We start from the raw sequence: 57138 nt of genomic DNA, 5'->3' as shown, positions 1-57138 counted from the left end.
ATACATTGATTAAAAAGGAGCCGAAAATGACGATTATGACCAGCCGAGAGTTTAATCAAAACACAGGTTTAGCCCAAAAACACGCCCAAAATGCGCCTGTGATTATTACCAATCGTGGCAAGCCAGCGTTTGTGTTGATGAAGTTTGAAGAATATCTGCAGCGAAAACCTGCACAAAGTACATTGGAAGCCTTGATGTCGCTTGAACACCCCGATGTTGCCGATATTGATTTGCCGTTGCAGCCAAGAAGCAAAGCACAACGCCCAGAGATTGATTGGGGAGAAATCTGATGTTTTTGTTGGATACCAATGTGGTTAGCGAGCTACGAAAAGTAAAAAGCGGCAAGGCAAATCAAAATGTGGTGCGTTGGTTTGCCCAGCAAAACACGGAACAAATTTTTATTAATGCCACCGTTGCAATGGAAATTGAACGTGGCGTGTTGGCAATGGAACGCAAAGACCCTGTGCAAGGCAAAAATTTACGCCTTTGGAAAACAACATTTTTCAACCAATTTTTGCAAAATCGCATTCTCCCCATCACCGCTCGCACCGCTGAAATCTGTGCCAAGCTGCATATTCCCGACTACGCCCCTGAAAATGACGCTTGGATCGCCAGCTCCGCCTTAGAACACCGCTTGATTTTAGTCACCCGCAACACCACTGATTTTGAACGAACAGGCGTGCCGCTGCTCAATCCGTTTGAGTTTGAGGGCGAATAAAAAGCTACCCGAAATCAATTCTGGTAGCTTTTTGTTTTAAACGGTCAAATTTTCGGCAAATTTGCAAATCACCCCAAAATCCGACCGCACTTTTTTATTGCAATTTCGCTTTGAAGAATTGTTCAAATTTATCAAACGGAATTTTGCCTGCTACGTTGTCGTATAAATCCGTGTGGGTTGCGTTTGGCACGATATACAACTCTTTATCTTGGCTGCCCAACGCTTTAAATGCGTCTTCGCCGAAGTAGCGGCTGTGGGCGATTTCGCCGTGTACCACCAACGCTGGGGCTTTCAGCTCGGCGGCGTATTTCAAAATTGGCATATTGATCAGCGGCAACATACTGGTGGTTGTCCACGAGCCTTCTGGGTTTGAGTTTACGCTGCGTGGGTGGTAGCCACGTTCGGTGCGGTAGAAATTCGCATATTCCTTGATAAATTTTGGCGTTTCGGCGGTGAAATCTTTTTTCGGATCAAGGTTGTTGGCTGGCAGCAAGTCCGCATAGCCGTTTTGCGAGGCTTCCCAACGAGCATTGCTCATCGCCAATTTCATATTGTAGCGAGCCTCCGCACTTTGGGCGTTCGCACGGTCGTAAGAGCCGTCTGCGTTCGCTTGCATTTTGATTTCGTAGCCGTTCGCTGCCACACGGGTCATATCGTACATTGTACTGACAGCTACCGCTTTAATTCGTGGGTCGGACACTGCCGCATTTAAAGCAAAACCGCCCCAACCACAGATACCTAAAACACCAATTTCATCACGATTGACATTGTCTAATGAACCTAAATAATCCACCGCCGCCGAGAAATCTTCGGTGTTGATTTCAGGCGATGGCACATTGCGTGGCAAGCCTGAACTTTCGCCTGTGAACGAGCCGTCAAAGGCGATAGTGACAAAGCCACGTTCTGCCAAAGTTTGGGCATACAAACCCGAAGTTTGTTCTTTCACCGCCCCGAAAGGCCCTGATACCGCAATCGCTGGCACTTTTTCGCCTGCTTTCAAGTTTTTCGGCACATATAAATCGCCCACCAACGTAATGCCATAGCGGTTTTTAAAGGTGACTTTGTGATGATCGACTTTGTCTGATTTCGGGAAAATTTTGTCCCATTCTTGTGTTAATTGAATATGTTGTGCAGGCACGTCAATTTGTGTTGCTGGGATAATTGGGTTTGCCATTGCGGTTGCTCCGATAAAAGTTGAAGTTAAAAGTAATGTTTGGGTAAGTTTTTTAAGTTTCATAAAGTTTCCTTATGCTGATGAATGTTTGCAAAATGTCTCAAAAATTTGACCGCTTGCGGTTGATATGGTGCATTATACGGGTTAAAAATAAAATGATAATACGCAAAAAAGTTGACACAATATGAACAAAGGGTTAATAATTTGTAGGGACAGGGTTTATCCCTGTTCGTTGCGATATTGAACATATTTAGGACTGGCATAAAGCCTGTCCCTACGAGAAATTAATAAAACTCCTATGACCAAAGAAAACTACAACGACTTGCACACCTTTCTTATCGCTGCACAAGAACGCAATTTCACCCGTGCGGCGGCGAAATTGGGTGTGTCGCCGCCTGCATTGTCCAAAACCATTCGCCTGTTGGAAGAACGGCTGGGCGTGCAGCTTTTTCAACGTACGACACGCACCGTCTCGCTCACCCAAGCAGGCGAGCAGCTTTTTCGTACCGCAGAACAGAGTTTTTCCAAGCTCAACAACGAATTAGCCTTGCTGGAACACTATCGCAGCACGCCCAGCGGACTGGTGAAAATCACCGCTGGGTTGCCTGTGGTGCAAACTTTGCTCATTCCAAAATTGGCACATTTTCAGCAAAAATATCCGCAAATTCGGCTGGAAATCATCAGCGAAAACCGCTTTGTGGACATTGTGGCAGAAGGTTTTGACGCAGGCGTACGGCTGGGGTCGGACGTGGGCGAAAATATGATTGCCGTGAAAATTTCTGATGAAATGAAGATGGCAGCGGTGGCAAACCCAGCCTATTTGGAAAAATACGGCATACCGCAAAAGCTACCCGATTTAGCCGCGCACAACTGCATTGGCTATCGGCTTGGTTCGGGCGGTGAATATCAGTGGGAATTTGAACTCGGCGGCGAAATCGTCAAAATTCAACCGCAAGGACAATGGATTTTCAACGACGATTACCCCGCCAAAACCGCCGCTCTGCACGGTTTAGGCATTGCCTATTTGCCCGAAGATTTGGTGCAAGATGAACTTGCAGGTGGCACGCTGATTAAACCTTTCGGCGAACTTGGGCAAAAGCTCCCCGCACTTTATTTGTACTACCCCCACCGCAATGTCTCGCCTGCGTTACGAGCAGTGATAGACGCGTTGAAGTGGCGTTAACGGTTGAGTAGGTGTAAAAATTGACAAAAATTCTTAAGTTTGTTCTACTTAGCTTTTATTATCCAAAATCCCTTTAAAAAACGCTCTCAAACTCAAACACTGTACCCCTTCAAACGTATTCTCCTCAAATTCATCCATCGTCACCACATATTTCGGGTAATTGTCTTGAATTTTGAGCAAATTGCCAAATTCACGTTCGAGCGTTTTTCTTCGTTGATGGTAAGTGTGGCTTGCACATAAATGCGTTCGCCATTTTTCTCGGCTACAAAATCAATTTCTTGGCTGTTTAAACCGCCAATTTTGACCTCGTAACCTGCGATTTGAAGATGATTGAAAATGCAGTTTTCAAGCAGTTTGCCACGATCTTGCACACGATAGCCGATCAAGGCATTTCGTACACCTAAATCCTCAAAGTAGTATTTTTCGCCAATCTCAAAAATGCGTTTTCCTTCAATATCATAACGTGGCACTTTGTGAATTAGAAAGGCATTGGCAAGGTATTCGGTATAATTTTGCACCTGCGTGCTTGACGTGGTAATTTTCTGCGATTTCAAAAAATCGGAGATTTTTTTGGCGGAAAAGAGATTGCCGATATTACTTGCCAAAATTGCGTAAGTTGTTCTAAAAACTGTACATTTCGCAATGAATAACGGTTCACAATATCCCGAATGGCAATAGTGGAATAGATATTTCGTAGATATTCAAACACGATGTTGTCTTGTTGCGGCAGGTCTTTCAAGTAAGGCAAACCGCCATATTTTAAAAATAACGACATCGCTTTATCGCCTTCTTCCAACTGCATAAATTCCAGAAATTTAAAATAGGAAAGGGAATGGACATTGATTTCAATCGCTCGTCCACTCAACGCCCCTGCAATATCCCGAGAAAGCAAATGGGCATTGCTGCCTGTGCAATACAAATCCGATTCGTCATCTAATAAAAGCGAACGTAACGTCTGCTCAAAGCCTGTGATTTCTTGAATTTCATCAATAAAAATGTAATTTTTTTTTGACCGCTCTTTTTCTGTTCTTGTATAAAATTATTCAGATTTTCCGCGGTTACAATGTGACTAAATGCCAAATCTCTTTGTTGATATAAATAATATGAGCATTTTCATCTGCGGCTTGAATTTCTTGCATAATCTGAAACAGCAGATAACTTTTCCCCACACGGCGTTGCCCTGTGAACACTTTAATCAAACGCTTATTAATAAATGGACGTACCGTTTCAAGATATTTCTGGCGGTAAATTAAATCTTTCTTCATCTTGGAATCCGTTATTTATGGTTGGCATTTTGTCATTAAACCAAAAAGTTTCAATCGTACTTGAAACATTGGCGTGATTTAATAAAGATTTCAATTATGAAATAACTTAATAGACAAGGGTAAATTAAATGGAATGATTGAAAAAGTATCAGCGAGATGAGTGAAGTTGTGGACGTTATGCTCAACGTCCTTTTGGTGCGATAACTATGGGAAACAATGTGATGAAAAATGCCGCCTGTGTTTCAAACATAGCAGGCAATATTGCTATTTCTCTCTTAACTATAGCAAGCAATTAATGCAGAGATTGCAATGAGTAATATTATCAACCTTTTCATCTTGGCTTTCCTAGATAAAGCTCTTCACAAATTAATTTTATTTGATCACTTTCTATTTTTCTAAGACTTTTAGCGAATGGAAATTTTTACAAAAGCAAAGTTTTCATTGGTACCATTCCCAAACGTTCACAAAAACGTTACACACCTTGCTTATCATTCCAAACATACAACGTTAAGCCGTCAAAACCGTTTGTTTTGATAAAATCTCAATGCCTTTAGGCTATACACTCGCCAACAAAAATCGCTCATCTGCTACCAAGCCTTTGCGGAAATGTTTACCGTGGACATCAATGCAAGCGTGCCATTCTTTGCATTGTTGCAGCGTGGTATGGGCGGTGATCGGTTGGAGAAAACAGTTATCCGCGAAACAAATCGCTGTTTAAAAGCATGCGCCAGCAACGCTTATCTTTCGTACCTGGCGTCAATCAGTCTCTGGAGAAATAACAAAACTATATACCAACGCTTTACAAAATAAAGGCATCTTAATGTTAACCGAAGAAACGCTACAAAAATAAAAAATATCACCAAATTAACGTCGTCAAAACCAGAAGTTACCGAATTTGAAAAAGAATGTAATTTTGCAGCAATGAAAAAATTGAAGTTAGGGCATTTAACACTTACAGCTACGCTTATTTCAAAAATGACGATTTATTTCTAAACAGCTAAATTTTTTACAAAATATGACCGCTTATAAACAAAAAGTGCGGTCGTTTTTTTCGCTATTTTGAAAATAAACACTCAAAATTTTACATATCTAAAAAAATAGATATAATGTCTAGCATGAAAACCTTAATTGAAACTTTTAAAGCGCTCGGTAACGAGCATCGATTACAAATTTTGCTGTGGCTGAATAATCCGTCGGCGCATTTTTCCGTGCCGACCGCTTGTGATCCACAAATGCGAGATGAACATTGGGTTTGCGTTGGGCTTATCGCACAGAAATCGGGGCTGGCGCAATCAGTGATTTCAAGTTATTTAAATACGCTTAAAACGGCGAATTTAGTGGAAAGTCAGCGTGCGGGAAAATGGACTTATTACCGTATTACGCCAAATTGGCAGCAAAATTTACAACATAAACTTAATGAGTTATTTCAATAAGTTATACCAATGTAAATTGCGCTTGATGCAATAATCAAGACTTCTCGGAGAAACAATCTTATGAATGAAAAATTTTCCCCTTTATTTCAACCCTTTACCCTAAACAACGGGGTAGAAATCAAAAACCGTTTAGCCGTGGCACCGATGACTCACTTTGCTTCCGATGAAAAAGGCAATTTGAGTGAGCAAGAACGCCATTTTTTAAGCCATCGCGCAACGGACATCGGCTTATTTATTACGGCGGCCACCCTTGTGGCAGACGGCGGGAAAGCCTTTCATGGTCAACCGGCAGCGATTGATGAAACAAATCTAGCGAGCTTAACAGAAACAGCACAACTTTTGAAAACACAAAGGGCGAAAGCGATTTTGCAACTTCATCACGGCGGCAAGCAAGCTATTGCGGAAATCAATCAGGCGGATAAAGTGGCGCCGTCAGCGGATCAAGACACTGGCAGCCGTGCCTTAACCGAGCAGGAAATTTTAGCGTTGATTCAAGCCTTTGCCCATGCGGCGGATTTAGCGCTGCGTGCGGGCTTTGATGGCGTGGAAATTCACGGCGCAAACGGCTATTTGATTCAGCAATTTGTCTCCGCCCAAAGCAATCGACGCAATGATCAATGGGGTGGTCCGATTGAACATCGCTTACGTTTTCCGTTGGCGATTATCGACGAAATACAAAAAGTGCGCACGCGCCACAACCGCCCTGATTTTATCCTAGGCTACCGTTTCTCGCCGGAAGAACCGGGCGAAAACGGATTGACCATGACGGAAACCTTTGCGCTCATTGATGCCTTAGTGACAAAACCTTTGCAATATGTACACGTTTCCTTGTGGGATTTCTACAAACAAGTGCGCCGAGGCGCTGACAGTAGCAAAACTCGCATCGAACTGTTGCACCAACGCATTAACGGCAAATTACCGCTTATCGGTGTAGGCAATTTGCTCACCGCTGAAAAAGCCCTAGACGCATTCAACACCGGCTGGGCGGAATTTATCGCACTCGGCAAAGCGGTAATGGTCAACCCGAATTTCGCCAGCCTAATTCTTGCAGGACGTGAAGCCGACATCGTCCCCGAACTTGACCCGAATAAAGCGGACCACTACGACATCCCGGACTTACTCTGGAGTCGTTGTATCCAAGGCAGCGCTTGGCTTCCTCCGGTAAAAGGCAAAGAATCAGCGCCGATGGATATTTTTTAATTTATTTAAAAAGCATTCACCTTACCTGCACTTCGTATCATTGCCGAAAGCAATATTCAAACGCAAGTGTTCGGGGTTGCTTAATAAATCAGAGGCATGATAGGCAAAATTATCAACTATTTCGTCTACTATGCCTTACTAAGCACTGAAAGCTACTAAGCCGGAACAGAATAGTATACATAAAATGTATTTTAGATTAGAATAAATCACTGCAACGTATCTACGACAAAAAAGCGAGATAAATTGATCTGCATCCCAAAAAGTTAGACTCATTAATTCAAGTTCAAGGACTGAGTTCTGTATTGCACAGGGCTTAGTCCTTTTAATTTCACCTGAATACGCTCATGATTGTAGTAACGAATATACTCGTGAATTCTGTCTTCAAGCTGCTCAAAAGTCTCAAACTTTTCGCCAAAATAGCACTCCGTTTTAAGCCGCCCGAAAAAGCTTTCCATCGCACTGTTATCGAGGCAATTTCCTTTTCTCGACATACTTTGGCGAATGCCATGCGTGCTAAGTAGGCTTTGATACGCGGTCATTTGATACTGCCAGCCTTGGTCAGAATGCAGTATCGGCGTTGCACCATCAAGCCTTGCAATCGCTTGTCCCATCATCCGTTGAATCTGCTCAAAGTTCGGGGATCTCGCCACATCATAGGCGATGATTTCGCTGTTAAATAAATCCTTAATTGGCGATAAATAGAGCTTCCCTTGCCCGCATTTCAGCTCCGTAACATCCGTGACCCACTTTTCATTTGGCGCGTTGGCAACAAAATCACGTTGTAAAAGATTTTGGGCAATTTTACCCACTTCGCCTTGGTAAGAACGGTATTTTCTTCGTTTGCATTTGCCTTTTAGCCCCAGTTTTTGCATTATCGCTTGCACTTTTTTATGGTTGATAACAAGCCATTTTCGCAATTCAACGCAGATACGACGATAGCCGTAATTTCCCTTATTTTCATGATAAATATCGATAATTTGTTGTTCAATTGCGGCATCTTTATCAACTTTTTCAGACAAATGATAAAAGAATGTACTGCGTTTTAACCCGACTAACGGCAACAAAATGTCCAACGGAAATGCCAGCCGTAATGCCTTTACGAGTCTTGCTTTTTCTGCATTTTTTGTTGGTTGAACTCCTGCAACTTTTTTAGATAAGCATTCTCCGCTTCAAGCTCTAAAATTCGAAAGCGTAAACGTTCTTCTTCGGTTTTGGGCGGCGGTGGCATTTTAGGATATTTGGGTTTCATACCCGGACGACCTTTTGGCTTCGGTAAAAGCCCGTTTATACCTTGTTTTTCAACTGCTTTCAACCATTGGCTGATAACCCCAGCGTTCGCAATACCAAAATGAAGCGCGGCATTTTCCGCAGAGAATTGTCCATTTTTGACCGCTTGCACAACAGAGAATTTAAACTCAGGCGAATAAGTTTGTTTTCTGCTCAAAACGGTTAATCCATTGATTCCATTATGATTATATTGTGCAATCCACCGCCGAAGCGTTTGTCTTGTCAGTTGAAAATGCTGACGTGTGAGAGATTGGTTTTTGTCATTTTGAAGATAAAACTCAATCACTTGTTGTTTGAAGTGTTGGTTATATTTTGTCATAAAAAATCTGCACCTTAATGAGTTAGATGTTTAGTCCAACTTTTGGGGTGTAGATCATTTTTAAAGGCACCCAGAATTTAACGATAGCAAAACAATTTATTGATTTTCTCCTTTCTGAAGATGCACAAAAAATCATCGCAAAAGAAGGTACTTTACCAGTAAGAAAAGATGTTGAGCCATTGGAAATGTATGCCATCGGTCGAGGATGCAATTAATCGTGCAATTCCTATCGATTACCAATCAATCTTATCCGATAAAGAAAAAAACAGTTAAAAAATTTACCCAGATACTTCAGGGTCGCAACTAGCCTTATAATGGACGTGCACTATGGCAACAATTACATTTGAAAATATCAACAAAGCCTTCGGTTCACACGAAGTGCTAAAAGATTTATCGTTAATAGTAAAAGACGGCGAATGTTTCACACTATTAGGTCCGTCTGGTTGTGGAAAAACGGTATTACTCCGTTTATTAGCTGGTTTCGAGGTGCCTGATTCAAGGCGTATTCTCATTGATCAACATGTAGTGGCGGATCCTGCTATCGGTATAGACGCACAACCTGATTTGTGCGGTCTCGGCGTTGTCTTTCAAGATTATGCCGTTTGACCACATATGAGTGTATTCGACAATATCGCCTATCCATTAAAATTAAAAGAGCTGGATAAAAATATTATTCATCAGCAAGTTATGGCGGTTGTTGAACTCGTCAATCTGAGCGGTCTGGAGAACCGTTTACCATCTCAGTTATCTGGTGGACAACAACGGGTCGCACTGGCCCCAGCACTAGTAGCTAAACTATCGTTAATGCTGTCGGATGAACCGTTAAATAATCTGGATGCAAATCTTAGAGAAGAAATGCGATTTAAAATCAAATGGTTACAAAAAATTAGGTATTACGATTTTATATGTGACACATGATCAGGAAATCGCCTTAGCCATTTCCGATCGGCTGGCAATCATGGATAAAAATGGTGTGATTCAGAAAATTGGCACACCTTGGGAAATTTATGAGAAATCAGAAAATGAAATGGTATTTAAATTCATGGGACTGGCAAATTTTCTATCATTACGTTATGAAAACAAACAACATTTTGTCGGGCAAGGCTCGCAGGCATTGCAATGGCAAAAATTTCCCACTGAAAACGGTAAAGTTGGTTGCCGTCCATCCGATATTATTCTAACCAAATCAGGAAACGGTTTACGTGGAAAAATCGTACGAGCAAACTTTCTAGGGGCTGTCATGGATTATATGATTGATATCGACGGTGTAACGCTGCGTACAGAAGTACCGACCGATACCGCATTACAAAACGATCTGATGTTTAAAGAAGGCGAAGATTGTTGTATTAATTTCCATGAATTATTGTGGTTTCCTGAAATCTAACAAACAAGGGGGTAACCATGCTAGCTGCTATTAATAAAAAAAGCCCGTTTAATGTAGCAAACAGTATTCTAGCCTTATCTATCGGCATTTTAGTTATTGTTGTCGCTGTACCTGTATTGTTAATTTTTATTAACTCATTTTGGGTTGACGGTCAGTTTAATATCACCGATGTCGTAAAAATCCTCAAACAACAGGAAACTTACGAAGCTTTACTTAACTCATTATTTATTGCCAGTGGCGTAACCGTAATGAGCACCATTGTAGGAACCTTCTTTGCCTGGCTAGTCACTCGTACGGATTTACCTTACAAGGGGTTTATGAAAGTCATGTTCCTGGTACCTTTTATGCTATCATCTTTTATCGGCGCATTAATCTGGAAAATGTTGCTTTCACCCCGGGCTGGTTATATTAACCGTTTCTTTATGGATACCTTTGGTCTGGAAGAACCCATATTCAATATTTATAGTTATGCTGGCATTATGGCGGTGGAAACTATGTATCTCTTTCCGTTCGTATTTATTCAGGTTTGTGGTGCCTTAGAGTGAATGGATCCGACTTTAGAAGAATCAGCGCGTATTTCCGGTGCTAACTTGTTTACGATCACACGCAAAATCACTATTCCCCAGGTCATGCCGAGTATTGTATCTAGTGCATTGTTAATTATGCTTTATTCAATGGCGCATTTCGGAACAGTCGCAGTATTAGGTGTCGAGAACGGTATTTTTAATATTCCTACCTTAATTTACGAACGTATTCACCAAAGTGCGGGAAGTTTCGAGGCGATTCGAACCGGAACAGTGCTGGCTACCGTATTAGTAGCCACCGCCGCTGTAATTATCTGGCTACAAAACCGCGTTTTAAATAAAGGTCGTTTTCAGATTATTGCTGGCAAAAGCTTCCGTCCGGTAAAAGTCAAATTACGCGGATTACGTATGCCTTTATTAGTACTCTGTTTATGCTACATCGCATTTACGATTGTGTTGCCTACGGCAACAATTTTTATCGTCGGAGGATTAAAAACCTACGGATTGCCAATTGCTTGGGAAAATCTGACAATCGAAAATTACAAATTTATTCTGTTTAATTGGCAGCTCACTAAAGACGCCATTCGCAATAGCGTACTTTTAGGTTTAGCGGCTGCAGTAATTACCATGTTTGCTGGAGTAATGATTTCATACGTTATTGTGAAAATGCGCGTAAAAGGCAAAGGTATTTTGGAATTCCTGGGTATGCTTCCATTCTCCGTACCGAGTTCAGTTATCGCTTTAGGAGTAATTCTCGCCTGGAGCGGAAAATTCGGCATCAACCTTTACAATACAGTGTGGATTATCCTCATTGCTTATATTGCACGTTATATGGTTTTCTCACTTAAAGCTAACTCAGCGGTCTTGGAGCAAGTACACGATTCATTAGTTGAAGCTTCCCGCGCTTGCGGTGCAAGTATGTGGCAATCACTAAAAGATATCGTTATTCCATTGGTAAGACCAGGAATGATTGCTGCGTTTTTTCTTATTTTTCTACCTGCATTACGAGAATTAACTGTATCCGTTATGCTCTACGGCCCGTCAACACGTGCTATTGGGGTCGCAATTTATACTCTCAACGAAGACGGCGAGACCGTATATTCCGCAGCACTGGCAGGTATCGCATTAATTATTATCGTTTTTGGTCAAACTATCATTAAACGCTACGCCGAAAAGAAAACACAAAAATAGTCGGGTTTTAAGGAGAAAATATTATGAGTTACATTCAATTTCATCATGTAATGAAAAAATTCGGTGAGGAGATCGCAATTTCCGATTTAAACCTTTTCATAGAAAAAGGTGAATGTTTTTCTATGCTTGGACCATCAGGTTGCGGTAAAACAACAATTCTACGTATGCTCGCCAGTTTTGAAGATTTAGATTCAGGCGAAATTAGTGTCGGCAATAAATTATTATCTTCCAAAGCATCAAATTTCTACCTGCCTCCGGAAAAACGTAATTTTGGCATGGTTTTTCAGGCTTTTGCAGTTTGGCCACGCATGACAGTCTATGATAACGTCGTGTTTCCTTTAGCGTTAAAAAAACTGTCTAAAAGCGAAATTGAAAAACGAACTAATGATGCGTTAAAACACACTAACCTACACAATGTTGCGCAAAAAAGTCCTGATGATCTGTCTGGCGGAGGAAAGCAACGCGTAGCTCTTGCTCGTGCATTGGCACTAAATCCAGATGTAATGTTGCTAGATGAGCCCTTATCCAGTTTGGCTCCTCATTTACGTGAAGAAATGCGATTTGAGATCTAGGCGCTACAACAAAAATTCAGTTTTTCCATTATTTACGTTACCCACGATCAATTTGAAGCAATGGCTTTATCTGATAGGATAATGGTCATGAAAAAAGGTATGATTGAACAAATAGACTGCCCGCTAAACGTATATAATAATCCAACCAATAAATTCGTTTTCAATTTTATTGGATTATCAAATCAGCTCAATGCTATTTTAGGTTCACAGGGAGTTGCATTTGAAGGTCTTACGGAAGTATTCAACATTCAACCGATGCCACCTGTAAACTTAATTCAACAAGGTAAAGCTATTTTGGCAACTCGTCCGTCAGAAATAAATTTCGTCCATTCGGGCGGTATACCCGGTGTGGTAAAGCAACGTTCCTATCTGGGCGAGGTTATTGATTACAATATTTTAATCGGTAAACAAGAATTGCGCATACAGAAAGGACGGCGAGGAGCCTGGTCCACAGGAAGGTGAAAATTGCCGAATATCATTTAGCAAGTTACATTGGTATCCAGCATAAAACTTAGAATGTAAAAACAGTTATCATTCATGCGATACCTAAAAGTCGGTTCCTCCCCAACTTCTTAAGGCGCCGACTCTGTTTGTCGCATATTTAAGCGGTTAACATCCTTTCAAGCGCCGATATAACTCAGTGAATGCCGTGCGTTTTTGCCGGTAGAACTCATGGCGTTGCGAATTGGGTTGGTAAACGGCTTCCTGCGGCAAGGGCTGACAAAATGTAGCAATATCCTGTTGCGGGTGCAATGCAATTTGTGCCAGTTTTGCCGCGCCCAATGCCGGTCCCACATCACCGCCGGTGCGGTATTCCAACGTGCGTCCACTAATATCCGCCAATAACTGACGCCAATAAGCGCTTTTTGCCCCGCCGCCGATTAAGGCGATATTCTCAGCCTGTACGCCGGTTTCATGCAAGACATCAATACCTTCGGCTAAAGCGAAACTAACGCCCTCAACAACGGCTTTTGCCAGCGTCGCCGAGTTATCGTTATGGGTTAAGCCCCAAAATACGCCTTTGGCATAGGGATCATTGTGCGGTGTTCGTTCACCGGATAAATACGGCAAAAAAATCGCTTCAGATTTAACCGCACTTTTTTCCACTTGCGCAAAAAGCGTTGCAATATCCACAAAGCCCAAAGATTGCTGCGCCCAATCTACAGCGGAAGCCGCGCTTAATATCACCGACATTAAATGCCAGCGCTTAGGCAAGGCGTGGCAAAAACTGTGCACCGCTTTTTGCGGATTGGCGAGAAACTTATCGGTTACCACAAAATATACGCCTGAAGTGCCGAGAGAGAGCATCGCTTGCCCGGCTTGATACAACCCAATCCCAATTGCGCCCGCGGCATTATCGCCACCGCCAGCCACAACGGGCACTTCGCCTACCCCCCATTTCTGCGCCAAGGATTTGCGCAAAAAGCCTGTAATCTGATTGCCCTCAAAAAGCTTAGGCAGATGAGATTGCGCCAATCCGCACGCGTTCAGCAAGGCATCGTTCCAAGCTCGAGCCCCCACATCTAGCCACATGGTACCCGACGCATCCGACATATCCGAGGCATATTCGCCGGTCATGTGCAAACGCAAATAATCCTTTGGTAACAATACTTTGGCGATTTTTGCAAAAATTTCAGGCGCGTTTTTTTGCACCCATTTTAATTTTGGCGCGGTAAACCCGGGCATCATCAAATTGCCGGTGATTGCACGCGAATTTGGTACAAGATTTTCCAGCTCCGCACATTCCTGTGCGCTGCGCCCGTCATTCCATAAAATTGCTGGAGAAAGCACTTGATCTTGCTTATCCAACAAGGTGGCGCCGTGCATTTGCCCTGTCAGCCCAATAGCTTTGACCGCGGATAACTCTTGTTGCTCAGAAAGTTGTAACATGGCGCAATCTACCGCCTGCCACCAATCTAACGGATGTTGCTCCGACCAAAGGGGTTTAGGGCGAGAAATTGAAAGAGGCTGCTGCGTGGTGGCAACAATTTTTTGCTCCTCGTTTAATAAAACCACTTTGACACCTGAAGTGCCGAGATCGATACCAATATACATATTTCCTCCTTTTTATGGATTTCGCTGTGCTAACATCTCTCCGTAGAGACAGGGTTTATCCCTGTCCGTTCATCGATGAATATTTTTCGGACAGGCATAAAGCCTGTCCCTACAGCAAATATTGCGTAATATTGTGACCGCACTTTAACCGTACATATACCGATTCACCAAATTTTCCAAATATTCTTGCTGCCCTGAAACTAATGTCGGAGATAAGTTTTGAGCTTGCACGATTTGCGCCAGTTTTTCAAGAGAAGACTCGCCGTTTAAAATTTGTTTGCCAAGTTCGGTTTCCCAGCCTGCGTAGCGTTTTTCTACGATGTCTTGCAACACCTTGTCTTGTAGCATTTTCGCTGCCCGCTTTAAGGACAACGCCAGCACATCAATCGCGCCGATATGGGCGTGGAATAAATCGTAAGGATCAGTGCTTTGACGGCGGATTTTGGCATCGAAATTAAAGCCGCCGGTGGTAAAACCGCCGTGTTTTAAAATTTCATACAGAATTAAGGTATTTTCTTCCACGCTATTTGGGAATTGATCCGTATCCCAGCCGAGTTGTGCATCGCCACGGTTGGCATCAATGGAGCCGAAAATATCCAAGGCGCAGGCGGTGGCGATTTCATGCTGGAAGGTATGCCCTGCAAGGGTGGCGTGATTGGCTTCAATATTGACTTTAATGTCTTTTTCCAAGCCAAATTGTTTTAAGAAGCCGTACACCGTCGCCACATCATAATCATATTGATGTTTGGTTGGCTCTTGCGGTTTCGGTTCAATAAGAAGCGTACCTTGAAAGCCGATTTTATGCTTATGTTCCACCACCATTTGCATAAATCGCCCGATTTGATTGCGTTCACGTTTTAAATCCGTATTCAAAAGCGTTTCATAGCCCTCACGCCCGCCCCACAGCACATAGTTTTCGCCGCCGAGCCGTTTGGTAGCATTCATGGCGCTAAACACTTGCGCCGCCGCCCACGCAAACACTTCAGGATTAGGATTCGTCGCCGCCCCCGACATATAACGCGGATGGGTAAAACAATTCGCCGTTCCCCACAACAATTTTACGCCGGTTTCTGCTTGTTTTTGCGCCAAAATATCCACGATAGTTTGCAAATTATATTGATATTCTTGAAAAGAATTGCCCTCAGGCGCCACATCCACATCATGAAAACAATAATAAGGCACACCTAATTTGCTGAGAAATTCAAAAGCGATATCGGCTTTTTGCTTTGCCGCCTCCAACGGATTTGTGCTTTTCTGCCAGCTTCTGTCCAGTGAACCTGTACCAAACATATCATTGCCGCTCCAGCAAAAAGTATGCCAATAACACACCGCCAAGCGCAAATGCTCCGCCATGGTTTTGCCGAAAACCACCTCTTCCGCGTCGTAATGTTTAAACGCAAAAGGATTGGTGGATTGCACGCCCTCAAAAGCCACTTTTTCAATTTTGTCAAAATAAGCCATGATAATTTCTCCTTAATTCCAACCGTTTCGAGAGCATAATCGATGAAATTATTAATGCAATCAATTACGTTATTTGATTTACCGATTAAGATTATTGTTTATTGTGGGCTGGGTCACAAAAGTTAAAAAACGTAATAGAAATACCAGATTTAACAATTTTAATAATTTTTCTCACGATTTAAAGTTTGTATAAACCTAATCCCGGAGGCTATTATGACAGAAAATCAATTTGATATTTTTATCGACAGATCAAAAAGTAGCAGTGCCAAATGGGAAATGACCCATAAATACGGTGAGGATATAATTCCAATGTCTGTAGCTGATATGGATCTTTCTGCCCCCCGAAAGATGATCGAATATTTATCCAGACAAAACAATGTAGGTATCTATGGTTACACCATATTACCGGATAATTACTATGATATTGTCAGAAAATATATATTCCGCCATTATAATTATAAAACCACTAATGATAGTATTCTTTTCTGCCCCAGAATAATCCAAGCCATATCTATTTATATTAAAGAATTCACATCAAAAAATGACAGAATATGTATCCTTACACCTTCATATAGTCCTATCATAGATGCAATTACATTAAATGAAAGATATGCTGAGAAATGTGAATTAGTTTATCATAAGGGAAATTATTCTATTGATTTTCATAAACTAGAAAAATGTTTTAAGATATCGAAAGCCTTTATTTTAATTTCCCCCCACAATCCTACAGGAATAGTCTGGTCATATAACGAATTACAAAAAATATCCCAGTTAGCTGAAAAATATCGCGTATTTATTCTATCAGATGATGTTCATGCTGATTTTGATTTTTCAGATAATAAACATATTATTATTTCCACTTTAAGTAAATATATTGAAAACAATTCAATTATTTGTACGTCTCCAGCAAAAACATTTAACATTCCAGGTCTAGAAATATCTAATCTAATTATTTATAACAATAATGTTAGAACAAAATTTCAGAAATGCATGCAAGCATTAGGCATGCATAATCCAAATTTCTTTTCTATCCCGGCGATTAATATTGCCTATCAATATTGTGATGAATGGCTAGAATCGTTAAAACATTATATTTATCAAAATAAAATACTTGTACGAGAATTTTTTAATCAGAATATTCCCCAATTAGAAATAGCAAATAGTGAAGGTACTTATCTCGTTTGGATTAATTACAGTAAGTTACATATTAATGAAGAAAAATTGAAACATTGGTTTATTGATCTATCTCATATAGAGGTATCGTGGGGGAGCAATTTTGGTGTAAAAGATTTGCCGTTTTTCAGAATGAACATTGCAATGCCAAGATCCTTATTAGAAGAATGTCTAGATAAAATCAAAAATGGACTAACTTTATTAATACAAGAGGAAATTAATTATGAATATGCGCAATAAAATAAAAGTTCCAACATTACTACAAGCACTATCTCCTATATTAGTTATGTTGTTCTTATTAGGTTTAGGCTATGCATTCTTTAATTTACCGCCAGAACCATTAATGGTAATTTCTTGTATATTTGCCGGATTTTTAGTCAAATATTTAGGATACAACTATAACGATATGTTAAATGCAATTGCTGATAAAATTGCAAAAACAATGCCGGCATTATTAATATTGATTACAGTAGGGTTACTAATCGGCACTTGGATTGCAGGGGGAACGATCCCTATGATGATTTATTATGGTTTAAAGATCATCGATCCCCAGTTTTTATATATTACCGCGCTTATTTTAACATCTATTGTATCTGTTTGTACCGGGACATCTTGGGGTTCAGCCGGAACCGTTGGTGTTGCTTTTATGGGGGTTGCTATCGGATTGAATGCCAATTTAGCTGCCACTGCAGGTGCGGTTGTTGCTGGAGCTTATTTTGGTGATAAATTATCTCCTTTATCAGATACAACTAACATAGCTTCAGCTGCAACTGGAGTAGATCTCTACGAGCATATTACCCACTTACTTTACACAACACTACCATCTTTTATTTTAGCTGCCATAGTCTATGTTATTTATGGAATGAATGGAAATTTACATGATGCCACAATACCAGAAAAAGTGTCGACCATGATTTCAGATCTGGAACAAATCTATCATTTCAATATAATTTTACTACTTATTCCTGTTATCATTATTTTATGGGGCTCAATTACCAAAAAACCAACTATTCCGGTTATGCTACTCTCAGCTTTTATTGGGGTATTAAATGCATTATTCATCCAAGGATTCACATTACATGATGTTATTAATAGCGCTGTCAATGGATTTAATGTATCAATGATCCCAAATAATATTCCTGTCAGTGCTGATCTAGCTCGCCTTTTAAATCGAGGAGGGATGAATTCAATGATGGGAACATTACTCATTTGCTTCTGCGCTCTCTCCTTTGCTGGTATTTTATCACTCAGCGGAGCCTTGGACGTTATCATCAATCATTTATTAAAACTAGTAAAATCGACAGTATCATTAATCTTTACAACAATAATTTGCGGACTAACTATGATTGGTGTTACTTGTAATGGTCAAATTTCTATTCTAATCCCGGGAGAAATGTTAAAAAATGCTTATATCGAACGCGGGTTACACCCTAAAAACTTAAGCCGAACCGTTGAAGACTCTGCAACAATTATTGAACCAATTCTTCCTTGGACGGCTGCCGGTGCTTATATGGCGGGTACGCTTGGCGTAGCAACTATATCTTACTTACCTTGGGCAATATTATGCTGGAGTGGTATTGTATTTGCTATGATATGGGGAATCACTGGATTTGGTATTGCAAAATTAAAATAAATTTTACCGTTCTAAAAAAGCAAATTCACCGTCCAATCTTGATTGAACGGTGATTTTTCATCTTAAAAAAATCATATTAGTTAATTTAACTACTAGCTTGTATCATAAAAAGTAAAAATATTCTAAGATTAGAAAACCCATCCAAAGTGTGTAAATAATTTTATTCGAATCAAATAGCTAATACAAAACCATACTCTTTCTCAATAAATTAGGTATGCTATATATACTTGTGTCATCGTAGGAACAAGCCATTATGATAACCAATCTGAAATACTACCGCATCGCCCTGCTATTTAACGCTAACAAAGTTTATGATCGTCAGATTGTTGCCGGTGTCGGGCAATATTTACAAGCATCGCAATGCACATGGGATATTTTTGTCGAAGATGACTTCGTTTATCACAAAGACAGCATTGAAAGTTTATCGATTGACGGCATTATCGCAGATTTTGATGACCCGGAAACAGCCGAGCGCTTACAATCCGTGGCGATTCCAACCGTCGCGGTCGGCGGTTCGTATCGCAATCCGGCATTTTACCCGCCGCGGCCCTATGTCGCCACCGATAACGATGCACTGGTGGAAATGGCTTTTTTACACTTGAAACAAAAAGGCATTTCCAGTTTTGCATTCTACGGGCAGCCGTCGCCCTGTGAGCGGCATTGGTCAATTGAACGACAAAACGCATTTTCCGCATTAATGGATAAATATGCCTATGCTAAAAATATTTATCTGGGCGAACACATCAATTCGCAAAACTGGCTACAGGCGCAGGCATGTTTGGGGGAATGGATTGCCTCTCTGCCCGAGCATACCGGCATTATTGCCGTTACCGATGCACGGGCGCGCCACTTATTGCAAGTTTGCGAATATCTGAAAATCGCGGTGCCGGAACAACGCTGCGTCATAGGTATTGATAACGAAGAATTGATTCGTTATTTATCCCGCGTTTCGCTGTCTTCCGTGTCACAAGGTACCAGACAAATCGGCTATCAGGCGGCGAAACTCTTGCATTATATACTAAACGGACAGCCGGTCGGCCACAAACCAATTCTGATCCCACCGCTGAAAGTTGAACAGCGCAGTTCGACAGATTACCGTTCACTGCGCGATCCATTGGTAATACAAGCCATGCACTATATTCGCCACCGCGCCTGTCAGGGCATTAAAGTAGAGCAAGTGCTTGATCATCTGCGCACCTCCCGTTCTAATCTGGAATTACGCTTTAAAACGGAAATGAATAAAACCGTGCATCAGGTCATTCATGAAGAAAAAATGCAGCGTGCGATAAATTTATTACGTCAATCGGACATTTCTATTCAAGAAATTTCAGAAGTCTGCGGCTATCCGTCATTACAGTATTTCTACTCAGTATTTAAAAAAGACTATCACCAGACACCAAAAGCATTTCGTGAACGAAATCAGACATAAAGCAAAAGTGCGGTCGGTTTTAAATGCGTTTTAAACCGACCGCACTTTTTAACCTTTTCGATGGCGTTTAAAACTGATTACGCCCGTTTATGATAATAGCAATCCACCCCCAGATATTTAGTGAACGCTTCATACAATATTTGTGCCGAAGAAGAATGGTTCATCGCCACATGATGTTCAAAACCGTTGTTGCATATATAGGCTAGCAACTGTTCCAATTCCGCCACTTGGATCACTGCACGACACCCAACGGTATCTAATTCATCATCAACAAATTTACCTTCGCCCACATAAGCCTTTACCCGACCATCAAGATCATCAGTCGACAGCCTGAAATAAGTCAACGACCCAGCTTTCATCCGTCCGTTAATCGCACCGCAAGTATTTTCACAACCCACAGTTGTGCCGATAATATCCGCCGTACTCATAAACGGATTATGTAATTCTTCCGTTGCATAATTGCCGCAGTGGAACATGACACATTTATCCCGTTCGTCGCCAAAATTATTATTCCAGTCGGCAATGGAGGCCGGTTTCATTGATGCGATCGACAGCGCGTACATAGATAATGCTCCCATTACATCCACTTCACAGGCGCTCGGCATTAACTGACCGGACATTATGCTCATAATGGAACAAACATTGATACCCAAAGTATTTTGCAAAGATGTCCAGCATTGAATAGCTGTCGTATCAATATCATTTTCTACAATCCAATTACTGATCACCACAAACAGTTTCGCCATCATAGATAATTTATCCTGCGGAATTGCCGATGTGTCGGCATTATTTTTTAGCAGCTGTAATTTTTCCACAATGCGCAGATCATCATCGTGCAAAGCGTTCACTCCGGCAAAAATTTCCGATAAATCGATGGTTTCCACTGAAATACTTAGACGCTCCAATAATTTTTCACTGTAGCGAACCGTGTTAAATCCGCCCGGGCGCGCACCGATTGCGCCGATGCGACAACCTTTCAAAGCGTAAACTACGCGGCAAACGGAAATAAATGAAAGCAAATCTCGTTTAAACGCTTCTCCGGTTAAAGCACAAGTATGCTGAGTAGTCAAGCTAAACGGGATACCATATTGACGTAAATTATTACAAAGTGAGATTTTACCGCAGAAACTGTCACGACGGGTTGCCAGCCCCATTTTGTGCAATTCGTCGTCTTCAGCCTGTATCAAAACCGGTACGTTTAACCCCGACAGGCGAATACTCTCGGAGATCGCTTTCTCATCACCGAAATTCGGTAGCAATATCACGATACCTTGAATCTCATCACAGTGCTTTTTAAGTAGTTGCGCAGCAATCTTAGCATCCTGATGAGTCTCGATACCGCCATAATTAGTATCCTGTTCGCCCAACATCACTGTTTTAATATCCAATTCCTTAAAAAGGCGTTCTGCATCGCGTCGCGCATCACCGACCAAATAGCTTGGAAAAAATCCGCGGTTACCTATTAATACTGCAACCGTCATTTGTTTCAATGCTTTTCTCATAATCCATCACTCCAATTAATATGCCTGAAATCTTGCTCTCTGCACCGCAACTTTCCAGTCTTGATAATTTTTGTCCATCACATCCGACATCACATTCGGTGTAATAACATTTATCTTTCTCGGTAAAGCGGATAATTGTTTACAGTCGCCCCACCAACCCAAAGCTTTACCTGCTAAATATGCTGCACCTAAAGCGGAGACTTCGGGCACCTCGCTACAAATAATGGTACGCTGTAGTAAATCCGACTGAAATTGCATCAACCACCGATTTTTAGTCGGTCCACCGTCCACAGACAATGTTTCCAATTTACGTCCGAGTGTTTGTTCCATCGCCAAAAACAAATCCGCTACCTGATACGCTACCGATTCCATTGCCGCACGGGCAATCACGGCCGGCGTTGCCGCATCGGTTAAGCCGCAAATTATACCGCGAGCGGCGGAATCCCAATAGGGAGCCCCCAAGCCAGCCAGTGCAGGAACAAAATATACACCACCGTTACCATCAACCGATTGAGCCATTTCGCTTAATACACTGACATTTTTCAATCCCAATGATCTGGAAGCAAATCCCAACGCCGAGCCAGCATGAGTGATATTACCTTCCAAAGCCAAGCTAAGCTCACCGTCATGCCAAGCGACAGTAGTACTTACACCAAAATTTCGGTGCGGAATCGAACCGCACTTTGTCATCAATGAACTGCCGGTGCCATAAGTCGCTTTTACTACGCCTTCATTAAAACCTCCCTGTCCGTACAGAGCGGCATGGGAATCACCCACCTGTGCCATAATCGGAATACCATCGGGCAGACTGCCACAGCCTTGGGTCTCACCACGATAACCGCTGGAAGGAAGAATTTCTGGTAGACAAGCCAAAGGGATACCGAATAAATCCAGTAGCTGAGGTTCCCATTGTGCCGTATGCAGATTAAATAACTGATAGCGCGAAGCATTGGAATAATCTGTGACAAATACCTGGCCACCAGTTAACTGCCAGACCAACCACACATCCACGGTACCGACACAAATTTCTCCACGCGCTGCACGCTCAACACCGTTTTCGATAGTGTTAAGTAACCATTTGATTTTTGCGGCGGGAAACAGCGGATCCAATACCGAACCAGTCAGATCTCGAATCATTGAAGATTGGGGCGACTCTGCTATAGTACGGCACAATGCTTCCGAACGACGACATTGCCAACTAATCAAAGGGGACAACGGTTCGCCTGAACTACGGCACCAAGCTAATGCGGACTCACGCTGATTGCTGATAGCAATACCTTTCAAATCCGCCGGATTCAACAAATTCAGGCAAAAATTGACCGCATCTCGAGTCGCTTCCCAAATAGCCATTGGATCCTGCTCCGCCCACCCTGGCTGCGGATGGGTTAATCTTACAGGAACACTGCCTTTAGCCAGAATATTTCCGTCAATCCCTACCGCAACCGCTTTTGCATTGGTAGTACCTTCATCAATCGCAATAACAAAAGGTCGTATCATAGTTGGTCCTTTTTTCACTAAAAATAGGAATAGAAAAGTTATATGGTCCTTTTGGGAGTCATGACAAAACGCACAAGATTTCGACCGCACTTTAACTCATTTAACTCAATGCCAATGCAACTTTCGCCACGCTTTGCGCATCAATACCATGATATTTGCGCATGGATTTGCGATCCGCCGCCAATGCATATTGTCCATCGGCTATACCTAACCGTTTCAACTTAATTGGTGCACCATGTTCCGCCAAAACTTCCGCTACCAGACTGCCCAAACCACCGTTAATGTTATGTTCTTCCACAGTTAGCACAGTTTGACAGTCTTTCAGTGCATCAAACAGTTCTTCAGTGTTGCAAGGTCGGATAGATGGAATGTTGATTACTGTCACTTTCTCACCTTTTTCTGCCAATAATTTGGCGGCGGTAACAATTTCATATACAGTAGAACCCATTGCAACCAGTGCAATTCGTTTACCTTTTTGCAATAGGTCTATTTTACCCGGTTCAAAACGATAATCTTCATTATGAATTTCCGGCAGTTCCTTGCCGTCCAGACGGATATACACCGGACCGACATAATTAATGGCATAATCAATAATCTGGCGACATTCCAATGGACTGGACGGAGCAAAAATCTGAATATTGCCGAAACCGCGCATAACACTTATATCATCAATACTGTGATGAGTGCTGGCTAACGGTCCGTAACTCGCTCCAGCATTCAGACCGAATAATTTCACATTGGTATTGTTGTAACAAACATCGACTTTTACCTGCTCGTTAGCGCGCGATACCAGAAACGGCGCCGCGTTACAAGTCGCCGCAACTTTACCGCCCAAAGCAAGCCCTGCAGCGCATCCGACCAAGGTTTGTTCCGCAATCCCCACATTCACCAAACGATCGGGAAAAGTGTTGATGAAAGGTCCGATTTTGGCCGTGGAAGTGGAGTCTGCCACTACCGGCACCAAATCTACGCCGTTTTCGACCGCACTTATAAATCGCTCAACCATAATATTGGTTAAATGTTCTGCCTTATTCATCTTTAAGCTCCTCTAACGCTAATTCAACCTCTTCGCCTTCAGGTACTTTGTGGTGCCATTCCGGTCTGCCTTGAATAAAGGAAATGCCCGCCCCTTTTATGGTATGAGCAATAACGACTATCGGCTTGCCTTGCGGTTTCAACCCTTCCAACGTATTAACAACGGAACGGACATCATTGCCCCGACATTCATGTACCTCCATACCGAAAGCCTTCCATTTTTGGTCAAGGGGATCGGTATTCATAATGTCTTTGGTAAACCCGGCCAGCTGTAATGTATTTTTATCATTAATAATGATCAGATTGTCCAACTTGTAATGTGCAGCCACCAAAGCCGCTTCCCAGTTGCTGCCCTCGTCCAGTTCACCATCGCCGGTCAATACATAAATTTTGCGCTGACTACCATTTTTCTTGGCTGCAAGCGCTAGTCCGACCGCTATAGGTAAGCCGTGTCCCAGCGCACCGGTATTCAACTCGACTCCCGGAGTTTTGTGCTTTACAGGGTGACCGGGGAGTTTAGAATCCGCGTGCTGATAGGTCGACAACCATTCATGCGGGATATAACCTGCTTCCGCTAAACAGCTATAATAACCGCCGGCACCGTGACCTTTAGACTGAATATAAATATCTCGTTTAGGATCGTTGAGTCTGTCCGGTGCACAATTCAGTACTCTAAAATACAGCGATGCTAAAATATCCACCTGAGATAGATCTGCCCCAGTATGCCCGCCTGCAGGACTATTGGCATTCATTACTACGATATTGCGGCGAATCGCTTTGGCTTTCTTTTCAATGTCCGCATAAGAAAGTTTATATGGATTCATATTCAACACTCCTTATATATTCCTTGGTGAATATATATTCACAATGATAAAAAAATATTACCGATAGTTATGCTTTCTGTGAAGCAACGGCAACTTTGTACTGAAGCCGGTTTTGCATTTGGTCGATAATCACTGCGGCAATAATCACAATCCCCTTAATCACCATTTGCCAGAATTCACTAACGCCCATCATCACCAGTCCGTCAGCTAAAATTCCGATAACGAAAGCGCCGATCAACGTTCCACCGATGGTTCCCCGTCCGCCTGCCAATGAAGTTCCTCCCAATACTACCGCTGCAATAGCGTTCATTTCAAAGGCATTACCTGTCGCTGGGTGACTAGCAACTAATTGTGAAGTAACCACAATACCCGCAAGCGCCGCACATAAACCGGAAATAGTATATACCCAGACTTTGACACTATTAACCTTGATGCCTGATAGTTCCGCCGCTCGTTCGTTATCACCAATAGCATACACGTGACGACCGAAAGGCAGTTTTTTAGCCACATAAGCGATAATTCCGGCAACGATAAACATCAACCAGATAGCATAAGGTACACCGAACAAACTGCCGACACCTATTACTTCAAACCCAGTATTGCTTAACTGCGAATTACCCGATAATCCAGGAAAAGTTTCACCGTTAGACGTCAACATCGCCGCACCGCGAAAGATATACATCGTACCTAAGGTACAAATAAAAGGCGCAACGTTATAACGTGTGATAATAAATCCGTTCAACGCCCCCATTAATCCTCCGAGTAACAATACAAAAGGTATAATGACCCAAACACTCGGGAAGATAGCAATACCGAACATAGGTAATACAATCCCTTTGGAAATAAGATAGCCAGCAACCATTCCGCACAAACCCAAAATGGCTCCGATAGATAAATCAATGCCAGATGTGATAATAACAAAGGTAATTCCCAATGCCAGTAACGCATTAATTGAAATATGCTTGACCATAATAATTAGGCTCGACGGATTGAGAAAGCCGTCAACGGTAAACGTAAAAAACGCTGCAATAATAATTAACGCGATAAACGTTCTTAATTTTAAAAGCAGCAATGTGAAATTGCCTGATGAAGCCGAATTCGACATAACACCTCCGTTAATATTTGCTACTGAAATCCTTTAGCACTGGCTAACACAAGATTTGCTTCGTTTGTTTCATTTCTCTTCACGTCAGCAGTTAATTTACCGTTGGACATCACTAAAATTCGATCGGGTACAGCCATGATTTCTTTTAAATCCGACGTAGAAAATAAAATACCTATTCCTTGTTGAGACAATTTGACCATCATTTCAAATACGTCCGCTTTGGCACCGATATCGATCCCTCTCGTCGGCTCATCCAGTAATAACACTTTAGGTTCGGTTAACAACGAACGACCAATGACGATTTTTTGCTGATTACCGCCACTAAGCGCCTGAATTTCTACTTGAGGTGAAGATACTTTGATCGAAAGTTCTTTAATCGCTAAATCAATTGCATGTTTTTCATCTTCGTCGGAAATCACCATATTACCTTTCAACCGTTTCCATAAACTGGATACAGTCAGATTATTTCCTACGGAACTAACCGGAAAGATACCGGAACGTTTACGATCTTCCGGCACCAAACCCAAACCCATTTTGATCCGGTTGATTGTTGAGGTGTTTTCATTAATGATAATTCCGTTGAGCGAAAAGAGCCCCGAATATTCTACTTTTCCAAGCAAACATTCGAATAATTCCGTTCTACCAGCCCCCATCAAACCGTAAATACCGACAATTTCCCCCGATCTTAAAGAGAAAGAAACGTCATCCACCACTTTATTTTCTGACTCGTTAATACAGGTGATATGCTCAGCTTCCAGAATTTTAGGGCCGAATTCACGATTTTCCGGCAGAAAATCGGTTACCGGATCACTACCTAGCATTTCTCTGACGATCCAAGGAACATCAATATCTTTTACTGCCGCTTCCGATTGGAATTTACCGTCACGCAAAATGGTGATATAGGTACCGATTTCCATCAATTCCTCCAGACGGTGAGAAATATAGATAATGGAAACCCCTTGGGAAGTCAGTTCTTGAATCACATCGAATAAAATCTGTACTTCGGTTTTGCTCAGGGCCGAGGTAGGTTCATCTAAAATAAGAATATCAATTTTCCCCGCTAAAGCTTTGGCAATTTCAACCAACTGTTTCTGTCCTACTTTTAAGTTAGAAACTATTTCATTTGGATCAATATTCTGTTTCAGACGTTTAAGTAATTCCCTACTAGCTTCATATTGAGTCTTGGTATCTATCGGAGCTATACCGAATTGAATTTCTCGCCCAAGGAAAATATTTTCCATAACGCTGAGATTTTCGGATAAGTTTAGTTCCTGATGTACTATGCCGATACCGTGTTCCGCCGCATTACGGGGACTGACAATTTCCACTTTTTGTCCGTTAATAAACAACTCGCCCAGGGTCGGCTGCTGTACGCCGGCCAAAATTTTCATCAATGTCGACTTGCCAGCACCATTTTCGCCGATGATCACGTTCACCGCACCGCGATAAACGTTATAGCTGACATCATCCAACGCTTTGGTACCCGGAAAAATCATGGAAATATGTTCCGCCCGCATTATTACATCTTTATTTTCAATACTCATAATGCCTACCTTCCATCCTATTCCGATTTAATGATTTCGAGCGGAACCACATCTTGGATCTGATTATTTTTAATAGTAAGTGCGGTCAAAATTTCGATAGTTTTCCCGACTTCGAAAGTACCGGATGACGTTGTATTAGCTATGGCTTTTTTATTCAGTTCTTTCGACAATCTTGCAAATTGAATCTGGTTTTTAAACTGATCAAAACTAATTACTGTAGAAGCATCACGAATCGCGTTTCCACGCATAATAGAACCGGCTTGTACTATCAAGATCTGATTAGCAATTTTGAGTATGACATTTTGTTTGTTGTCAATACTGTCCACCACGCCGCTTAATGTAACAAAATAACTTTTATCATTTTGTGCGCTGATCGTTAATGCCTCCAGCGTAATAGCGGAAGATTTTGCGCCTTGCAGTAAATTTGGCCATATCTTATCTGCAACTGCATTAGGTTCCATATTTTTAAATGAAGCCGCTTCATCGGCAGACATTGGAATAATCGGGTTACCTGTGCTATCTAACGAAACCACTTCACAGGCAGTAATGAAAAAACAACTAAGTAGTGCTACAAAAAAACACTTAAATTTGTTATTGATTGCCATAATTTCTCCCGTTTCCGTTTATTTCGAGGCATTCCGTTAGAACGCCTCGAATAAATACGACCGACCGATTATTTGCTTAAGGCAAATTTATTCAGCTTTTTCGCATTGCTTTCGTCAATTAAAATACAATCCATTAATTGCTTCTCGTCTTTACCAGTTGTCCCCGTTTTCAAATAGTTATCTGCCTGAACAATAGCCTCTTGAGCTTGCTCCCAAGCCGGTTGCAATACAGTGGCTTTAATATTGCCATTAGCCAAAATCGAGTCTCGAACGTAATCACTACCGTCAAAACCCACTACAATAATATCTTTTCTACCAGCTGCTTTTAATGCGGCTTCAGCCCCTAGTGCCATCGTATCGTTACCGGAAATTACACCTTTGATATTGGGATGAGCCTGCAAAATAGACTCCATGCGATTAAACCCTTCGGTCTGGCTCCAGTTTGCCGTTTGCTGTGCAACCATTTTCATGTTCGGATAATCATCAATAACATCGTGGAAACCTTGAGAACGGACGGAGGCATTGGTATCGGATTCACGTCCCAACAATTCCACATAAAGCCCTTCTTCTCCCATTAACTCAACGAATTTTTGTGCTCCGAGCTGAGCCCCTTGATAGTTATTGGAGACAATTTGCGCAATGGCGACACCAGTTTTATTGATTTCACGGTCAATCAAAAACGCCGGTATGCCAGCAGCTTTCGCTTTTTCCAATGCGCCGACCGTTACGTCAGAACCAGCATTATCCAAAATAATCGCTTTAGCTTTGCGCGCCACGGCTGTTGCGATTAACTGATCCTGTTTATTGCCATCATCATCATGAGAAGCGATCAAGGTTGTATAGCCTAATTCCTCGGCTTTTTGCTTGGCACCATCAGCTTCTGCTTTAAAGAACGGGTTGTCATGAGACGGGGTAATGATTGCGATTAACCCGTTATTAGCAAAAGAAAACGTGGATATTGCTAATGATAATGCAACGATACTGCTTTTAAATAACTTAGTCGCCATTGTAGTTCTCCTCTGTTCAAAGTAGCCTTGAATATTTATTCATATAAGCTTATATATTCAATAATAATATAAACCCTCTATCCGAAGATGAGCAAACAGGGAATAACAAAAATGTGATCTCCATCACGAGATTTATTTTACTGTTAACGGAATGTTCAAAAAGAATTGAGGAATTGAATAGATAGCAATAACAGCACAAACATTGCCTATAGTCGAACTGATAAAAGATTAATCTGATAATAACTGCTGAGCGGCAATTTTATCAATGACCAGTATATCAATATAACCGCCGTTTAATGCACCTTTAATCGCATTGACTTTTTCCTTTCCGCCAGCTAGAGCCATGACTCGCGGACAAGCCTTAATTAACGATAATTCCATTCCCAAGATAGGATCTTCCTCCGGCAATAACACCGGAATACCGTTCTGATCGAAATAATGCAGACAAATATCTCCTACAGCGCCCTTTTCCGCAAGCAATGCCAGCATTTCCGTATCATAGAACAGCCCAGAATTCTTCAGTAACTGAGACGGTTCCAGCATACCGATACCGACGATAGCCAAATCAATTTGATTAAATAATGTCAATACTTTAGCTACTTCAGGTTCACTTATTAGCTGTTCCTTATAGGCAACATTGCCGTCACGGGTAAAACTTTGGGCGGGTAGAAGATAAGCGGCACAATTAAATTTATTCGCTAGTTCATAAGTCAAAAAGTTAGCCTGAACATTGCCGTTAATACCAACGCCGCCCAATAATTGCACTACGCCCTTGGCCTTAACGTTTAATGGTGGCATAGTATCTAACATCGCTTTAATTGTACCACTCCAAGCAGAAACCCCCACCAGCATATTAGCCTGTAAAGTGACCTGTAAATAATAAGCCGCTGCGGAACCAATAGCAGATTTAATTTTATCATCACTGTCCCCAGGATTAACATCAACGATGATCGATTGGGAAATGTTATATTTCTTCTGAATTTGTTGTTCTAACTGAAGGAATGTATTCGGAGGAGGAACAATATTAATTTTGACGATTCCCTCTGCAACACATTTCGTCAAAGAACGGGAAACAAAGGATTGTGAAAGATTTAATTTTTTAGCGATATCTGTTTGCTTTAAGTTTTCCGTATAGTACAGAGTCGCTATTTTAGTCAGCAGTCGTTTTTCATCAAGTATTGACATGATACATTTTCGTTTTTCAGCTTATGCATTAAATTTAGGGTAAAAAATAGCAGTATACTATTAACTATACTGCTATCAACTATAATAACGACGAATAAAAAAATTTAACAATGATATTTTTTACGATAACTGATTAAATCTTCAATAGTCACCAACGCATAGCCATGCTGCTTAACAAATTCTACCAGCTGCGGTGCTCTTGCCATGCTGCCATCATCATTGGTAATTTCACAAATTACGCCGGCTGGTTTATAGCCGGCCAAACGTGCTAAATCTACAGCAGCTTCGGTATGACCATTTCGAGTCAATACGCCGTTTTCCGCCGCTCTCAACGGGAAAACATGCCCCGGTCGATGTAAATCCTGCGCTTTGGCGCCTGCGGCAATGGCGGCTTTGATTGTTGTTACGCGATCGGCGGCAGATACGCCGGTAGTGACGCCTTCGGCGGCTTCAATGGTTACAGTGAATGCGGTTTTATTCACGCTGGTATTGTGTTGCACCATCGGCGGCAAATCAAGCTGCCGACACAGTTCATCCGTGATACACAAACAAACGATGCCGCTGCCGTAGCGGATAAGCGCCGCCATTTGCGCGGTGGTGATAGTTTCGGCGGGAAAAATCAGATCACCTTCATTTTCACGATTTTCATCGTCCAGAACTAATACGCCGTTTCCTTGTTTGAAGGCGGCAATCGCGTTTTCAACACGTTGTTCGGCATTACCGAAAGGGGATAAAATTGACTGATTCATAGTAAAATCCTTAATAAATTAACAGTTACCAGAATCAGGGCTGATGAGGAAAGATTATTTCTCTCGTTAAGGGTTAGCAAAACAATAACAAATAAAAAGGCAGGTTTTGCACACAAAACCTGTTTATTCTCTTCCATCCAGACTGTGACTGTCGGCTTTGGATTCACACCAAATCTGCTGACTTTGACGACACGCTATCGCGGCAATCAAACGCTCGTGGGCTTGTAAGATACTTACCACCGGTAGGGAATTCCACCCTGCCCTGAGAATGCGCGCTTAGTATAACGCAAACCGGATAGAGAAAAAATATTTTTATTTGTAGCGACCGGCGGCAAAGTTGCATACAATAGACAAAATTCGCAAAAATGTGAGGTCATCATGCTTAATCCCCAAAAAATAGAGCAAATCATACAACAAATTCAAGACGCCCTACCGCAAGGCATTAAAGACCTCGGTCAAGACGCCGAAGCAAAGCTAAAACAGACATTACAAGCCCGGCTAGCAAAGCTGGATCTGGTTACGCGGGAGGAATTTGATTTGCAGACTCAAGTACTTATGCGCACGCGCGAAAAGTTAAGTGAATTGGAAAAACGTCTCGATCAACTGCAATCCCAGCAAGAAACCGAATAAATTCCGACCGCACTTTTATTTCAAATCTGCGCTATAACGCCCTTTAATGCCGTGCAACAGAAAGGAATTCATCATGTCAGCTTTCGCCTATTTGCAACAAAAACGCAAACAACTGAATCTTAAAGTCAATGATATTTGCGAGCAAGCCAATATTACCCGCGCCTACTTTAACCAGCTGGTTAGCGGAAAAATTAAAAATCCGAGCGCAACAAAGCTCAGTGCACTACATAGAGTCTTGCAGATCACCGAACGAAACGATAAGAAAGTGGGGGTGATTTTCGGCAAGTTTTATCCGGTGCATACCGGTCATATTAATATGATTTATGAAGCGTTCAGTAAAGTGGATGAGGTGCATGTTATCGTATGCAGCGATACGGAGCGTGATTTAAAGCTGTTTTATGACAGCAAAATGAAGCGAATGCCGACCGTACAAGATCGCCTACGCTGGATGCAACAGATTTTTAAATACCAGAAAAATCAGATTTTTATTCATCATTTGGTTGAGGACGGTCTGCCCAGCTATCCGAATGGCTGGGAAGCTTGGGCACAGGAAGTAAAAAAATTGTTTCAGGAAAAACACGTCAATCCGAGTGTCGTATTCAGCAGCGAAGTGCAGGATAAAGCGCCTTATGAGAAATATCTCGATCTACAGGTGGAATTGGTGGATCCACAGCGGCGCTTTTTCAATGTATCGGCCACCAAGATTCGCAATAATCCGTTCCATTACTGGAAATTTATTCCAAAAGAAGTGCGTCCGTTTTTTGCGAAAACCATTGCGATTTTAGGCGGGGAAAGCAGCGGCAAAACCGTGTTGGTGAGCAAACTTGCCACGGTATTTAACACCACTTCCGCGTGGGAATACGGACGGGAATTCGTGTTTGAGAAGCTGGGTGGCGATGAGCAGGCAATGCAGTACTCCGATTACCCGCAAATGGCGCTGGGTCATCAGCGTTATATCGATTATGCGGTACGACATGCGCATAAAGTGGCGATCGTGGACACCGACTTCATCACAACACAGGCTTTTTGCATTCAGTATGAAGGCAAAGCCCATCCGTTTTTAGATTCGATGATCAAAGAATATCCGTTTGACGTCACTATTCTGTTGAATAATAACACCAAATGGGTGGACGACGGTCTGCGCAGTTTGGGCAATCATAAACAGCGTCAGCGATTCCAGCAATTACTGAAAAAATTGCTGGATAAATATAATGTGCCTTACATTGAAATCGAGTCGCCAAGTTATTTGGAGCGCTATAATCAGGTGAAATCCATTGTGGAGAAAATTCTCAATGAAGAGGAATTGCCGGGATTACGCTCAGAACCTCATTCCGATACGATTTTTGCGGAGTAAAAACCTTATGATTTTATTTGCAGGCGATCCGCACGGCAGTTTTAATCATCTTTATCCTTTTATTCAGCAAAGAGAAGATATCGCGCTTGTAATACTCGGCGACTTGCAATTAACCTCAACCGATGAACTGGATAAACTCGCCCAATATTGCGACTTGTGGTTTATTCACGGTAATCATGACAGCAAAACCGTGGCGGCATTTGAGGCCTTATGGGGGAGCGCATGGAAACAGCGCAATCTGCATGGTCGGGTGGTGACAATTCAAAATCGGCGTATTGCTGGTTTAGGCGGCGTATTTCGCGGACAAATCTGGATGCCGCCGAATAAGGCATTGTTTTTTGATCCGATTCACTATTGCCAATATTGTCCGCAGGAAAAAATCTGGCGCGGCGGCATTCCACTGCGTCACCGCACATCCATTTTCCCTTCCGATATTGAGATACTGGAAACTCAACAAGCGGATATTCTAATTTGCCATGAGGCGCCGAAACCTCATCCCGGTGGATTTCGAGTCATCAATCAATTAGCGGAAAGCATGCAAGTCAAACATATTTTTCATGGTCATCATCATGAAAATTTCGACTACCGTAATATGTCCGCCAATATAGCCTACCGTATTACAAATGTTGGTTTCCGTAGCCTATGCGATGAAGAAGGGCATTATTTGCTGCGCGGTGTTGACGACCGATAAATCCGCCGGCAGACGAAAGTGCGGTCAGATAAGAGATTTTTCCGATATACAACAATAGCAGTGCGCCTCATATTTGTCTGTAGCGATGAAATTTATCTGCATCCGAAGCACAATTGATATGATTAAACAGAGATAACCGCCGCGATAAATTTTTGTATTTACTGCAAAATCTTGAATTTTTCGACCGCACTTTTATTTCGTGAGAAATCAAATATCGCGCACGTATCTGCGTTATTGGCGGCGCATTCCGTTGCTAATATCCAATTCAGCGTTGTAATGATCTTGGGCTACAGAAAAGCGGTATAATAATGGCAATAAAAAAGCCCACATTACTGTGAGCTTCTCAATTAATTCATTAATAAATTATTCCGCTGCTGCGACTTCTTCGGTAGCAACTTCAGGACGATCAACCAACTCAATGTATGCCATTGGTGCGTTGTCGCCTGCACGGAAACCACATTTTAAGATACGGGTGTAACCGCCTGCACGCTGTGCAAAACGTGGACCTAATTCATTGAATAATTTTGCAACGGTTTCGATGTTGCGAGTACGAGCAAAAGCTAAACGACGATTTGCAACGCTGTCTTCTTTTGCTAATGTAATTAACGGCTCAACTACACGACGTAATTCTTTTGCTTTAGGCAATGTAGTCTTGATGATTTCATGACTAACCAATGCACTTGCCATATTACGGAACATCGCTTGGCGATGACTGCTATTACGGTTTAGTTGACGACCACTCTTACGATGGCGCATGACCTTATCCTTCTCAGAAAAATCTTTAACCTATGACCAAACTAGTCTTCAGCAATACTTGCTGGTGGCCAATTCTCAAGGCGCATACCCAGTGACAAGCCGCGCGAAGCCAAAACATCCTTAATTTCAGTAAGTGATTTTTTACCAAGATTAGGCGTTTTTAATAACTCGACTTCAGTACGCTGTACTAAATCACCGATATAATGAATTGTTTCTGCTTTCAAACAGTTAGCAGAACGAACTGTCAACTCTAAGTCATCAACAGGACGTAACAAAATCGGATCAAATTCCGGTTTTTCTTCCTTGACTTCCGGTTGACGAACATCTCGCAAATCAACGAATGCATCTAGTTGCTCTGCTAAAATCGTTGCCGCACGGCGAATCGCCTCTTCCGGATCAATAGTGCCGTTTGTTTCCAGTTCAATCACCAACTTATCCAAGTCAGTACGTTGTTCAACACGTGCCGCTTCAACATTGTAAGCAATACGGTCAACTGGACTATAACAAGCATCTACTAATAAACGACCGATAGGACGTTCTTCATCCTGAGCGTGAACTCGAGCTGATGCCGGAACATATCCTCTGCCACGCTGAACACGAATACGCATATTGATTGATGCGTTTTCGTCAGTCAAGTGACAAATGACATGATCAGGATTCACAATCTCAACATCGCCATCATGAACGATGTCTGCTGCAACAACAGGGCCAATTCCAGACTTGCTTAGTGTCAGAAAAACATTATCTTTGTTCTGTACTTTAACCGCTAGGCCTTTTAAGTTTAGAAGAACCTCAATAATATCTTCTTGAACACCTTCTTTACTACTATATTCATGCAATACGCCATCAATTTCGACTTCAGTAACGGCACAACCCGGCATTGAAGACAGAAGAATACGACGCAATGCATTACCTAGAGTATGACCGAAGCCACGCTCTAACGGTTCTAAGATCACCTTAGCATGAGTTGAGCTGATTTGCTCAATATCAACTAAACGTGGTTTTAAAAATTCTGTAACAGAACCCTGCATTTTATCCTCTCTTTGCTACGAAGCTTTAACTATTATTTAGAATAAAGCTCAACGATCAGATGTTCGTTAATGTCTGCTGATAAATCAGAACGTTCAGGAACACGTTTGAACACACCTTCCATTTTAGCAGCATCAACTTCTAACCAAGTCGGTTTTTCTCTCTGTTCTGCTAACTCCAATGATGCTTTAATACGTGCTTGTTTTTTCGATTTTTCACGAACAGCAACGACATCATCAACTGAAACTTGGAAAGATGGGATATTAACTACACGACCATTTACAACAATCGCTTTGTGACTCACCAACTGACGAGCCTCAGCACGAGTTGCAGCAAAGCCCATGCGATAAACAACGTTATCCAATCGACCTTCCAATAATACTAGTAAATTTTCACCGGTATTACCTTTTAAGCGGTTTGCTTCTTTATAGTAGTTACGGAATTGACGTTCTAAAATACCATAGATACGACGAACTTTTTGTTTTTCACGTAATTGACTACCATAGTCTGACAAACGCGGTTTACGAGCACCGTGTTGACCGGGTGCTGTATCAATTTTACATTTTGAATCAATCGCGCGCACACCTGACTTAAGGAATAAGTCAGTGCCTTCACGACGGCTTAGCTTGAGCTTAGGACCCAAATATCTTGCCATTTTCTTTCTCCAACTATCCTATGACGCCATTAAACACGACGTTTTTTCGGTGGACGACAACCGTTATGAGGAATCGGAGTCACATCTGTAATGTTCGTGATACGGAAACCCGCAGCATTTAATGCTCGGATTGTAGATTCACGACCCGGACCCGGACCTTTAACCATAACTTCCAAGTTCTTTAAGCCGAATTCTTTTACGATTTCAGCACAACGTTCAGCCGCAACCTGTGCAGCAAACGGAGTAGATTTACGAGAACCGCGGAAACCGGAACCACCTGCAGTTGCCCATGCCAGGGCATTACCTTGACGGTCGGTAATGGTAACGATTGTATTATTGAAAGATGCGTGAATGTGAGCTACGCCATCTACAACTTGTTTTTTTACACGTTTACGTGCACGAACTGGTGTTTTTGCCATTTAAATTTACCCCGACTATTTCTTGATCGGCTTACGAGGACCCTTACGGGTACGCGCATTAGTTTTAGTACGTTGACCACGTACCGGTAAACTACGACGATGACGTAAACCACGATAACAGCCTAAATCAAGTAGGCGTTTAATGTTAAGTGTTACTTCACGGCGTAAGTCACCTTCAACGGTAAATTTACCAACTTCGTCACGCAGTTTATCAATCTGCTCTTCAGACAATTCGCTGATCTTAACATCTTCGGCAACTCCCGCCGCAGCACAAATGGCTTTTGAACGGGTCTTACCGATACCGTAAATTGCAGTTAAAGCGATTACAGCGTGTTTATGATCAGGAATGTTAATGCCTGCAATACGGGCCACTATGCACTCCTATATTTTAATTGATTTGATATACTGATCTTGAAAAGCCCGTTTTCAGGATACTCAAACAGTATATCAAGGACATAAATGAGCTGAGCATTATATATGCCCAGCCGGTTCTTTGCAAGAAAAATGTCAATTAACCTTGACGTTGCTTATGTTTAGGATCGCTGCACAAAACGCGTACAACGCCTTCACGTTTAACAATTTTACAGTTACGACATAATTTCTTAACGGAAGCACGAACTTTCATTGCTTATCCCTTACGGACTATTGTCCGAAACCTTTAAGGTTTGCTTTTTTCAGCGCAGATTCATATTTCGTCGACATTAAGTGACTTTGAACCTGAACGATGAAATCCATAATTACCACTACAACAATCAGTAAAGACGTTCCACCGAAGTAGAATTGTACGTTCCAAGCTGATGTCATAATATAAGGAACCAAACACACGAATGTGATATATAAACCGCCGATTAAAGTCAAACGGGTCATAATTTTATCAATATACCGTGATGTCTGTTCACCGGGTCTAATTCCGGGTATAAATGCACCCGATTTTTTCAGATTATCTGCTGTATCGCGCGGATTATATTGCATTGCAGTATAGAAAAAACTGAAGAAGATAATCGCCACCGCATAAACGATCAAATATAAAGGCTGTCCCGGATGTAATAACATCGACAAGTCAGTTAACCACTCTAGACTTGAACCCTGCCCGAACCATGATGTAATAGTCGCAGGAAACAAGATAATACTTGAAGCAAAAATTGCCGGAATAACGCCGGCCATATTAACTTTCAATGGCAAATGAGTGGTATGCCCGCCTAAAATTTGACGACCTTGTTGGCGCTTAGCATACTCAACTTTAATTCTACGCTGTCCTCTTTCAACAAAGACGACAAAATAGGTAACTGCGAAAACAATAACGGCGATTAACAAGAGAACTAATAGATGCATTTGCCCTTGACGAGCCTGCTCAATAGTCTGACCTATTGCTGAAGGAAGACCTGCAACAATCCCCGCAAAGATAATTAAAGAAATACCGTTACCGATACCGCGTTCGGTGATCTGCTCTCCCAACCACATCAGGAACATTGTTCCGGTGACGAGGCTGATAACAGCAGTAAAATAAAAACCGAAACCGAGATTCGGCACTAAGCCCGGTAACATATTAGGCAACCCAGTAGAAATACCGATTGCCTGAATGGTGGCAAGAACTAAAGTCGAATAACGCGTATATTTACTGATTTTACGACGTCCGCTCTCACCTTCTTTCTTTAACTCAGATAATGCCGGGTGAACCGTTGTCAATAATTGAATAATAATCGATGCCGAAATATACGGCATGATACCTAATGCAAAAATCGACGCACGACTCAAAGCACCACCGGAAAACATGTTAAACATATCAATAATGGTGCCTTTTTGTTGTTCAAGCAATTGAGCTAACACGGCTGCATCAATACCAGGAACCGGAATGAAAGAACCAATACGGAATACGATCAGTGCACCCAGCACAAACAATAATCTGCTTTTCAGTTCACCCGTACCGCTTTGAGTACTTCTACTTTGATAACCTGGTTGCTTAGCCATTTGTTAATTATTCCTCAACTGAACCGCCAGCAGCTTCAATTGCTGCTCTTGCGCCTTTAGTTACACGTAAACCACGAACAACTACAGCACCTTTGACTTCACCTGCAAGAATAACTTTTGCAAATTGAATATCTTTGGTTAAGATGTTTGCCGCTTTCAATGTTTCTAAAGTGACTACATTACCTTCCACTTTGGCTAAATCATTCAAACGAACTTCAGCAGTAACTGCTGCTTTCATTGAAGTAAAACCAAATTTCGGTAAACGACGGTATAAAGGCATCTGACCACCTTCGAAACCACGACGAACACCGCCGCCGGTACGAGATTTCTGACCTTTATGACCACGGCCACCGGTTTTTCCTAAACCGGAACCAATACCACGACCTAGGCGCTTCGCACTATGTTTAGCACCTTCAGCCGGAGACAGAGTATTTAAACGCATTCTCTTACTCCTCCACTTTAACCATGTATGAAACTTGGTTAATCATACCGCGTACTGCCGGAGTATCGATTAACTCAACGGTATGGTGCATATGGCGAAGACCAAGACCACGTAGTGTAGCTTTATGCTTCGGTAAACGAGCAATTGAGCTACGCACTTGTGTTACTTTAATAGTTTTAGCCATTGTCAATTACCCCAAAATTTCATCAACGGTTTTGCCACGTTTAGCAGCAACCATTTCTGGTGATTTCATATTTGCCAGCGCATCAATTGTTGCGCGAACAACGTTAATTGGGTTGGTTGAACCGTAAGCTTTAGAAAGAACGTTACGCACACCCGCAACTTCCAGTACAGCACGCATAGCACCGCCTGCAATGATCCCGGTACCTTCGCTGGCCGGTTGCATAAATACGCGTGAGCCGGTATGAGTACCTTTAATCGGATGTTGTAATGTGCCTTCATTTAAAGCCACAGTAATCATGTTGCGACGTGCTTTTTCCATCGCTTTTTGGATCGCTGCCGGAACTTCGCGCGCTTTACCATAACCAAAACCTACACGACCGTTACCATCGCCTACTACGGTTAACGCAGTAAAGCTCATAATACGACCACCTTTTACAGTTTTTGATACACGGTTTACCGCGATTAGCTTCTCTTGCAGTTCACCAGCCTGTTTTTCGATGTTTGCCATCTAAAATTACCTCTATTAGAACTGTAGACCAGCTTCACGGGCAGCGTCCGCTAAAGATTGGACACGACCATGATATTTAAAACCGGAACGGTCAAACGCAACGTCTTTAATGCCTTTTGCCAATGCTCTTTCAGCAACCAGTTTACCAACTACTGCTGCGGCATCTTTATTTCCGGTATATTTCACTTGCTCACTAATTGCTTTTTCAACTGTAGAAGCAGCGGCAAGCACTTCTGAACCGTTCGGTGCAATTACCTGTGCATAAATATGACGCGGGGTACGGTGAACCACTAAGCGGGTTACACCTTGCTCTCTCATCATATGGCGTGCACGAGTTGCACGACGGATACGAGCTGATTTCTTATCCATAGTGTTACCTTAATTATTTCTTCTTAGCCTCTTTTGTACGCACAACTTCATCAGCATAGCGTACACCTTTACCTTTATAAGGCTCAGGACGGCGATAAGCACGAATATCTGCAGCAACTTGACCGATTAACTGTTTGTCTGCACCTTTCAACACGATTTCGGTCTGAGATGGACATTCAGCGGTAATACCTGCAGGTAATGTGTGTTCAACAGGGTGTGAAAAACCTAAACTTAATGCAACTACGTTGCCTTTAATTTGAGCTCTGTAACCAACACCCACTAATTGTAACTTCTTAGTGAAGCCTTCAGTAACACCGATAACCATTGCATTAACTAATGCACGAGCTGTACCCGCTTGCGCGTTAGCACCGACAATTCCCTCACGTGGAGCGAATGTCAATTCACCATTATCTTGTTTAACTTCAACTGAGTTATGAATGTTACGAGATAACTCGCCATTCTTACCTTTCACTGTTAGTAGCTGACCGTTAAGTTTTACCTCAACACCGGCAGGAATACCAACAGGTGCCTTTGCAACACGAGACATTTTCCTACCTCTCTTTAAGCTACATAACAGATGATTTCGCCACCCAGTCCCGCTTGACGGGCTGCGCGGTCAGTCATCACACCTTTTGATGTAGAAACCACAGCAACACCTAAACCGCCCATGACTTTTGGTAATTCGTCTTTACGTTTATAAATACGTAACCCTGGGCGACTTACACGCTGGATACTTTCTACAACCGGTTTACCTTGGAAATACTTTAAGGTTACTTCCAATTCAGGCTTAGTGCCTTCTAAAACTTTAACGCTTTCAATATAACCTTCTTCAGCTAATACATTGGCGATTGCCACTTTTAGCTTGGATGAAGGCATAGTGACCGCAACTTTGTTCGCAGCCTGACCGTTACGAATACGGGTCAACATATCTGCGATTGGATCTTGCATACTCATGTGCTTTTACTCCGATTCCAATAAGTGGTAATTACCAACTTGCTTTCTTAAGACCCGGGATTTCGCCGCGCATTGCAGCTTCACGAACCTTAATACGGCTAAGACCAAACTTACGTAAAACGCCGTGAGGACGACCAGTTTGGCGGCAACGGTTACGTTGGCGACTTGGGCTTGAATCACGTGGTAAAGTTTGTAACTTCAACACGGCATTCCAACGGTCTTCATCAGAAGCATTCACGTCAGAAATGATTTTTTTCAACTCTACACGTTTTGCGTAGAATTTTTCAGCCAATTTAACGCGTTTTACATCGCGTGCTTTCATTGATTGTTTAGCCATATGTAACCTGCCTTACTTACGGAATGGGAAATTAAAGGCAGCGAGAAGTGCTTGACCTTCTTCATCACTTTTCGCGCTGGTTGTGATAGTAATATCCAAACCACGGACGCGATCCACTTTATCATAATCGATTTCAGGGAAGATGATTTGCTCACGCACACCCATGCTGTAATTACCACGACCATCAAATGATTTCGCGCTTAAACCGCGGAAGTCACGAATACGTGGAACAGCAATTGTAATTAAGCGTTCAAAGAACTCCCACATACGCTCACCGCGCAGTGTTACTTTACAACCGATTGGATATCCCTGACGGATCTTAAAGCCTGCAACAGATTTGCGTGCTTTAGTAATTAAAGGTTTCTGACCGCTGATTGCTGTTAAATCCGCAACTGCGTTATCCAGCAATTTTTTGTCGGTCAATGCTTCACCCACACCCATATTCAGGGTAATCTTTTCGATTCGTGGGACTTGCATGACAGATGCGTAGTTGAATTTACTTTTCAATTCATTAACTACTTGATCTCTGTAGTAATCATGCAGTTTCGCCATCGCATTACTCCAGTTTACTATTAAATAATTTCATTATTAGATTTGAAGAAACGGACTTTTTTGCCCTCTTCAAATCTAAAACCTACACGGTCAGCTTTATTTGTTTTCGGGTTAAAGATCGCCACATTTGACGCATCAATCGGCGCTTCTTTTTTCACTAAACCACCTTCTTTGCCTAAGGCAGGAACTGGTTTTTCATGTTTAGTGATGATATTTACACCTTCAACAATCACTTTACCGTTTGGCAACACTTGAGTTACCTTACCACGTTTGCCCTTGCTTTTACCGGCAAGAACAATCACTTCATCATTTTGACGAATTTTTGCAGCCATTTCTCACTTCTCCTTACAGTACTTCTGGTGCCAAAGAAATGATCTTCATGAATTTCTCAGAACGAAGTTCACGAGTCACCGGTCCAAAAATACGAGTACCGATTGGTTGCTCAGTGTTATTATTTAAAATTACACAAGCGTTACCATCGAAGCGAATGACTGATCCATCTGGGCGACGAACACCCTTCTTGGTGCGCACGACAACTGCTTTTAATACATCACCTTTTTTCACTTTACCGCGAGGAATTGCTTCTTTCACAGTAATTTTGATGATATCACCAATAGCAGCGTAACGACGGTGCGATCCACCTAGAACCTTGATACACATTACACTGCGAGCGCCTGAGTTATCAGCAACGTCCAGCATAGTCTGTTCTTGGATCATCTTAGTACTCCGCTAAAATTAAAAAAACCCTTTCGGGACGTGCCTATTCCCACCATGGGAAATAGGTTGGCGGATTATACAAAAACTCAAATAAAAAGACAACTGATTTATGCGATTGCAACGGCTGAAACATGCGAAAAAACGACCGCACTTTCGGAGTATAGCTTGTCAAAGGTGAGTGAATATAGCCAGATATCAGATGCCGTCAATATGCGTGCCAACACACTGCTAACGCTTACCGCACAAAGCGAGATTGGTTTTTCGCCGTTTAGCGTAGTGAAATTCTCATAGATAACATGGACGGAGGATATACCGGCAAATACACGCAACAGCAATAGCGTAAAATATCGATGGGATTGAATCGCTACTTGTGAGATATGGGGGGTTTGTGAACTACCGCAAGCCAGACCTAAAAACGCACCGACGGCGCGATCCGCGATACCTCGCCATGAGCGGTTCTCTTATCTATAAAACACGCGTAATCATCACCGCGCCAACAGCAACATACCTCTCCCTTAGAGACTCATGCTGTAAAAGTGCGGTCATTTTTAAAAAAGTTTTTGAAAAAAGCCTCGGCTTTCACCGAGGCTTTATTTGATAAGCGTAAATTAAGCAATTACTGCTTTTTCTACAACACGAACCAGTGTCCATGATTTAGTTTTAGAGATTGGACGACATTGACGAATCTCTACCACATCACCCAACTGGGCTTCGTTATTTTCATCGTGTACATGAAGTTTGGTTGTGCGACGGATAAACTTACCGTAAAGCGGATGTTTAACCTTGCGCTCAATAGCAACAACAAAGGATTTTTCCATTTTGTCGCTGACAACTTTACCTTGCACTGAACGAATTTTATCAGTCATTACTCACCCGCCTTTTCGGTTAATACAGTTTTCACCTGTGCAATACTGCGACGCACTTGTTTTAACTGATGGGTTTGTTGAAGCTGACCGGTGGCTGCTTGCATACGCAATTTGAATTGCTCACCTAACAAGTTAGCCAATTCAGCATTCAGCTCTTCAACAGTTTTTGTACGTAGTTCTTGAGCTTTCATTACATCACCGTTTTAGTTACGAATGTGGTCTTAATCGGCAATTTGGCAGCTGCTAATGCAAATGCGTTTCTTGCGATCTCTTCAGACACACCATCCATTTCATAAAGTACTTTACCCGGCTGGATTAAAGCGACCCAGTACTCAACGTTACCTTTACCTTTACCCATACGGACTTCTAATGGTTTTTCAGTAATTGGTTTATCCGGGAAAACACGGATCCAGATTTTACCCTGACGTTTTACCGCACGTGTCATTGCACGACGCGCCGCTTCGATTTGACGAGCGGTTAAACGACCACGACCAATTGCTTTTAAACCGAAAGTACCGAAGCTCACGTCCGTACCGTTGGCAATACCACGGTTACGGCCTTTGTGGACTTTACGGAATTTTGTACGTTTTGGTTGCAACATTTAGCAATTCTCCTTACTTACGACCTTTACCGCGAGGTGCCTTTTTAGGCGCGGCAGGTTGTTGTTCCGGTTGTTGTGCAATTGCAGCCATTCCACCAAGAATTTCACCTTTGAAGATCCATACTTTAACGCCGATAACGCCGTATGTAGTATGAGCTTCAGCAGTGTTATAATCGATGTCCGCACGTAGTGTATGTAATGGTACGCGACCTTCACGATACCATTCAGAACGTGCAATTTCTGCACCACCTAAACGACCGCTTACTTCAACTTTGATGCCTTTCGCACCTAAACGCATTGCGTTTTGTACTGCGCGTTTCATCGCACGACGGAACATAACACGACGTTCCAACTGAGAAGCGATACTGTCTGCAACTAATTTTGCATCTAATTCAGGTTTTTTCACTTCAGCGATGTTGATTTGCGCTGGCACACCTGCGATTGTCGCAACAGCATGACGCAATTTTTCAACATCTTCACCTTTTTTACCGATAACGATACCCGGGCGAGCCGTGTGAATTGTGACACGAATACTTTTAGCCGGACGTTCAATAGTGATACGTGACACTGAAGCATTCGCTAATTCTTTATTCAAGAATTTACGTACTTTGAAATCGCCGTCTAAGTTAGACGCGAAATCTTGTGTATTCGCAAACCAAGTAGAGCTCCAAGGCTTAACGATGCCTAAGCGAATACCATGTGGATGTACTTTTTGACCCATTGTTATTCCTCTACGATTAACGATCTGACACAACCACGGTAATGTGGCTTGTACGTTTTAAAATACGATCTGCACGACCTTTGGCACGTGGCATTACACGTTTCATGCTCGGACCTTCATCGACAAAGATCTTTGCAACTTTAAGATCATCGATATCCGCACCGTCATTGTGCTCTGCATTTGCAATTGCAGACTCAAGCACATCTTTAACCAATGCCGCAGCTTTTTTATTGGTATAGGTTAAAATTTCTAAAGCCTGAGCTACTTTTTTGCCACGGATCAAATCCGCAACTAAGCGAGCTTTTTGCGCTGAAGTGCGAGCGTAACGATGTTTTGCAATAGTTTCCATCTTTTACCCCTTACTTCTTAGCTTTCTTATCCGCAGCGTGACCGCGGTAAGTACGAGTCGGTGCAAATTCACCTAATTTATGACCGATCATTTCATCGGAAACATAAACCGGAACATGCTGACGACCATTATGGACTGCGATGGTCAATCCGATCATTGAAGGAATGATCATTGAACGACGGGACCAAGTTTTAATTGGTTTTTTATCCCCGCTTTCCACCGCCTTCTCTACCTTCTTCAACAAGTGTAGGTCAAGGAAAGGACCTTTCTTGAGAGAACGTGGCATGGCATTACCTCTTTATTAATAACAATTATTTACCACGACGACGTACGATGTATTTATCAGTACGTTTGTTATGGCGAGTTTTCTTACCTTTGGTTTGAACGCCCCAAGGAGTAACTGGATGTTTACCGAAGTTACGGCCTTCACCACCACCATGTGGGTGGTCAACTGGGTTCATTGCAGTACCGCGAACAGTCGGACGAATACCTCTCCAACGGTTTGCGCCCGCTTTACCAAGAACACGAAGCATATGTTCTGAGTTACCTACTTCACCGATGGTTGCAGTACACTCAGCAAGTACTTTACGCATTTCGCCGGAACGAAGACGTAGAGTCACATAATTACCTTCGCGGGCAATGATCTGTACATAGCTGCCCGCAGAACGCGCGATTTGACCGCCTTTGCCGGGTTTTAATTCAACGTTATGTACGGTTGAACCAACTGGAATGTTACGCATAGGTAACGCATTACCCACTTTAATTGGCGCATTCACACCAGCTTGGATTTGATCACCTGCGCTTAATCCTTTAGGCGCCAGAATATAACGACGTTCACCGTCTTTATATAACACTAAAGCGATATTCGCAGAACGATTCGGGTCATATTCAAGACGCTCAACAACCGCCGGAATATCTAATTTGTTACGTTTGAAATCGATTAGACGGTAATGTTGTTTATGCCCACCACCGATATGACGGGTAGTGATACGTCCTAAATTATTACGCCCGCCGGTTTTAGATTTAGTATCTAATAACGGTGCGTAAGGTTTACCCTTATGTAATTCAGGGTTTACGATTTTAACAACGTGACGACGACCAGCGGAGGTCGGCTTACATTTAACGATAGCCATTGTTATCTACTCCTCCGTAATTACTCTGCACCTTCAACAAAGTCAAGAGACTGACCTTCCTGAAGAGTGACATAAGCTTTTTTCCAGTCACTGCGACGACCCAGTTTAGCTCCACGGCGTTTAGTTTTGCCTTTCACTACTACGGTACGTACAGAATCCACTTTCACTTCAAACAGCTGTGCGACTGCATTGGCAATCTCAACTTTATTTGCGTCTAACGCAACTTTGAAAACGATAGTGTTTGACTTCTCAGCGTTATTGGTTGCTTTCTCAGAGACGTGAGGTGCTTTTAACACTTTTAGCAAACGTTCTTGTTGGCTCATGCTAACATCTCCTCAATCTGTTTCACAGCATCCACAGTAACGACCACTTTATCGAAAGCGATTAAGCTTACTGGATCGATTCCCTGTACATCACGTACATCAACTTTGTAAAGATTACGTGCGGCTAAGAATAGGTTCTCATCTAAACCTGCTGTGATAATTAACACGTCTTCCAGTGCTAATTCTTTTAATTTTTGTACTAAAACTTTCGTTTTCGGTGCTTCAACTTCGAATTTTTCCACCACAACCAAACGATCTTGGCGAACTAATTCAGAAAGAATGCTTTTAATTGCACCACGGTACATTTTTTTGTTCACTTTTTGGCTGTGATCTTGTGGTTTCGCCGCAAAAGTCACGCCACCGGAACGCCAGATTGGTGATTTAATATCACCGGAACGGGCACGACCTGTACCTTTTTGACGCCAAGGTTTTTTACCTGAACCAGACACTTCAGCACGAGTTTTTTGCGCACGAGAACCTTGACGAGCACCTGCTGCATAAGCAACAACAACTTGGTGAATCAACGCTTCGTTAAACTCACGTCCGAAGGTAGTTTCAGAAACAGTTAACGCACTCTGTGCATCTTTAACTTGTAATTCCATCATCTATCTCCCAGACTTATGCTTTGATTGCCGGTTTTACGATAAGATCACTACCCGTCGCACCCGGAACGGCACCTTTAACAAGTAGCAATTTACGCTCGGCATCTACACGAACAACTTCCAGGGATTGAACGGTTACACGTTCATTACCCAAATGTCCTGCCATTTTTTTACCTTTAAACACACGACCCGGTGTTTGGTTTTGACCAATAGAACCAAGTACACGATGTGATAAAGAGTTACCATGAGTTGCATCTTGAGTACGGAAATTCCAACGCTTAACGCCGCCTTGGAAACCTTTACCTTTAGATGTACCGGTAACATCGACTTTTTTGACATCGGTAAAGATGTCAACATTAATCTCCTGACCTAAAGTGAATTCTTCACCTTCAGTACGGAATTCCCATAAACCGCGACCAGCTTCAACACCTGCTTTCACGAAATGACCTGCTTCAGGCTTAGTTACACGGCTCGCTTTTTTTGAACCTGTAGTAACTTGAACTGCAGTATAGCCATCGTTTTCAAGAGTTTTAACTTGAGTCACACGGTTGGCTTCGATTTCGATAACGGTAACTGGAATCGACACACCGTCTTCAGTGAAGACACGGGTCATACCAACTTTACGACCGATTAAACCAATCATTGTAATAACCTCTTAATTAACCTAGGCTGATCTGCACGTCAACGCCGGCAGCCAAATCTAAACGCATTAATGCATCAACAGTTTTTTCTGTTGGCTCAACGATATCCACTAAACGTTTGTGGGTGCGAATTTCGTATTGGTCACGTGCGTCTTTATTCACGTGTGGAGAAATCAACACGGTGAAACGTTCTTTACGGGTAGGTAAAGGAATCGGACCACGAACTTGCGCACCGGTACGTTTAGCTGTTTCTACGATCTCCGCAGTAGATTGATCGATCAAACGATGATCAAACGCTTTCAAGCGGATACGGATTCTTTGGTTCTGCATTAGACCAGAGCTCCAATAAATTTAGCTAATAATAAAACTGACACCGTCACCTTTCATACATCTTATTGAAAGGGAAGTGCAGTTAACCTGTATATAGTTCCCAGATCGGGAACATTTTACGTATTGCATAATTACAATACACATTTGATAAATGATTACATCAAACGACTCTCATATCGAAAGCTCGTGGATTATACTGATAATCACCAAGCATTGCAAGCCGATTGTTTAATATTCCCATTTATCCGGGTCGATCCCCAACTCACGCATAACCTGCTTTGCCTGCTCAGGAATTTCATCATGCCGGTCTTTCAGCAAATCGGCATCACTCGGTAACGGCTGCCCGGTAAACGCATGCAGAAACGCCTCACACAGCAGTTCGCTATTGGTTGCATGGCGCAAATTTCGGATCTGACGTCGCGTCCTTTCATTAGTTAAAATCTCTAATACCTTGATCGGGATTGAAACTGTGATTTTTTTGACTTGCTCGCTTTTCTTACCGTGCTCTGCATAAGGGCTAATATATTTGCCGTCCCATTCCGCCATCTTGCCAACCTTCATAAAATAACCTTACTATTTATCGCACATTCTAATGAAAAACAGATTAAATAACAATCCGGACATCAAGACTTCCGGATTTCCGACAAGATTTACAGAAATTTACGCAACTTCCTCAGCAAAACCCACTCTAATTGGAGGAAAAATAGCAACATAGTATGCTACACAGCATTCCGTGATGTATTTTCTTTTATCTAACAATATTTATAGAGGTTTATTATGCTTAAAAAATTATCAGCTGAATTGTTCGGAACTTTCTGGCTCGTGTTCGGTGGCTGCGGCAGTGCGGTGTTAGCGGCAGCTTATCCGCAACTAGGTATCGGCTTTGCTGGCGTAGCGTTAGCATTCGGTTTGACGGTGTTGACGATGGCTTATGCCGTCGGGCATATTTCCGGCGGTCACTTTAATCCAGCGGTGACTTTAGGTTTAGTTGCTGGCGGTCGTTTTAATACAAAAGACGCATTGCCTTATATTATTGCGCAGGTTATCGGTGGCATTATCGGCGCGGCCGTCTTATACGCTATCGCCTCCGGCAAAGCAGGCTTTGACGCAAGCGCCGGCTTCGCTTCAAATGGCTACGGCGAACATTCGCCGAACGGTTTTTCGCTCAGTGCGGTCATTATTGCAGAAATTGTATTAACTGCATTCTTCCTGATTATTATTCACGGTGCAACAGATAAAAACGCCCCGGCCGGATTTGCACCGCTCGCTATCGGTTTAGGACTAACATTAATTCATTTGATCAGTATTCCGGTTTCCAATACCTCGGTAAACCCGGCACGCAGCACCGCGGTCGCCATCTTCCAAGGCAGTTGGGCGCTTGAACAACTGTGGGTGTTCTGGGTCGCTCCGATTATCGGCGGCATACTCGGCGGCATTATTTACCGCACATTATTACAAAAGAAAGCATAAATAATCAGACAAGCCGCAGCACAATGCGGCCTCATCAGAATGTGCAAACGGCAGAATCAACTGCCGTTTTTATTGATCGGTTATCAAGACAACGATTTAGTCAGTTTTTTCAAATAAGCTGTAAATTTCTCGCCCAGCTGCGGATGATGTAAGCCATATTCAACAAAAGCCTGCATATAACCCAGCTTATCACCGCAATCAAAATTTTCCCCGGTCTGATGAAATGCTTCGACAGTTTCTTTCTCAATCAGCATATCAATGGCATCGGTTAACTGAATTTCATCACCAACACCAACCGGTGTTTTTTCTAATAAAGGCCAAATGGAAGCGGAAAACACATAACGTCCGACAACCGCCAGATTGGACGGCGCATCCTCAACACTTGGTTTTTCCACAATACTGTTAATTTTTGCACTTTCCCCCACGTTCAATTCAACACCGCCGCAATCAACAATACCGTAACTGTTCACATTATTCTTATCTACCGGTGCGACCATAATCTGACTGGCTTGCGTTGCATGAAAACGTGCCAGCATAGCGCTCAGGTTCTCTTTTTTCTGATCCGCACTGAAATCTGCCAACAACACATCCGGCAAAACCACAGCAAAAGGTTCATCTCCCACGAGCGGATGCCCGCATAATACTGCATGTCCCAGACCTTTGGCATTTCCTTGCCGAACGTGCATAATCGTCACGTCTTTTGGACAAATAGACCGAACTTCGTCCAATAGCTGACGCTTCACCCGTTTTTCCAACATCGTTTCCAATTCAAATGAGGTATCAAAATGGTTTTCAATCGCATTTTTTGAAGAATGCGTGACCAGCACAATTTCTTTGATACCTGCCGCAATACATTCGTTCACAACATATTGGATCAGCGGTTTATCCACTAAGGTTAGCATTTCTTTCGGAATTGCTTTAGTTGCTGGTAGCATGCGCGTACCCAGCCCGGCGACCGGAATAATTGCTTTCATTGGTTTTCCTTATTCTCAATAATAAATAACCGCACTTTTTCCAATCGAATCAGTAAAGTGCGGTCCATTTTAGCTTAATTATTGACGTAATAACGCCAAAATTTCTTCGGTTTTTTCCGTCATTAATTGTTTATCCCCACGGGTTTCAAGGTTTAAACGCACGACCGGTTCGGTGTTGGAGCTGCGTAAATTGAAACGCCATTCAGGATATTCAATACTAATGCCGTCGATCTCATCGACTCGGATGGCATCTTTCTCATAAGCGGCACGTACGCGCGCAATGGCAGATTTAGCATCCGCCAGTTTACTGTTGATTTCGCCCGGCGATGGATAAGTATCAATACTGTCACCAACAAGTTGCCCCAGGGTTTGACCGGTGGTGCAGACTAATTCCATCACCAACAGCCAAGGGATCATACCACTATCACAGTAGAAGAAATCACGGAAATAATGATGCGCGCTCATTTCGCCGCCATAAATCGCATCGACCGCACGCATTTTCTCTTTAATGAACGAATGTCCGGACTTCGACATCACCGCTTCGCCGCCGTTTTCTTCCACCAGTTTAATCGTGTTCCAAATCAGGCGCGGATCATAAATGATTTTCGCCCCTTTATTTTTCTGTAAAAACGCCCGTCCAAGCAACCCGACGATATAATAACCTTCAATAAACCCGCCGTTTTCATCAAACAGGAAACAACGGTCAAAATCGCCGTCAAAGGCAATCCCCATATCAGCCTTGTTGGCAAGTACCGCATCAATGGTATCCTGACGGTTTTCATGCAGTAACGGATTAGGGATACCGTTCGGAAACGTGCCGTCCGGATTATTATGCACCTTAACAAATTCCACCGGCACGCGTTTTGCTCTAAATTGCGCTTCGATCGCATCAATCACATGGCCAGCAGCGCCATTACCGGAATTGATCACCAGTTTCATTGGTTTCAGGTTATCTAAATTAATATACGATAACAGATGCTCTACATAATCGCCCAATACGGAAAGTTGTTTATACTCGCCGCGCCGTGTTACCGGCGGAAAATGATTTTCCTCCGCTAAACGCTGAATATCCGCCAGACCGGTATCCGCGCTAATCGGACGAGATCCTTCGCGGACTAATTTCAGTCCGTTATAATCCATCGGATTATGGCTTGCTGTCACCTCAATTCCGCCGTCGGCCTTTAAGAATGAGGTGGCGAAATACACTTCTTCCGTTCCGGTTTCACCGAGGTCAATCACATTAACGCCGGAATCCAGCAAACCGTTTGTTACCGCGCTTTTCAGCTCCTTACTGGTCAACCGGACATCACCGCCGACAACAATAGTTTTCGGTTTTAGAAACTGCCCGAACGCACGCCCTATCCGATAAACAATATCCGCATTCAGCTCGTCGCCTAAGCGACCACGGATATCATAAGCTTTAAAGCAAGTCAATTTACTCATAACTTCTCCATTTCTTACCAATTACAAAGCTCGTTAAGATTGCTGTTCATCCTGCGCCTCTTTAATGCGTTGGTAAATTTCTTCCCTATGAACAGAAACATCTTTTGGCGCCTTCACACCAATTTTCACTTGGTTACCACGAATATTCAGTATCGTGATGGAAACGTCATCACCAATGAGCAAGCTCTCGCCAACTTTTCTGGTTAAGATCAGCATATAACCTCCTCATTTGATCATTTGATGCGATATCCTATCGTTCACCTAACATCCTTATTCTAAACTCATAGTGCAACCCACATTATCGTAACGCATTTAACCTCCGAGCGTTATCAATAAAACTCAAAGTTGTGAGTTATGGCACAAAATTTCCGTCTATAAATTCAGCTGCAACCAATCGGCACACACTGACAATGCTTGCGTAACATGCTCAGGCTGCGAGCCGCCTGCCATTGCCATATCAGGACGACCGCCGCCTTTGCCGCCGACATGCTGAGCCATTAAATTCACCAGCTCGCCGGCTTTCACTTTAGCAGTTAAATCCGCGCTGACGCCAACGATCAAATTCACTTTTCCTTCAATAACTGAGGCAAACACGATAACCGCGGAACCCAGCTGATTTTTCAGATCATCTACCATTACACGCAATGATTTACTTTCAATACCGTCCAGCTGCTGTAAAACGACAGAAACGCCGTTAATTTTCACCGCACTTTTGGCTAAATCCGAACCAGTTTGCATGGCAGCTCTTTCTTTTAACTGCTGCAATTCTTTTTCCGTTTTCTTGGCTTTATCCTGCAATTGCTGAATTTTTTCTGCAATAGAGTTTACGTCTGATTTCAGCAATTCGGCACTTTGAGTTAATAGTACTTGCTGTTCATGTAGCCAATGAAGCGCATTTTCACCGGTCAACGCCTCAATACGGCGCACGCCGGCGGCAATCGCCGCTTCACTGATTATTTTAAATAAACCGATATCGCCGGTACGTCTGGCATGAATACCGCCACAAAGCTCAATGGAAAAATCGCCCATGGTCAACACACGCACTTTCTCAGCATATTTTTCCCCAAACAACGCCATGGCACCTTGTGCTTTCGCCGCCTCTAAATCCATTACCGCCGTCTGTACCACGTGATTGGCACGAATTTCCCGGTTCACAATACGTTCAACCTCAAACAACTGTGCCTTGCTGATCGCTTCAGGGTGAGTAAAGTCAAAACGCAACGCGCTATCGGAAACCAACGAACCGCGCTGTGCGACATGCTCGCCCAACACCTGACGTAAAGCGGCATGCAATAAGTGTGTCGCCGAGTGATTTAACGCAATGCGACGCCGGCGCGCAACATCCACCACGGCATTGACCGATTGCCCTACCGATAACGCCCCTTGGGTTAATTCACCGATATGCCCGAAAACCTGACCGTATTTTTGCGTATCATTAACAGTGAAAGTAAAATTTTGTCCTTCCAAACGACCGCTGTCGCCGATCTGCCCGCCGGACTCCGCATAAAACGGTGTATTTTCTAAAATAACGACCGCACTTTGCCCGGCTTTGATGCTTTCCACGGATTTGCCGTCGTGGAAAAGTGCGGTGATTTTTGCAAGACTTTCCGACTCTTGGTAGCCTTCAAACTTCGTCGAGCCGTCCACGCGAATAATATTATTATAATCAACCCCGAACTGGCTTGCCGATTGGGCGCGGATACGCTGCGCTTCCATTTCGCGCTCAAATCCGGCTTCATCAATGGCAATATTGCGCTCACGGCAAACATCGGCAGTTAAATCCAACGGAAAACCGTAAGTATCGTATAATTTAAACGCGACCTCGCCGGATAACATGTTATTCTCCACCTTGGCTAGGGCATCATCCAATAATGTCAAGCCACGTTCCAGCGTACGAGCGAACTGCTCTTCTTCCAGACGCAGCAATCTTTCAACGTTCGTCTGTTTATTTTTCACATCCTGACCGGCCTCTGCCATGACCTCAATTAATGTCGGCACCAATTTATAAAAGAAGGTTTCTTTCGCACCCAATAAATGACCATGACGCACTGCACGGCGAATAATCCGGCGCAATACATAGCCGCGACCTTCATTAGACGGGATCACGCCGTCAGCAATTAAATAGGCGCACGAACGAATATGATCGGCAATTACGCGCAATGATTTATTCGCAAGATCCGTTTCTCCAGTCAGTTCCGCTACTTTAGCGATTAATTTGCGGAAAATATCAATATCGTAATTTGAATTAACATGCTGCAACACGGCGGCAATGCGCTCTAACCCCATACCCGTATCGACCGACGGTCTCGGCAGTTTTTCCATCGTGCCGTCAGCCTGCCGGTTAAACTGCATGAAAACAATGTTCCAAATCTCAATATAACGGTCGCCGTCTTCCTCCGCTGATCCCGGCGGTCCGCCCCAGATATGCTCGCCGTGATCGTAAAAAATTTCAGTACAAGGACCGCAAGGACCGGTATCGCCCATTTGCCAGAAATTATCCGAGGCATAAGGCACACCTTTATTATCACCGATACGAATAATTCGATCGGCCGGAACGCCGACCTGATTATGCCAAATATCATAAGCTTCATCGTCTGCCTGATATACGGTCACCCACAGTTTTTCTTTCGGCAACCCTAACCACTCAGAGGAAGTCAAAAATTCCCAGCCGAATTTAATCGCATCCTGTTTAAAATAATCGCCAAAGCTGAAATTCCCCAACATTTCAAAAAACGTGTGGTGACGTGCGGTATAACCTACATTTTCCAAATCGTTATGCTTTCCGCCGGCTCGGACGCAACGTTGGGCCGTCGTTGCTCGTGAATAGGGGCGTTTATCCATACCGAGGAAGACATCTTTAAACTGATTCATCCCCGCATTCGTAAATAATAAGGTTGGATCATTTTCTGGCACAAGCGAACTGCTTGGCACGATCTGATGTCCTTTACTGTGAAAAAAATCAAGGAACGATTTTCTGATTTCTGCCGTTGTTTTCATTAATAAGCCTTGTATTATCTGATCAATCTGCTATATAAATTTGCTTATTGTTACATATTTTTGAAATTTAGAAAAAGTATTTTTATGTGGTCGCCATGCTACAAGAGGGAGGAATTATTCGCGCAACAGCCAAAAGAAAAAGGCTAAATTCTCTTTTAGAATGAATTTAGCCTTGAATAAAGTAAAGCAAACTGTCGAAAGCTATTCTTCCCGCAATGGCACAACCAGCATATCGACCGTAATATTGTTCATCACCTGACGAGTGGATGACATCAGCTTGCTCCAGAAATCCTGATGATGACCGGTAACCAACAGATCCACATCGTATTGCTCAATCGCATCGGATAACACCTGCCCCAAATCTCCGCTGCCACTTAATTTTTCCGACACCGGATAACTGCAATGTTCGGCAAGTTGAACTAATGCCTGCTGCGTTTCGGTAGAAATTCGATCCTGCATGGAAGACATATTAACGTCAATTAATCCGGTATAAAGATCAGAGAAATTCACGTCAACATGGATAATGGACAACTTTGCATCGTGTCTTTTCGCGACGCCGGCAGCTTTTTCTAATAAAAATGGGCTTTCGTCAGAAAGATCTATTGCCACTAGTATGTGTTTGTACATAATTGACTCCTTATCTGATCGGGGATTAATTAATTTATTTTGGAGTTATAGTAACACCAGTAAGACAAAAAAAATATGCACTCGATCACGTTTTAGAAAAAACTTTTTATTTTTTACCGCTCATGCCAACCCAAAGATTATGTTATGATTAATTCCGTCACTCAAGTTATTTACAGGATAAAAAATGCACTATTCTATTCAAGATTTTGTTAACTTAATTGCCAAATTACGCGATCCAAATGGAGGATGCCCTTGGGATCTGAAGCAAAATTATCAAACTATGATCCCTTGCCTAATTGAAGAAAGCTGTGAAGTTATTGATGCTATTGAGCAGAATAACCCGCGCGATTTAAAGGAAGAACTCGGCGATCTGTTATTACAAGTCGTTTTCCTCAGCCAACTGGCAACGGAAGAAAAATTATTTACCTTTGAAGATGTTGTGCAAGACGTAGCAAAGAAAATTATTCGTCGCCATCCCCATGTATTCGGTAACAGCAGCGCCGCTAATGAGCAAGAGGCGCTGTCTAATTGGAACCAAGTCAAAGCTGAAGAAAATAAACAAAAGGGGCAGCACTCCATTTTGGATAATGTTCCGACCGCATTTCCGGCACTGATGCGAGCGGAAAAGTTGCAGAAACGCTGTGCAAAAGTCGGCTTTGATTGGAAGGATGTTGCGCAAGTCTTCGCAAAAGTAGAGGAAGAGCTGGAAGAAACTCGCCAAGAGTGGAAACAAACGGAGCAAAACCACGCCAAAATCAACGAAGAAATCGGGGATCTGTTATTCGCCGTAGTGAATTTAAGCCGTCATTTGCATTGTTCTGCCGAAGAGAGTTTACGTCAGGCAAATTTAAAATTTGAACGCCGCTTTCGGGCTGTCGAAGAAAAACTCTACCATCAAGAAAAAAAGATAGAAAATACTTCTCTCATGGAAATGGACTTATTATGGGATGAAGTTAAAAAAGAGGAAAAAACAGATCAATGAACACATACTCAATTTAAACGAATTCCCTTAATTAACTATTAACATACTGATTAAAAATTAAAATTTAAATTATGTAATAAAGCGCGGTCGAAATTCTGAAATTTTATTTTAAGGATTTCGGAATTACAATTAATTTAGTGCAAATAATTATTTTGCTAAAAAAGTAACGCCATGAAATATTATTAAAAACTAATTAAAAAATTGATACGGCGATAATCATCTAAATACTAGATGAGATTTTCTCAAAAATAAATTCAATCATTATAAATAAAAAAATATTTGCAAACGCACCGCACTTTTTAATCAACATAAAAGTGCGGTGCGTTTTTCGGTTGTTTGATGGATTTGCCGGAGGGGGCGATTATCTGGTATGGATTTTTCGGTTTATCAGGCGGGTGGAGTAAACATTTACTTTGAATATTCCAATTAATGAAAACTAAACGCCGTTGCCGTTGCCGTTG

The 57138-nt window shown here is 42.5% G+C and carries 62 protein-coding genes, 5 pseudogenes and 1 riboswitch; of the genes and pseudogenes, 18 read left to right on the top strand and 49 right to left on the bottom strand.

Features of this window, described 5'->3' with window-relative positions; translation table 11 throughout:
- Positions 1–26: 26 nt before the first annotated feature.
- Positions 27–290 (top strand): type II toxin-antitoxin system prevent-host-death family antitoxin, encoded by a 264-nt coding sequence (locus tag BN3349_RS08920; RefSeq protein WP_040976950.1) that lies wholly within the window; start codon positions 27–29, stop codon positions 288–290.
- Positions 290–718, top strand: coding sequence for a type II toxin-antitoxin system VapC family toxin (locus BN3349_RS08915; RefSeq protein WP_040976949.1), 429 nt, complete (start codon positions 290–292; stop codon positions 716–718). The genes BN3349_RS08920 and BN3349_RS08915 overlap by 1 nt, the downstream gene beginning before the upstream one ends.
- A 94-nt stretch (positions 719–812) precedes the next feature.
- Here BN3349_RS08915 and BN3349_RS08910 read toward each other — a convergent pair whose 3' ends face one another.
- Positions 813–1955, bottom strand: a complete 1143-nt coding sequence (locus BN3349_RS08910) for an alpha/beta hydrolase (RefSeq protein ID WP_040976948.1) — start codon at positions 1953–1955, stop codon at positions 813–815.
- Between the two features lie 235 nt (positions 1956–2190).
- Here BN3349_RS08910 and BN3349_RS08905 point away from each other — a divergent pair, with 235 nt between their 5' ends.
- On the top strand, positions 2191–3075 hold the full coding sequence (locus tag BN3349_RS08905) for a LysR family transcriptional regulator (protein ID WP_040976947.1): 885 nt from the start codon (positions 2191–2193) through the stop codon (positions 3073–3075).
- Between the two features lie 48 nt (positions 3076–3123).
- Here BN3349_RS08905 and BN3349_RS12290 read toward each other — a convergent pair.
- Positions 3124–4340, bottom strand: a pseudogene (locus BN3349_RS12290) (ATP-binding protein).
- Positions 4341–5446: 1106 nt separating this feature from the next.
- Here BN3349_RS12290 and BN3349_RS08880 point away from each other — a divergent pair.
- Together BN3349_RS08880 and BN3349_RS08875 are read left to right on the top strand one after the other, a co-directional pair.
- Complete coding sequence (locus tag BN3349_RS08880) at positions 5447–5773, top strand: ArsR/SmtB family transcription factor (RefSeq protein ID WP_082024901.1); 327 nt, start codon at positions 5447–5449, stop codon at positions 5771–5773.
- 60 nt (positions 5774–5833) lie between these two features.
- On the top strand, positions 5834–6973 hold the full coding sequence (locus BN3349_RS08875; RefSeq protein WP_040976945.1) for an NADH-dependent flavin oxidoreductase: 1140 nt from the start codon (positions 5834–5836) through the stop codon (positions 6971–6973).
- A 272-nt stretch (positions 6974–7245) separates the two neighbouring features.
- Here the strand turns inward: BN3349_RS08875 and BN3349_RS08870 are convergent.
- Positions 7246–8579 (bottom strand): IS3 family transposase gene (locus BN3349_RS08870; RefSeq protein WP_101430490.1). Its coding sequence is split into 2 segments (ribosomal slippage): positions 7246–8126 and positions 8126–8579, totalling 1335 coding nucleotides; the frame shifts between segments, so codons are not numbered across the junction.
- A 56-nt stretch (positions 8580–8635) separates the two neighbouring features.
- Between BN3349_RS08870 and BN3349_RS12305 the strand changes: the two are divergent.
- The 4 pseudogenes from BN3349_RS12305 to BN3349_RS08850 form a co-directional block, all read left to right on the top strand.
- Positions 8636–8886, top strand: a pseudogene (locus tag BN3349_RS12305) (iron ABC transporter substrate-binding protein); the annotation flags it as partial.
- 20 nt (positions 8887–8906) lie between these two features.
- A pseudogene (locus BN3349_RS08860) lies at positions 8907–9963 on the top strand (ABC transporter ATP-binding protein).
- Positions 9964–9980: 17 nt separating this feature from the next.
- Positions 9981–11678, top strand: a pseudogene (locus BN3349_RS08855) (ABC transporter permease).
- Positions 11679–11701: 23 nt separating this feature from the next.
- Positions 11702–12758: pseudogene (locus BN3349_RS08850) on the top strand (ABC transporter ATP-binding protein).
- Between the two features lie 101 nt (positions 12759–12859).
- Here the strand turns inward: BN3349_RS08850 and xylB are convergent.
- On the bottom strand, positions 12860–14305 hold the full coding sequence (xylB, locus tag BN3349_RS08845; RefSeq protein WP_040976942.1) for a xylulokinase: 1446 nt from the start codon (positions 14303–14305) through the stop codon (positions 12860–12862).
- Between the two features lie 144 nt (positions 14306–14449).
- The gene (gene xylA / locus BN3349_RS08840; protein ID WP_040976941.1) at positions 14450–15766 is read right to left on the bottom strand and encodes a xylose isomerase; all 1317 of its coding nucleotides are present in this window, start codon (positions 15764–15766) and stop codon (positions 14450–14452) included.
- Between the two features lie 213 nt (positions 15767–15979).
- On the opposite strand from xylA, the gene BN3349_RS08835 reads away from it, so the two are divergent.
- The 3 genes from BN3349_RS08835 to BN3349_RS08825 all read left to right on the top strand — a co-directional run bounded on the left by BN3349_RS08835 (position 15980) and on the right by BN3349_RS08825 (position 20001).
- Complete coding sequence (locus BN3349_RS08835) at positions 15980–17179, top strand: MalY/PatB family protein (protein ID WP_040976940.1); 1200 nt, start codon at positions 15980–15982, stop codon at positions 17177–17179.
- Positions 17169–18572, top strand: a complete 1404-nt coding sequence (nhaC, locus tag BN3349_RS08830; RefSeq protein ID WP_040977184.1) for a Na+/H+ antiporter NhaC — start codon at positions 17169–17171, stop codon at positions 18570–18572. Before BN3349_RS08835 ends, nhaC begins: the two co-directional genes overlap by 11 nt.
- Positions 18573–18825: 253 nt before the next feature.
- The gene (locus BN3349_RS08825) at positions 18826–20001 is read left to right on the top strand and encodes a XylR family transcriptional regulator (protein ID WP_040976939.1); all 1176 of its coding nucleotides are present in this window, start codon (positions 18826–18828) and stop codon (positions 19999–20001) included.
- Between the two features lie 77 nt (positions 20002–20078).
- On the opposite strand, the gene BN3349_RS08820 is transcribed toward BN3349_RS08825, so the two are convergent.
- The 10 genes from BN3349_RS08820 to ribB all read right to left on the bottom strand — a co-directional run bounded on the left by BN3349_RS08820 (position 20079) and on the right by ribB (position 31054).
- Entirely contained in the window at positions 20079–21503 is a 1425-nt protein-coding gene (locus BN3349_RS08820; protein ID WP_040976938.1) for an L-fucose/L-arabinose isomerase family protein, read from the bottom strand.
- A 15-nt stretch (positions 21504–21518) separates the two neighbouring features.
- Positions 21519–23000 (bottom strand): FGGY family carbohydrate kinase, encoded by a 1482-nt coding sequence (locus tag BN3349_RS08815; RefSeq protein ID WP_040976937.1) that lies wholly within the window; start codon positions 22998–23000, stop codon positions 21519–21521.
- 100 nt (positions 23001–23100) lie between these two features.
- The gene (locus tag BN3349_RS08810) at positions 23101–24036 is read right to left on the bottom strand and encodes a transketolase family protein (protein ID WP_040976936.1); all 936 of its coding nucleotides are present in this window, start codon (positions 24034–24036) and stop codon (positions 23101–23103) included.
- On the bottom strand, positions 24029–24859 hold the full coding sequence (locus BN3349_RS08805; protein WP_040976935.1) for a transketolase: 831 nt from the start codon (positions 24857–24859) through the stop codon (positions 24029–24031). The genes BN3349_RS08810 and BN3349_RS08805 overlap by 8 nt, the downstream gene beginning before the upstream one ends.
- A 67-nt stretch (positions 24860–24926) precedes the next feature.
- A complete protein-coding gene (locus BN3349_RS08800) occupies positions 24927–25964 on the bottom strand; it encodes an ABC transporter permease (protein WP_040976934.1) in 1038 nt (345 codons plus the stop codon).
- 20 nt (positions 25965–25984) lie between these two features.
- Complete coding sequence (locus BN3349_RS08795) at positions 25985–27508, bottom strand: sugar ABC transporter ATP-binding protein (protein WP_040976933.1); 1524 nt, start codon at positions 27506–27508, stop codon at positions 25985–25987.
- 17 nt (positions 27509–27525) lie between these two features.
- The gene (locus tag BN3349_RS08790) at positions 27526–28113 is read right to left on the bottom strand and encodes a DUF2291 family protein (RefSeq protein ID WP_040976932.1); all 588 of its coding nucleotides are present in this window, start codon (positions 28111–28113) and stop codon (positions 27526–27528) included.
- A gap of 68 nt (positions 28114–28181) precedes the next feature.
- Positions 28182–29120, bottom strand: coding sequence for a D-ribose ABC transporter substrate-binding protein (locus BN3349_RS08785; protein ID WP_040976931.1), 939 nt, complete (start codon positions 29118–29120; stop codon positions 28182–28184).
- Between the two features lie 228 nt (positions 29121–29348).
- Positions 29349–30305 carry a sugar-binding transcriptional regulator gene (locus BN3349_RS08780; RefSeq protein WP_040976930.1) on the bottom strand — a complete coding sequence of 319 codons (957 nt, stop codon included), beginning with the start codon at positions 30303–30305 and terminating at the stop codon, positions 29349–29351.
- Positions 30306–30409: 104 nt separating this feature from the next.
- Positions 30410–31054, bottom strand: a complete 645-nt coding sequence (gene ribB, locus BN3349_RS08775; RefSeq protein ID WP_040976929.1) for a 3,4-dihydroxy-2-butanone-4-phosphate synthase — start codon at positions 31052–31054, stop codon at positions 30410–30412.
- Between the two features lie 121 nt (positions 31055–31175).
- Positions 31176–31328: riboswitch (FMN riboswitch) on the bottom strand.
- Between the two features lie 104 nt (positions 31329–31432).
- Here ribB and ubiK point away from each other — a divergent pair.
- The 3 genes from ubiK (at position 31433) to BN3349_RS08760 (ending at position 33729) form a co-directional block, all read left to right on the top strand.
- A complete protein-coding gene (ubiK, locus tag BN3349_RS08770) occupies positions 31433–31684 on the top strand; it encodes a ubiquinone biosynthesis accessory factor UbiK (protein ID WP_040976928.1) in 252 nt (83 codons plus the stop codon).
- Between the two features lie 73 nt (positions 31685–31757).
- The gene (gene nadR, locus BN3349_RS08765) at positions 31758–33038 is read left to right on the top strand and encodes a multifunctional transcriptional regulator/nicotinamide-nucleotide adenylyltransferase/ribosylnicotinamide kinase NadR (RefSeq protein WP_040976927.1); all 1281 of its coding nucleotides are present in this window, start codon (positions 31758–31760) and stop codon (positions 33036–33038) included.
- A 7-nt stretch (positions 33039–33045) separates the two neighbouring features.
- Positions 33046–33729, top strand: a complete 684-nt coding sequence (locus tag BN3349_RS08760; RefSeq protein WP_040976926.1) for a metallophosphoesterase family protein — start codon at positions 33046–33048, stop codon at positions 33727–33729.
- A 363-nt stretch (positions 33730–34092) separates the two neighbouring features.
- On the opposite strand, the gene rplQ is transcribed toward BN3349_RS08760, so the two are convergent.
- From rplQ to rplN, 17 genes are all read right to left on the bottom strand, one after another.
- Positions 34093–34485: a 50S ribosomal protein L17 gene (rplQ, locus tag BN3349_RS08755; protein ID WP_040976925.1), complete on the bottom strand. Its 393-nt coding sequence runs from the start codon at positions 34483–34485 to the stop codon at positions 34093–34095.
- Between the two features lie 41 nt (positions 34486–34526).
- Positions 34527–35516 carry a DNA-directed RNA polymerase subunit alpha gene (locus BN3349_RS08750; RefSeq protein WP_032093954.1) on the bottom strand — a complete coding sequence of 330 codons (990 nt, stop codon included), beginning with the start codon at positions 35514–35516 and terminating at the stop codon, positions 34527–34529.
- 32 nt (positions 35517–35548) lie between these two features.
- Complete coding sequence (gene rpsD / locus BN3349_RS08745) at positions 35549–36169, bottom strand: 30S ribosomal protein S4 (RefSeq protein WP_011201182.1); 621 nt, start codon at positions 36167–36169, stop codon at positions 35549–35551.
- A 29-nt stretch (positions 36170–36198) separates the two neighbouring features.
- Positions 36199–36588 (bottom strand): 30S ribosomal protein S11, encoded by a 390-nt coding sequence (gene rpsK, locus BN3349_RS08740; RefSeq protein WP_005543603.1) that lies wholly within the window; start codon positions 36586–36588, stop codon positions 36199–36201.
- Between the two features lie 15 nt (positions 36589–36603).
- Entirely contained in the window at positions 36604–36960 is a 357-nt protein-coding gene (gene rpsM / locus BN3349_RS08735) for a 30S ribosomal protein S13 (protein ID WP_040976924.1), read from the bottom strand.
- Positions 36961–37099: 139 nt separating this feature from the next.
- Positions 37100–37213, bottom strand: a complete 114-nt coding sequence (gene rpmJ, locus BN3349_RS08730) for a 50S ribosomal protein L36 (RefSeq protein WP_005548767.1) — start codon at positions 37211–37213, stop codon at positions 37100–37102.
- Positions 37214–37230: 17 nt separating this feature from the next.
- Positions 37231–38556 (bottom strand): preprotein translocase subunit SecY, encoded by a 1326-nt coding sequence (secY, locus tag BN3349_RS08725; RefSeq protein ID WP_040976923.1) that lies wholly within the window; start codon positions 38554–38556, stop codon positions 37231–37233.
- A 7-nt stretch (positions 38557–38563) separates the two neighbouring features.
- A complete protein-coding gene (gene rplO / locus BN3349_RS08720; RefSeq protein WP_032108213.1) occupies positions 38564–38998 on the bottom strand; it encodes a 50S ribosomal protein L15 in 435 nt (144 codons plus the stop codon).
- 4 nt (positions 38999–39002) lie between these two features.
- Positions 39003–39182, bottom strand: coding sequence for a 50S ribosomal protein L30 (rpmD, locus tag BN3349_RS08715; RefSeq protein ID WP_005543631.1), 180 nt, complete (start codon positions 39180–39182; stop codon positions 39003–39005).
- A gap of 6 nt (positions 39183–39188) precedes the next feature.
- Positions 39189–39689: a 30S ribosomal protein S5 gene (gene rpsE / locus BN3349_RS08710; RefSeq protein WP_032093958.1), complete on the bottom strand. Its 501-nt coding sequence runs from the start codon at positions 39687–39689 to the stop codon at positions 39189–39191.
- 15 nt (positions 39690–39704) lie between these two features.
- Positions 39705–40058 carry a 50S ribosomal protein L18 gene (rplR, locus tag BN3349_RS08705; protein ID WP_040976922.1) on the bottom strand — a complete coding sequence of 118 codons (354 nt, stop codon included), beginning with the start codon at positions 40056–40058 and terminating at the stop codon, positions 39705–39707.
- A 13-nt stretch (positions 40059–40071) separates the two neighbouring features.
- Positions 40072–40605: a 50S ribosomal protein L6 gene (gene rplF, locus BN3349_RS08700; RefSeq protein WP_040976921.1), complete on the bottom strand. Its 534-nt coding sequence runs from the start codon at positions 40603–40605 to the stop codon at positions 40072–40074.
- A gap of 14 nt (positions 40606–40619) precedes the next feature.
- Positions 40620–41012, bottom strand: coding sequence for a 30S ribosomal protein S8 (gene rpsH, locus BN3349_RS08695; RefSeq protein WP_032108210.1), 393 nt, complete (start codon positions 41010–41012; stop codon positions 40620–40622).
- Positions 41013–41043: 31 nt separating this feature from the next.
- The gene (rpsN, locus tag BN3349_RS08690; RefSeq protein ID WP_005701877.1) at positions 41044–41349 is read right to left on the bottom strand and encodes a 30S ribosomal protein S14; all 306 of its coding nucleotides are present in this window, start codon (positions 41347–41349) and stop codon (positions 41044–41046) included.
- A gap of 12 nt (positions 41350–41361) precedes the next feature.
- The gene (gene rplE, locus BN3349_RS08685) at positions 41362–41901 is read right to left on the bottom strand and encodes a 50S ribosomal protein L5 (RefSeq protein WP_032108209.1); all 540 of its coding nucleotides are present in this window, start codon (positions 41899–41901) and stop codon (positions 41362–41364) included.
- A 20-nt stretch (positions 41902–41921) separates the two neighbouring features.
- Complete coding sequence (gene rplX / locus BN3349_RS08680) at positions 41922–42233, bottom strand: 50S ribosomal protein L24 (protein WP_032108208.1); 312 nt, start codon at positions 42231–42233, stop codon at positions 41922–41924.
- Positions 42234–42246: 13 nt separating this feature from the next.
- Positions 42247–42618: a 50S ribosomal protein L14 gene (gene rplN, locus BN3349_RS08675; protein ID WP_005548786.1), complete on the bottom strand. Its 372-nt coding sequence runs from the start codon at positions 42616–42618 to the stop codon at positions 42247–42249.
- Positions 42619–42657: 39 nt separating this feature from the next.
- Here rplN and BN3349_RS12155 point away from each other — a divergent pair, with 39 nt between their 5' ends.
- Positions 42658–42909 carry a hypothetical protein gene (locus tag BN3349_RS12155; RefSeq protein ID WP_218971814.1) on the top strand — a complete coding sequence of 84 codons (252 nt, stop codon included), beginning with the start codon at positions 42658–42660 and terminating at the stop codon, positions 42907–42909.
- A 317-nt stretch (positions 42910–43226) separates the two neighbouring features.
- On the opposite strand, the gene rpsQ is transcribed toward BN3349_RS12155, so the two are convergent.
- The 12 genes from rpsQ to metJ form a co-directional block, all read right to left on the bottom strand.
- Entirely contained in the window at positions 43227–43484 is a 258-nt protein-coding gene (rpsQ, locus tag BN3349_RS08670) for a 30S ribosomal protein S17 (protein ID WP_032093967.1), read from the bottom strand.
- The gene (gene rpmC / locus BN3349_RS08665; RefSeq protein ID WP_032108207.1) at positions 43484–43675 is read right to left on the bottom strand and encodes a 50S ribosomal protein L29; all 192 of its coding nucleotides are present in this window, start codon (positions 43673–43675) and stop codon (positions 43484–43486) included. Before rpmC ends, rpsQ begins: the two co-directional genes overlap by 1 nt.
- Entirely contained in the window at positions 43675–44085 is a 411-nt protein-coding gene (gene rplP, locus BN3349_RS08660; RefSeq protein WP_032108206.1) for a 50S ribosomal protein L16, read from the bottom strand. Before rplP ends, rpmC begins: the two co-directional genes overlap by 1 nt.
- Before the next feature lie 13 nt (positions 44086–44098).
- Complete coding sequence (gene rpsC, locus BN3349_RS08655; protein ID WP_032108205.1) at positions 44099–44806, bottom strand: 30S ribosomal protein S3; 708 nt, start codon at positions 44804–44806, stop codon at positions 44099–44101.
- Between the two features lie 16 nt (positions 44807–44822).
- Complete coding sequence (gene rplV / locus BN3349_RS08650; RefSeq protein ID WP_032108204.1) at positions 44823–45155, bottom strand: 50S ribosomal protein L22; 333 nt, start codon at positions 45153–45155, stop codon at positions 44823–44825.
- Positions 45156–45165: 10 nt separating this feature from the next.
- Positions 45166–45441: a 30S ribosomal protein S19 gene (gene rpsS, locus BN3349_RS08645; RefSeq protein ID WP_005539416.1), complete on the bottom strand. Its 276-nt coding sequence runs from the start codon at positions 45439–45441 to the stop codon at positions 45166–45168.
- A gap of 25 nt (positions 45442–45466) precedes the next feature.
- A complete protein-coding gene (gene rplB, locus BN3349_RS08640; protein WP_040976920.1) occupies positions 45467–46288 on the bottom strand; it encodes a 50S ribosomal protein L2 in 822 nt (273 codons plus the stop codon).
- A gap of 20 nt (positions 46289–46308) precedes the next feature.
- A complete protein-coding gene (rplW, locus tag BN3349_RS08635) occupies positions 46309–46611 on the bottom strand; it encodes a 50S ribosomal protein L23 (protein ID WP_032108202.1) in 303 nt (100 codons plus the stop codon).
- On the bottom strand, positions 46608–47213 hold the full coding sequence (rplD, locus tag BN3349_RS08630) for a 50S ribosomal protein L4 (RefSeq protein ID WP_040976919.1): 606 nt from the start codon (positions 47211–47213) through the stop codon (positions 46608–46610). The genes rplW and rplD overlap by 4 nt, the downstream gene beginning before the upstream one ends.
- A 16-nt stretch (positions 47214–47229) precedes the next feature.
- Positions 47230–47856: a 50S ribosomal protein L3 gene (rplC, locus tag BN3349_RS08625; protein WP_040976918.1), complete on the bottom strand. Its 627-nt coding sequence runs from the start codon at positions 47854–47856 to the stop codon at positions 47230–47232.
- Between the two features lie 16 nt (positions 47857–47872).
- Positions 47873–48184: a 30S ribosomal protein S10 gene (gene rpsJ, locus BN3349_RS08620; protein WP_001181005.1), complete on the bottom strand. Its 312-nt coding sequence runs from the start codon at positions 48182–48184 to the stop codon at positions 47873–47875.
- A 228-nt stretch (positions 48185–48412) separates the two neighbouring features.
- Positions 48413–48730 carry a met regulon transcriptional regulator MetJ gene (gene metJ / locus BN3349_RS08615; protein WP_040976917.1) on the bottom strand — a complete coding sequence of 106 codons (318 nt, stop codon included), beginning with the start codon at positions 48728–48730 and terminating at the stop codon, positions 48413–48415.
- Between the two features lie 231 nt (positions 48731–48961).
- Between metJ and aqpZ the strand changes: the two genes are divergently transcribed.
- Positions 48962–49654: an aquaporin Z gene (gene aqpZ / locus BN3349_RS08610; protein ID WP_040976916.1), complete on the top strand. Its 693-nt coding sequence runs from the start codon at positions 48962–48964 to the stop codon at positions 49652–49654.
- 83 nt (positions 49655–49737) lie between these two features.
- Here the strand turns inward: aqpZ and galU are convergent, their stop codons facing one another.
- The 5 genes from galU to uspA all read right to left on the bottom strand — a co-directional run bounded on the left by galU (position 49738) and on the right by uspA (position 55695).
- The gene (gene galU, locus BN3349_RS08605) at positions 49738–50628 is read right to left on the bottom strand and encodes a UTP--glucose-1-phosphate uridylyltransferase GalU (RefSeq protein ID WP_040976915.1); all 891 of its coding nucleotides are present in this window, start codon (positions 50626–50628) and stop codon (positions 49738–49740) included.
- A 78-nt stretch (positions 50629–50706) separates the two neighbouring features.
- Positions 50707–52071 carry a phosphohexomutase domain-containing protein gene (locus BN3349_RS08600; protein ID WP_040976914.1) on the bottom strand — a complete coding sequence of 455 codons (1365 nt, stop codon included), beginning with the start codon at positions 52069–52071 and terminating at the stop codon, positions 50707–50709.
- 33 nt (positions 52072–52104) lie between these two features.
- Complete coding sequence (gene csrA / locus BN3349_RS08595) at positions 52105–52287, bottom strand: carbon storage regulator CsrA (RefSeq protein WP_032093979.1); 183 nt, start codon at positions 52285–52287, stop codon at positions 52105–52107.
- Positions 52288–52443: 156 nt separating this feature from the next.
- Positions 52444–55068, bottom strand: coding sequence for an alanine--tRNA ligase (gene alaS, locus BN3349_RS08590; protein ID WP_040976913.1), 2625 nt, complete (start codon positions 55066–55068; stop codon positions 52444–52446).
- Positions 55069–55269: 201 nt separating this feature from the next.
- A complete protein-coding gene (gene uspA / locus BN3349_RS08585; protein WP_032093981.1) occupies positions 55270–55695 on the bottom strand; it encodes a universal stress protein UspA in 426 nt (141 codons plus the stop codon).
- A 184-nt stretch (positions 55696–55879) separates the two neighbouring features.
- Between uspA and mazG the strand changes: the two genes are divergently transcribed.
- On the top strand, positions 55880–56677 hold the full coding sequence (gene mazG / locus BN3349_RS08580) for a nucleoside triphosphate pyrophosphohydrolase (protein WP_040976912.1): 798 nt from the start codon (positions 55880–55882) through the stop codon (positions 56675–56677).
- Positions 56678–57138 lie beyond the last annotated feature (461 nt).

This window comes from Necropsobacter massiliensis (assembly GCF_000827595.2).
Lineage (GTDB): Bacteria > Pseudomonadota > Gammaproteobacteria > Enterobacterales > Pasteurellaceae > Necropsobacter > Necropsobacter massiliensis.
Note: the sequence above shows the minus strand (reverse complement) of the source record. Positions and strands in the feature narration are given on the sequence as shown.

Excerpts from the sequence above, each read along its gene's own strand:
- BN3349_RS08920 (WP_040976950.1), top strand. The coding sequence starts at position 27 with ATGACGATTATGACCAGCCGAGAGTTTAATCAAAACACAGGTTTAGCC.
- BN3349_RS08915 (WP_040976949.1), top strand. The coding sequence starts at position 290 with ATGTTTTTGTTGGATACCAATGTGGTTAGCGAGCTACGAAAAGTAAAA.
- BN3349_RS08910 (WP_040976948.1), bottom strand. The coding sequence starts at position 1,955 with ATGAAACTTAAAAAACTTACCCAAACATTACTTTTAACTTCAACTTTT.
- BN3349_RS08905 (WP_040976947.1), top strand. The coding sequence starts at position 2,191 with ATGACCAAAGAAAACTACAACGACTTGCACACCTTTCTTATCGCTGCA.
- BN3349_RS08880 (WP_082024901.1), top strand. The coding sequence starts at position 5,447 with ATGTCTAGCATGAAAACCTTAATTGAAACTTTTAAAGCGCTCGGTAAC.
- BN3349_RS08875 (WP_040976945.1), top strand. The coding sequence starts at position 5,834 with ATGAATGAAAAATTTTCCCCTTTATTTCAACCCTTTACCCTAAACAAC.
- xylB (WP_040976942.1), bottom strand. The coding sequence starts at position 14,305 with ATGTATATTGGTATCGATCTCGGCACTTCAGGTGTCAAAGTGGTTTTA.
- xylA (WP_040976941.1), bottom strand. The coding sequence starts at position 15,766 with ATGGCTTATTTTGACAAAATTGAAAAAGTGGCTTTTGAGGGCGTGCAA.
- BN3349_RS08835 (WP_040976940.1), top strand. The coding sequence starts at position 15,980 with ATGACAGAAAATCAATTTGATATTTTTATCGACAGATCAAAAAGTAGC.
- nhaC (WP_040977184.1), top strand. The coding sequence starts at position 17,169 with ATGCGCAATAAAATAAAAGTTCCAACATTACTACAAGCACTATCTCCT.
- BN3349_RS08825 (WP_040976939.1), top strand. The coding sequence starts at position 18,826 with ATGATAACCAATCTGAAATACTACCGCATCGCCCTGCTATTTAACGCT.
- BN3349_RS08820 (WP_040976938.1), bottom strand. The coding sequence starts at position 21,503 with ATGAGAAAAGCATTGAAACAAATGACGGTTGCAGTATTAATAGGTAAC.
- BN3349_RS08815 (WP_040976937.1), bottom strand. The coding sequence starts at position 23,000 with ATGATACGACCTTTTGTTATTGCGATTGATGAAGGTACTACCAATGCA.
- BN3349_RS08810 (WP_040976936.1), bottom strand. The coding sequence starts at position 24,036 with ATGAATAAGGCAGAACATTTAACCAATATTATGGTTGAGCGATTTATA.
- BN3349_RS08805 (WP_040976935.1), bottom strand. The coding sequence starts at position 24,859 with ATGAATCCATATAAACTTTCTTATGCGGACATTGAAAAGAAAGCCAAA.
- BN3349_RS08800 (WP_040976934.1), bottom strand. The coding sequence starts at position 25,964 with ATGTCGAATTCGGCTTCATCAGGCAATTTCACATTGCTGCTTTTAAAA.
- BN3349_RS08795 (WP_040976933.1), bottom strand. The coding sequence starts at position 27,508 with ATGAGTATTGAAAATAAAGATGTAATAATGCGGGCGGAACATATTTCC.
- BN3349_RS08790 (WP_040976932.1), bottom strand. The coding sequence starts at position 28,113 with ATGGCAATCAATAACAAATTTAAGTGTTTTTTTGTAGCACTACTTAGT.
- BN3349_RS08785 (WP_040976931.1), bottom strand. The coding sequence starts at position 29,120 with ATGGCGACTAAGTTATTTAAAAGCAGTATCGTTGCATTATCATTAGCA.
- BN3349_RS08780 (WP_040976930.1), bottom strand. The coding sequence starts at position 30,305 with ATGTCAATACTTGATGAAAAACGACTGCTGACTAAAATAGCGACTCTG.
- ribB (WP_040976929.1), bottom strand. The coding sequence starts at position 31,054 with ATGAATCAGTCAATTTTATCCCCTTTCGGTAATGCCGAACAACGTGTT.
- ubiK (WP_040976928.1), top strand. The coding sequence starts at position 31,433 with ATGCTTAATCCCCAAAAAATAGAGCAAATCATACAACAAATTCAAGAC.
- nadR (WP_040976927.1), top strand. The coding sequence starts at position 31,758 with ATGTCAGCTTTCGCCTATTTGCAACAAAAACGCAAACAACTGAATCTT.
- BN3349_RS08760 (WP_040976926.1), top strand. The coding sequence starts at position 33,046 with ATGATTTTATTTGCAGGCGATCCGCACGGCAGTTTTAATCATCTTTAT.
- rplQ (WP_040976925.1), bottom strand. The coding sequence starts at position 34,485 with ATGCGCCATCGTAAGAGTGGTCGTCAACTAAACCGTAATAGCAGTCAT.
- BN3349_RS08750 (WP_032093954.1), bottom strand. The coding sequence starts at position 35,516 with ATGCAGGGTTCTGTTACAGAATTTTTAAAACCACGTTTAGTTGATATT.
- rpsD (WP_011201182.1), bottom strand. The coding sequence starts at position 36,169 with ATGGCAAGATATTTGGGTCCTAAGCTCAAGCTAAGCCGTCGTGAAGGC.
- rpsK (WP_005543603.1), bottom strand. The coding sequence starts at position 36,588 with ATGGCAAAAACACCAGTTCGTGCACGTAAACGTGTAAAAAAACAAGTT.
- rpmJ (WP_005548767.1), bottom strand. The coding sequence starts at position 37,213 with ATGAAAGTTCGTGCTTCCGTTAAGAAATTATGTCGTAACTGTAAAATT.
- secY (WP_040976923.1), bottom strand. The coding sequence starts at position 38,556 with ATGGCTAAGCAACCAGGTTATCAAAGTAGAAGTACTCAAAGCGGTACG.
- rplO (WP_032108213.1), bottom strand. The coding sequence starts at position 38,998 with ATGCGTTTAAATACTCTGTCTCCGGCTGAAGGTGCTAAACATAGTGCG.
- rpmD (WP_005543631.1), bottom strand. The coding sequence starts at position 39,182 with ATGGCTAAAACTATTAAAGTAACACAAGTGCGTAGCTCAATTGCTCGT.
- rpsE (WP_032093958.1), bottom strand. The coding sequence starts at position 39,689 with ATGGCAAACATCGAAAAACAGGCTGGTGAACTGCAAGAGAAGCTAATC.
- rplR (WP_040976922.1), bottom strand. The coding sequence starts at position 40,058 with ATGGATAAGAAATCAGCTCGTATCCGTCGTGCAACTCGTGCACGCCAT.
- rplF (WP_040976921.1), bottom strand. The coding sequence starts at position 40,605 with ATGTCTCGTGTTGCAAAGGCACCTGTTGGTATTCCTGCCGGTGTTGAG.
- rpsH (WP_032108210.1), bottom strand. The coding sequence starts at position 41,012 with ATGAGTATGCAAGATCCAATCGCAGATATGTTGACCCGTATTCGTAAC.
- rpsN (WP_005701877.1), bottom strand. The coding sequence starts at position 41,349 with ATGGCTAAACAATCAATGAAAGCACGCGATGTAAAACGCGTTAAATTG.
- rplE (WP_032108209.1), bottom strand. The coding sequence starts at position 41,901 with ATGGCGAAACTGCATGATTACTACAGAGATCAAGTAGTTAATGAATTG.
- rplX (WP_032108208.1), bottom strand. The coding sequence starts at position 42,233 with ATGGCTGCAAAAATTCGTCAAAATGATGAAGTGATTGTTCTTGCCGGT.
- rplN (WP_005548786.1), bottom strand. The coding sequence starts at position 42,618 with ATGATCCAAGAACAGACTATGCTGGACGTTGCTGATAACTCAGGCGCT.
- rpsQ (WP_032093967.1), bottom strand. The coding sequence starts at position 43,484 with ATGACTGATAAAATTCGTTCAGTGCAAGGTAAAGTTGTCAGCGACAAA.
- rpmC (WP_032108207.1), bottom strand. The coding sequence starts at position 43,675 with ATGAAAGCTCAAGAACTACGTACAAAAACTGTTGAAGAGCTGAATGCT.
- rplP (WP_032108206.1), bottom strand. The coding sequence starts at position 44,085 with ATGTTGCAACCAAAACGTACAAAATTCCGTAAAGTCCACAAAGGCCGT.
- rpsC (WP_032108205.1), bottom strand. The coding sequence starts at position 44,806 with ATGGGTCAAAAAGTACATCCACATGGTATTCGCTTAGGCATCGTTAAG.
- rplV (WP_032108204.1), bottom strand. The coding sequence starts at position 45,155 with ATGGAAACTATTGCAAAACATCGTTACGCTCGCACTTCAGCGCAAAAA.
- rpsS (WP_005539416.1), bottom strand. The coding sequence starts at position 45,441 with ATGCCACGTTCTCTCAAGAAAGGTCCTTTCCTTGACCTACACTTGTTG.
- rplB (WP_040976920.1), bottom strand. The coding sequence starts at position 46,288 with ATGGCTATCGTTAAATGTAAGCCGACCTCCGCTGGTCGTCGTCACGTT.
- rplW (WP_032108202.1), bottom strand. The coding sequence starts at position 46,611 with ATGAGCCAACAAGAACGTTTGCTAAAAGTGTTAAAAGCACCTCACGTC.
- rplD (WP_040976919.1), bottom strand. The coding sequence starts at position 47,213 with ATGGAATTACAAGTTAAAGATGCACAGAGTGCGTTAACTGTTTCTGAA.
- rplC (WP_040976918.1), bottom strand. The coding sequence starts at position 47,856 with ATGATTGGTTTAATCGGTCGTAAAGTTGGTATGACCCGTGTCTTCACT.
- rpsJ (WP_001181005.1), bottom strand. The coding sequence starts at position 48,184 with ATGCAGAACCAAAGAATCCGTATCCGCTTGAAAGCGTTTGATCATCGT.
- metJ (WP_040976917.1), bottom strand. The coding sequence starts at position 48,730 with ATGGCGGAATGGGACGGCAAATATATTAGCCCTTATGCAGAGCACGGT.
- aqpZ (WP_040976916.1), top strand. The coding sequence starts at position 48,962 with ATGCTTAAAAAATTATCAGCTGAATTGTTCGGAACTTTCTGGCTCGTG.
- galU (WP_040976915.1), bottom strand. The coding sequence starts at position 50,628 with ATGAAAGCAATTATTCCGGTCGCCGGGCTGGGTACGCGCATGCTACCA.
- BN3349_RS08600 (WP_040976914.1), bottom strand. The coding sequence starts at position 52,071 with ATGAGTAAATTGACTTGCTTTAAAGCTTATGATATCCGTGGTCGCTTA.
- csrA (WP_032093979.1), bottom strand. The coding sequence starts at position 52,287 with ATGCTGATCTTAACCAGAAAAGTTGGCGAGAGCTTGCTCATTGGTGAT.
- alaS (WP_040976913.1), bottom strand. The coding sequence starts at position 55,068 with ATGAAAACAACGGCAGAAATCAGAAAATCGTTCCTTGATTTTTTTCAC.
- uspA (WP_032093981.1), bottom strand. The coding sequence starts at position 55,695 with ATGTACAAACACATACTAGTGGCAATAGATCTTTCTGACGAAAGCCCA.
- mazG (WP_040976912.1), top strand. The coding sequence starts at position 55,880 with ATGCACTATTCTATTCAAGATTTTGTTAACTTAATTGCCAAATTACGC.